This is a genomic window from Ruegeria sp. CDSA141, from assembly GCF_059612005.1.
The window spans coordinates 1-56881 of sequence record NZ_JBXWPT010000014.1; the positions used below are offsets into that span (position 1 = coordinate 1).

The 56881-nt window shown below is 56.6% G+C and carries 54 protein-coding genes and 1 riboswitch; of the genes, 24 read left to right on the top strand and 30 right to left on the bottom strand.

What is annotated here, in order from left to right:
- Positions 1 to 256 precede the first annotated feature (256 nt).
- Both AC2FLP_RS17045 and ychF read right to left on the bottom strand, forming a co-directional pair.
- Entirely contained in the window at positions 257 to 2161 is a 1905-nt protein-coding gene (locus AC2FLP_RS17045) for an autotransporter domain-containing protein (protein WP_496685175.1), read from the bottom strand.
- Between the two features lie 641 nt (positions 2162 to 2802).
- On the bottom strand, positions 2803 to 3900 hold the full coding sequence (gene ychF / locus AC2FLP_RS17050; protein WP_299898504.1) for a redox-regulated ATPase YchF: 1098 nt from the start codon (positions 3898 to 3900) through the stop codon (positions 2803 to 2805).
- A gap of 202 nt (positions 3901 to 4102) precedes the next feature.
- Between ychF and AC2FLP_RS17055 the strand changes: the two genes are divergently transcribed.
- The 7 genes from AC2FLP_RS17055 (at position 4103) to AC2FLP_RS17085 (ending at position 10130) form a co-directional block, all read left to right on the top strand.
- Positions 4103 to 4591, top strand: a complete 489-nt coding sequence (locus AC2FLP_RS17055) for an acyloxyacyl hydrolase (RefSeq protein ID WP_299898502.1) — start codon at positions 4103 to 4105, stop codon at positions 4589 to 4591.
- 78 nt (positions 4592 to 4669) lie between these two features.
- Entirely contained in the window at positions 4670 to 5461 is a 792-nt protein-coding gene (trpA, locus tag AC2FLP_RS17060) for a tryptophan synthase subunit alpha (protein ID WP_299898500.1), read from the top strand.
- A gap of 147 nt (positions 5462 to 5608) precedes the next feature.
- Complete coding sequence (locus tag AC2FLP_RS17065) at positions 5609 to 6775, top strand: alpha-hydroxy acid oxidase (protein ID WP_496685169.1); 1167 nt, start codon at positions 5609 to 5611, stop codon at positions 6773 to 6775.
- Positions 6776 to 7024: 249 nt separating this feature from the next.
- A complete protein-coding gene (locus AC2FLP_RS17070; RefSeq protein WP_117869775.1) occupies positions 7025 to 7678 on the top strand; it encodes a 50S ribosomal protein L25/general stress protein Ctc in 654 nt (217 codons plus the stop codon).
- A 140-nt stretch (positions 7679 to 7818) separates the two neighbouring features.
- Entirely contained in the window at positions 7819 to 8499 is a 681-nt protein-coding gene (pth, locus tag AC2FLP_RS17075) for an aminoacyl-tRNA hydrolase (protein WP_496685164.1), read from the top strand.
- An 83-nt stretch (positions 8500 to 8582) separates the two neighbouring features.
- Entirely contained in the window at positions 8583 to 9746 is a 1164-nt protein-coding gene (locus tag AC2FLP_RS17080) for a serine hydrolase domain-containing protein (protein WP_299898494.1), read from the top strand.
- 9 nt (positions 9747 to 9755) lie between these two features.
- Positions 9756 to 10130, top strand: coding sequence for a DUF2237 family protein (locus tag AC2FLP_RS17085; RefSeq protein WP_117869777.1), 375 nt, complete (start codon positions 9756 to 9758; stop codon positions 10128 to 10130).
- 52 nt (positions 10131 to 10182) lie between these two features.
- Here the strand turns inward: AC2FLP_RS17085 and AC2FLP_RS17090 are convergent, their stop codons facing one another.
- From AC2FLP_RS17090 to AC2FLP_RS17130, 9 genes are all read right to left on the bottom strand, one after another.
- Positions 10183 to 11778 (bottom strand): autotransporter domain-containing protein, encoded by a 1596-nt coding sequence (locus tag AC2FLP_RS17090; protein WP_496685161.1) that lies wholly within the window; start codon positions 11776 to 11778, stop codon positions 10183 to 10185.
- 734 nt (positions 11779 to 12512) lie between these two features.
- Positions 12513 to 13760, bottom strand: a complete 1248-nt coding sequence (gene trpB / locus AC2FLP_RS17095) for a tryptophan synthase subunit beta (protein WP_496685158.1) — start codon at positions 13758 to 13760, stop codon at positions 12513 to 12515.
- Between the two features lie 234 nt (positions 13761 to 13994).
- Positions 13995 to 14636 (bottom strand): phosphoribosylanthranilate isomerase, encoded by a 642-nt coding sequence (locus AC2FLP_RS17100; RefSeq protein ID WP_496685156.1) that lies wholly within the window; start codon positions 14634 to 14636, stop codon positions 13995 to 13997.
- A gap of 11 nt (positions 14637 to 14647) precedes the next feature.
- Positions 14648 to 14998: a lipopolysaccharide assembly protein LapA domain-containing protein gene (locus AC2FLP_RS17105; RefSeq protein ID WP_162896806.1), complete on the bottom strand. Its 351-nt coding sequence runs from the start codon at positions 14996 to 14998 to the stop codon at positions 14648 to 14650.
- Positions 14999 to 15005: 7 nt separating this feature from the next.
- Positions 15006 to 15290, bottom strand: coding sequence for an integration host factor subunit beta (ihfB, locus tag AC2FLP_RS17110; protein WP_496685153.1), 285 nt, complete (start codon positions 15288 to 15290; stop codon positions 15006 to 15008).
- Positions 15291 to 15560: 270 nt separating this feature from the next.
- Positions 15561 to 17237 (bottom strand): 30S ribosomal protein S1, encoded by a 1677-nt coding sequence (gene rpsA / locus AC2FLP_RS17115; protein ID WP_117869783.1) that lies wholly within the window; start codon positions 17235 to 17237, stop codon positions 15561 to 15563.
- A 248-nt stretch (positions 17238 to 17485) separates the two neighbouring features.
- A complete protein-coding gene (locus tag AC2FLP_RS17120) occupies positions 17486 to 17788 on the bottom strand; it encodes a DUF6525 family protein (protein WP_496710064.1) in 303 nt (100 codons plus the stop codon).
- A gap of 125 nt (positions 17789 to 17913) precedes the next feature.
- Positions 17914 to 19599, bottom strand: coding sequence for a tryptophan halogenase family protein (locus AC2FLP_RS17125; RefSeq protein ID WP_496685146.1), 1686 nt, complete (start codon positions 19597 to 19599; stop codon positions 17914 to 17916).
- A 209-nt stretch (positions 19600 to 19808) separates the two neighbouring features.
- Positions 19809 to 20345: a hypothetical protein gene (locus AC2FLP_RS17130; protein WP_117869787.1), complete on the bottom strand. Its 537-nt coding sequence runs from the start codon at positions 20343 to 20345 to the stop codon at positions 19809 to 19811.
- 217 nt (positions 20346 to 20562) lie between these two features.
- Here AC2FLP_RS17130 and AC2FLP_RS17135 point away from each other — a divergent pair, with 217 nt between their 5' ends.
- Positions 20563 to 21039, top strand: coding sequence for a YHS domain-containing (seleno)protein (locus tag AC2FLP_RS17135; protein WP_299898479.1), 477 nt, complete (start codon positions 20563 to 20565; stop codon positions 21037 to 21039).
- Positions 21040 to 21063: 24 nt separating this feature from the next.
- Here the strand turns inward: AC2FLP_RS17135 and cmk are convergent, their stop codons facing one another.
- The 10 genes from cmk to miaB form a co-directional block, all read right to left on the bottom strand.
- On the bottom strand, positions 21064 to 21681 hold the full coding sequence (gene cmk / locus AC2FLP_RS17140) for a (d)CMP kinase (RefSeq protein ID WP_117869789.1): 618 nt from the start codon (positions 21679 to 21681) through the stop codon (positions 21064 to 21066).
- Complete coding sequence (gene aroA / locus AC2FLP_RS17145; RefSeq protein WP_496685142.1) at positions 21678 to 23024, bottom strand: 3-phosphoshikimate 1-carboxyvinyltransferase; 1347 nt, start codon at positions 23022 to 23024, stop codon at positions 21678 to 21680. Before aroA ends, cmk begins: the two co-directional genes overlap by 4 nt.
- Positions 23025 to 23092: 68 nt before the next feature.
- Entirely contained in the window at positions 23093 to 23803 is a 711-nt protein-coding gene (gene trmB, locus AC2FLP_RS17150) for a tRNA (guanosine(46)-N7)-methyltransferase TrmB (protein WP_205511814.1), read from the bottom strand.
- Positions 23804 to 23899: 96 nt separating this feature from the next.
- Positions 23900 to 25081, bottom strand: coding sequence for a methionine adenosyltransferase (gene metK / locus AC2FLP_RS17155; RefSeq protein WP_117869792.1), 1182 nt, complete (start codon positions 25079 to 25081; stop codon positions 23900 to 23902).
- 5 nt (positions 25082 to 25086) lie between these two features.
- Positions 25087 to 25136: riboswitch (SAM-SAH riboswitch) on the bottom strand.
- 41 nt (positions 25137 to 25177) lie between these two features.
- Positions 25178 to 26683: an apolipoprotein N-acyltransferase gene (lnt, locus tag AC2FLP_RS17160; RefSeq protein ID WP_496685139.1), complete on the bottom strand. Its 1506-nt coding sequence runs from the start codon at positions 26681 to 26683 to the stop codon at positions 25178 to 25180.
- Positions 26680 to 27567: a hemolysin family protein gene (locus AC2FLP_RS17165; protein ID WP_496676688.1), complete on the bottom strand. Its 888-nt coding sequence runs from the start codon at positions 27565 to 27567 to the stop codon at positions 26680 to 26682. Before AC2FLP_RS17165 ends, lnt begins: the two co-directional genes overlap by 4 nt.
- 36 nt (positions 27568 to 27603) lie before the next feature.
- Positions 27604 to 28098 carry an rRNA maturation RNase YbeY gene (ybeY, locus tag AC2FLP_RS17170; protein WP_496685137.1) on the bottom strand — a complete coding sequence of 165 codons (495 nt, stop codon included), beginning with the start codon at positions 28096 to 28098 and terminating at the stop codon, positions 27604 to 27606.
- A 36-nt stretch (positions 28099 to 28134) separates the two neighbouring features.
- Entirely contained in the window at positions 28135 to 29157 is a 1023-nt protein-coding gene (locus AC2FLP_RS17175; RefSeq protein WP_299898466.1) for a PhoH family protein, read from the bottom strand.
- A 136-nt stretch (positions 29158 to 29293) separates the two neighbouring features.
- On the bottom strand, positions 29294 to 30058 hold the full coding sequence (locus AC2FLP_RS17180; protein WP_496685136.1) for an outer membrane protein: 765 nt from the start codon (positions 30056 to 30058) through the stop codon (positions 29294 to 29296).
- Between the two features lie 173 nt (positions 30059 to 30231).
- Positions 30232 to 31551, bottom strand: coding sequence for a tRNA (N6-isopentenyl adenosine(37)-C2)-methylthiotransferase MiaB (miaB, locus tag AC2FLP_RS17185; RefSeq protein ID WP_299898461.1), 1320 nt, complete (start codon positions 31549 to 31551; stop codon positions 30232 to 30234).
- A 123-nt stretch (positions 31552 to 31674) separates the two neighbouring features.
- Between miaB and AC2FLP_RS17190 the strand changes: the two genes are divergently transcribed.
- Positions 31675 to 32538: a hypothetical protein gene (locus AC2FLP_RS17190; RefSeq protein WP_496685134.1), complete on the top strand. Its 864-nt coding sequence runs from the start codon at positions 31675 to 31677 to the stop codon at positions 32536 to 32538.
- A gap of 6 nt (positions 32539 to 32544) precedes the next feature.
- Here the strand turns inward: AC2FLP_RS17190 and AC2FLP_RS17195 are convergent, their stop codons facing one another.
- Positions 32545 to 33342, bottom strand: a complete 798-nt coding sequence (locus AC2FLP_RS17195; protein ID WP_299898457.1) for a phytanoyl-CoA dioxygenase family protein — start codon at positions 33340 to 33342, stop codon at positions 32545 to 32547.
- Positions 33343 to 33425: 83 nt separating this feature from the next.
- Here AC2FLP_RS17195 and AC2FLP_RS17200 point away from each other — a divergent pair, with 83 nt between their 5' ends.
- Positions 33426 to 34322 carry a LysR family transcriptional regulator gene (locus AC2FLP_RS17200; RefSeq protein WP_299898455.1) on the top strand — a complete coding sequence of 299 codons (897 nt, stop codon included), beginning with the start codon at positions 33426 to 33428 and terminating at the stop codon, positions 34320 to 34322.
- 4 nt (positions 34323 to 34326) lie between these two features.
- Here AC2FLP_RS17200 and irrA read toward each other — a convergent pair whose 3' ends face one another.
- The gene (gene irrA, locus AC2FLP_RS17205) at positions 34327 to 34743 is read right to left on the bottom strand and encodes an iron response transcriptional regulator IrrA (RefSeq protein WP_117872833.1); all 417 of its coding nucleotides are present in this window, start codon (positions 34741 to 34743) and stop codon (positions 34327 to 34329) included.
- A gap of 186 nt (positions 34744 to 34929) precedes the next feature.
- On the opposite strand from irrA, the gene fabA reads away from it, so the two are divergent.
- From fabA to AC2FLP_RS17225, 4 genes are read left to right on the top strand one after another with little or no spacing between them, the layout of a single operon-like run.
- Positions 34930 to 35439: a bifunctional 3-hydroxydecanoyl-ACP dehydratase/trans-2-decenoyl-ACP isomerase gene (gene fabA, locus AC2FLP_RS17210; RefSeq protein ID WP_117869801.1), complete on the top strand. Its 510-nt coding sequence runs from the start codon at positions 34930 to 34932 to the stop codon at positions 35437 to 35439.
- Positions 35440 to 35470: 31 nt separating this feature from the next.
- Positions 35471 to 36700 carry a beta-ketoacyl-ACP synthase I gene (fabB, locus tag AC2FLP_RS17215; RefSeq protein ID WP_299898452.1) on the top strand — a complete coding sequence of 410 codons (1230 nt, stop codon included), beginning with the start codon at positions 35471 to 35473 and terminating at the stop codon, positions 36698 to 36700.
- Positions 36701 to 36705: 5 nt separating this feature from the next.
- Positions 36706 to 37497 (top strand): enoyl-ACP reductase FabI, encoded by a 792-nt coding sequence (locus AC2FLP_RS17220; protein ID WP_496685131.1) that lies wholly within the window; start codon positions 36706 to 36708, stop codon positions 37495 to 37497.
- A 58-nt stretch (positions 37498 to 37555) separates the two neighbouring features.
- Positions 37556 to 37735: a hypothetical protein gene (locus tag AC2FLP_RS17225; RefSeq protein WP_496685129.1), complete on the top strand. Its 180-nt coding sequence runs from the start codon at positions 37556 to 37558 to the stop codon at positions 37733 to 37735.
- 33 nt (positions 37736 to 37768) lie between these two features.
- Here the strand turns inward: AC2FLP_RS17225 and AC2FLP_RS17230 are convergent, their stop codons facing one another.
- Positions 37769 to 38197: an FKBP-type peptidyl-prolyl cis-trans isomerase gene (locus tag AC2FLP_RS17230; RefSeq protein ID WP_496685127.1), complete on the bottom strand. Its 429-nt coding sequence runs from the start codon at positions 38195 to 38197 to the stop codon at positions 37769 to 37771.
- 126 nt (positions 38198 to 38323) lie between these two features.
- On the opposite strand from AC2FLP_RS17230, the gene AC2FLP_RS17235 reads away from it, so the two are divergent.
- The 9 genes from AC2FLP_RS17235 to AC2FLP_RS17275 all read left to right on the top strand — a co-directional run bounded on the left by AC2FLP_RS17235 (position 38324) and on the right by AC2FLP_RS17275 (position 46514).
- Positions 38324 to 39010 carry a haloacid dehalogenase type II gene (locus AC2FLP_RS17235; RefSeq protein ID WP_496676711.1) on the top strand — a complete coding sequence of 229 codons (687 nt, stop codon included), beginning with the start codon at positions 38324 to 38326 and terminating at the stop codon, positions 39008 to 39010.
- Positions 39010 to 39840, top strand: coding sequence for an alpha/beta fold hydrolase (locus AC2FLP_RS17240; RefSeq protein ID WP_299898446.1), 831 nt, complete (start codon positions 39010 to 39012; stop codon positions 39838 to 39840). The genes AC2FLP_RS17235 and AC2FLP_RS17240 overlap by 1 nt, the downstream gene beginning before the upstream one ends.
- Positions 39837 to 40811, top strand: a complete 975-nt coding sequence (locus tag AC2FLP_RS17245; RefSeq protein ID WP_299898444.1) for a threonine ammonia-lyase — start codon at positions 39837 to 39839, stop codon at positions 40809 to 40811. Before AC2FLP_RS17240 ends, AC2FLP_RS17245 begins: the two co-directional genes overlap by 4 nt.
- A 60-nt stretch (positions 40812 to 40871) precedes the next feature.
- Positions 40872 to 41660 carry a 3-oxoadipate enol-lactonase gene (gene pcaD / locus AC2FLP_RS17250; protein ID WP_496685124.1) on the top strand — a complete coding sequence of 263 codons (789 nt, stop codon included), beginning with the start codon at positions 40872 to 40874 and terminating at the stop codon, positions 41658 to 41660.
- 11 nt (positions 41661 to 41671) lie between these two features.
- Positions 41672 to 42385 (top strand): alpha/beta fold hydrolase, encoded by a 714-nt coding sequence (locus AC2FLP_RS17255; protein ID WP_496685123.1) that lies wholly within the window; start codon positions 41672 to 41674, stop codon positions 42383 to 42385.
- Between the two features lie 100 nt (positions 42386 to 42485).
- Complete coding sequence (locus AC2FLP_RS17260; RefSeq protein ID WP_299898438.1) at positions 42486 to 43685, top strand: TCR/Tet family MFS transporter; 1200 nt, start codon at positions 42486 to 42488, stop codon at positions 43683 to 43685.
- A gap of 82 nt (positions 43686 to 43767) precedes the next feature.
- The gene (locus AC2FLP_RS17265; RefSeq protein WP_299898435.1) at positions 43768 to 44862 is read left to right on the top strand and encodes a Zn-dependent alcohol dehydrogenase; all 1095 of its coding nucleotides are present in this window, start codon (positions 43768 to 43770) and stop codon (positions 44860 to 44862) included.
- Between the two features lie 19 nt (positions 44863 to 44881).
- A complete protein-coding gene (locus AC2FLP_RS17270; RefSeq protein WP_496685121.1) occupies positions 44882 to 46114 on the top strand; it encodes a mandelate racemase/muconate lactonizing enzyme family protein in 1233 nt (410 codons plus the stop codon).
- 112 nt (positions 46115 to 46226) lie between these two features.
- Positions 46227 to 46514: an ArsR/SmtB family transcription factor gene (locus tag AC2FLP_RS17275; RefSeq protein WP_117869814.1), complete on the top strand. Its 288-nt coding sequence runs from the start codon at positions 46227 to 46229 to the stop codon at positions 46512 to 46514.
- A 3-nt stretch (positions 46515 to 46517) separates the two neighbouring features.
- On the opposite strand, the gene AC2FLP_RS17280 is transcribed toward AC2FLP_RS17275, so the two are convergent.
- Complete coding sequence (locus AC2FLP_RS17280) at positions 46518 to 49598, bottom strand: cyclic nucleotide-binding domain-containing protein (protein ID WP_496685120.1); 3081 nt, start codon at positions 49596 to 49598, stop codon at positions 46518 to 46520.
- Between the two features lie 160 nt (positions 49599 to 49758).
- Between AC2FLP_RS17280 and AC2FLP_RS17285 the strand changes: the two genes are divergently transcribed.
- Positions 49759 to 50121, top strand: a complete 363-nt coding sequence (locus AC2FLP_RS17285) for a DUF3307 domain-containing protein (RefSeq protein ID WP_117872835.1) — start codon at positions 49759 to 49761, stop codon at positions 50119 to 50121.
- 6 nt (positions 50122 to 50127) lie between these two features.
- Here AC2FLP_RS17285 and AC2FLP_RS17290 read toward each other — a convergent pair whose 3' ends face one another.
- The 5 genes from AC2FLP_RS17290 to AC2FLP_RS17310 are packed head-to-tail and all read right to left on the bottom strand — an operon-like array spanning position 50128 to position 56841.
- On the bottom strand, positions 50128 to 50859 hold the full coding sequence (locus AC2FLP_RS17290) for a hypothetical protein (protein ID WP_496685119.1): 732 nt from the start codon (positions 50857 to 50859) through the stop codon (positions 50128 to 50130).
- 56 nt (positions 50860 to 50915) lie between these two features.
- The gene (locus tag AC2FLP_RS17295) at positions 50916 to 52220 is read right to left on the bottom strand and encodes an NAD(P)/FAD-dependent oxidoreductase (protein ID WP_496685118.1); all 1305 of its coding nucleotides are present in this window, start codon (positions 52218 to 52220) and stop codon (positions 50916 to 50918) included.
- Positions 52217 to 52891 (bottom strand): TetR/AcrR family transcriptional regulator, encoded by a 675-nt coding sequence (locus AC2FLP_RS17300; protein WP_117869816.1) that lies wholly within the window; start codon positions 52889 to 52891, stop codon positions 52217 to 52219. Before AC2FLP_RS17300 ends, AC2FLP_RS17295 begins: the two co-directional genes overlap by 4 nt.
- Positions 52892 to 54436: a trimethylamine methyltransferase family protein gene (locus AC2FLP_RS17305; RefSeq protein ID WP_496685117.1), complete on the bottom strand. Its 1545-nt coding sequence runs from the start codon at positions 54434 to 54436 to the stop codon at positions 52892 to 52894.
- 2 nt (positions 54437 to 54438) lie between these two features.
- Positions 54439 to 56841, bottom strand: a complete 2403-nt coding sequence (locus AC2FLP_RS17310) for a GcvT family protein (RefSeq protein WP_496685116.1) — start codon at positions 56839 to 56841, stop codon at positions 54439 to 54441.
- Positions 56842 to 56881: the final 40 nt, after the last annotated feature.

The following is a 56881-nucleotide window of genomic DNA, read 5'->3' on the forward strand; positions in this document are numbered from 1 at the left end:
AAAAGTCTTCCTGTCGGCCATCGCTCTAGCAGCCACCGTGCTGTTCTGGCTGTAAATCAATGAGTCTAGAGCCTAACTGACACGTCGAAAAACAGCTGCAACCTCAGATACAGAATACCAATCCGGGCAGTTCCGGGACCATTCCGGTAGTTGGGTATGCGGGACAAAGCTGACGTCCACAGGGCTCATCGATGATTGCCCCAACAACTGTGGTCAACGTGCATGATGTCAAAAAAGAAACAACTGTGTCACGAAATCAGAATCGAACACTAAGATTTGCCCCCAAACCATGTTCTTGACCATTTGAACGCACCGAATAGCCGTATCCTGCTGTTAGTCTGGCTTGCTCAGATATTTGATACCCTAGCCCCAACCCGAGAACGAAGCCGTTGGCTCCTCGGTTTTGCCCGACCTGTGTAAATGTCCCAAATATCGGGCTTGTAACCGTGACTTCATGCTCACCATCCTTGTTGGCAAAAAAGTCGTACTCGTAGCGAGCAAAGGCAATTGGGGTTAGCACACCATTTTCACTCAAGAAGTCCCGTTGATAGTCGACGCCAATCGAAGCGACCAAAGACTCTGCATCCGCTTTTTCAATTGAATAGTTGAAATCGCCGCCTCCGGTTTCTGTTCCAGAGCCTTGTTGGATGCGCCCGTAATTTAGTCCGAAAACCGTGGAAACTCTTGCGCCACTGTCCAGATTAAACAGCTTCCGTGCCTGGATACCGGCGTGAATGCCTTCTTGGTCCAAATCCGACTTTGCCTCGCCTCCCGTAAACCCATCTACAGATGGGTTATTCCGCTTGGCGTCAGTTTCACCGAACATGTAACCGATCAGCCCGGAGAACTCCCATGTTCCGGTCGTAGTACGCCCGTAGACGCCAGCGTGATAGCTGTCGGTCGAAAAGTCCTGATCGACTTGATCGTGCTCATCCATGGAGGACGTCCCGAATCCTGCGTACACGCCTACGACCCCTCTTTCCGAACTGAAGACATCCGCACCGACCAAAATGGTGCCGAGCGAATAGCCGAATGTCCCCAGACCGTTACTTCCATCAACGTCCCCGCTCACATAGGCCGTGTCGATCCACCAGCGCCGATCAGAGCAGTCTATTGCGCCGCTGGGGCTCTGGGCCGAGCCGATTTCGCCTGCTGCAACGGGTTGATCCTCACTACTGAAGCCGACCGCTTGATACTTACGGCAGTCAGCGTGACTCAGCACTGTGTTGGTTATTAGATCCAGTTGCTCGAGCCCGACCGTCAGGTTTGAGGAATAGGGTTCCGCATGCACGCGGTTAAACCCAGCCAAACCTGAATTGGTAAGCGTGTTAACGGCATTGCCCAAGGTTGAGCCATTAGTCAGATTGGTTCCGGGTGCAGTGTTTGTGGTGTTGGCCACCGCACCAGCAAGGTTGCTTGCATTGGGTGATCCGACAACTGCTGGATTCTGCGGCAAACTCGAGACGGGAAGAGTCGCAAAGGCAATATCAATTCTACCGTCTGTGGTAGGGGTATTTGCAATACTCAAACTGGACAATGCCGGCAGGGTTCCCCCGGCAACTAATGTCGGTGAGTCTCCATCAAAACTTGAAGCTTGAAAAACCGTGTAATTGTTGCCAGCAGCATAGTCTTGCGCAGTCAGGCCGGGCCGAGCAGCTTCGACTTGTATGGTAGCTTTGTTGATACCAGTGACTGCGTCTGTTGACGAAACCAGATCCGCGTTTTGTGCCGCTGTGGGGTCGACTTCCGACAAAATCGTCGACCCTGCATCGAAGGAAATTGCACTATTAATATTCAACGTGCCAATCGAGGAGCCCGGTGAAAGAACAGCGCCATTTCTCACGTTGAAATTGAATGCGTTCACGGTGCCGTTGCCGGCCAGAGTACCAAAGTTATCAAAATCGACCGTGGTCAGACTGCTGGATGCATCGAGTCGTAGCGTTGTGCCGCCACCTATCACCATATCGCTAGTGGCCGACATCGAACTGTTGGTCAGAGTAAAATCAGACGCTTGAGCGACTCTTGTCTGAATATTGAGCACACCAAACGCGATTTCCGTTGCGTTTGTTACTGTCAACTTATCGTAAGTTAACGGCGTGTCTGATTGGAAATAAACCTCGGTTGGGTCAACATCACCCCCATTTGCGGGCGCAAATGTCATGGATCGTCCTGATCCAATCGAAGTCCCTACAATATTGACTCGTAGTCTGCCGTTGATTTGCGTCGTCAAGGCCTCCCGTGAAACAAAGTCGCCGCTCCCAGCCGCGACATCGACGTTCAACAAAGTCAGTACCGATGCTTTGTCTGGATTTTGACTCTGCCCCGGGACATAAAGCTCAATTTCCCCAGAAGGCGTTATGGAAGAATTACCAATCAGAAGCGCCGTGATAGGCCCGTTTGGAATTGGCAGGCAGGTTTTCACAGTAGAAGATATCGTCTGCCCGCTAAGAATAGTCTCTGTTCCAGCAGTGTATTCGTCACGGGGAGCGCCAACTTCAACGCAAGATTGCGAACTTTGGGCCCAGGCATCGCCGGGCAGTAGGAAATACGCCAAGGCTCCCAACGTGGAACTAGAGACAATTACACGCTGAGCGTATCTTATCGAATAATTCGGGTCCTTTGATTGCAATAGCTTTCTCCCTCAACTCCACAAGTGAGGCTACACCCGTTTTTTTTAAGGCAGAGTACTTTTTTGAGTATTTCGGAAAAGTCGAACGATTGACTGCCTTGGGCTCGCACCGGCCCTTAGCCTCACCAAAGCACTACCCGTAAGGTGCCCAGCCAAGCGGAAGCACTCTGCTGTTACGTATTGAACAAGAAGTGCATTACATCGCCATCCTTGACGATGTAGCTTTTTCCCTCGGCCCGCATTTTGCCCGCCTCTTTGGCCCCTTGCTCGCCGTTGCAGGCAATAAAGTCGTTATAGGCGATGGTCTCGGCGCGGATGAAACCCTTTTCGAAATCACCATGAATGACACCAGCCGCCTGCGGTGCAGCAGTGCCCGTAGGGATGGTCCAGGCGCGGGCTTCTTTCGGGCCGACTGTGAAATAGGTTTCCAGCTTGAGCAGGTCGTAACCGGCACGGATAAGACGGTCGAGGCCGGGCTCTTCCAGACCCATTTCCTCAAGGAACATCTGTGCCTCGTCCGCTTCAAGCAGGCTGATCTCTTCTTCGATCTTGGCGCTGATGATGACATGAGAATTGCCCTGGGCGGCAGCCATTTCGGCGACTTTCGCCGAGTATTCGTTGCCTTCAGCGGCTTCTTCCTCGGACACGTTACAGACATAAAGAACCGGCTTGGTGGTCAGCAGTTGCAACATCTTCCAGGCTTTGGCGTCTTCGTCCGAAACTTCGACCAGACGCGCAGGTTTGCCGTCCTCCAGCATCTCCTGCGCTTCGGCAAGCAGGCGTTCCTGCTGTTGTGCCTCTTTGTCGTTGCCTTTCAGTTTGCGCACCAGGTTGACGCGGCGCTTTTCGATGCTTTCCAGATCGGCCAGCATCAACTCGGTTTCAATGGTCTCGGCGTCGGCCACCGGATCGATGCGGCCTTCTACATGGGTCACGTCGCCATCTTCGAAACAGCGCAAGACATGAGCAATGGCATCGACCTCGCGTATATTTGCCAGAAACTGGTTGCCCAGCCCCTCGCCTTTCGAGGCCCCCTTCACCAGACCGGCGATATCCACGAATGTCATCCGCGTCGGGATGATCTGTTTTGACGTGGCGATTGCTGCCAATTTGTCCAGCCTGTCATCTGGCACGGCCACATCGCCGACGTTGGGCTCGATGGTGCAGAATGGGAAGTTCGCGGCTTGCGCGGCAGCGGTTTTGGTCAACGCATTGAACAGGGTCGACTTGCCCACGTTCGGCAGACCCACGATTCCCATTTTAAAGCCCATATCGGCCTCCTGCATAGAATACGAACGCAGCTTCTATGCAGGTCCGCATCAATGCGCAAGCAAATGCTGGAGGTGCATTTTGCTGAGTCCCTTTCGCAACATCACAAAAACGTTCCCAAAACGTGTTCTTGTGGGAACTGAAAAAAATGCCCTACGATAACCACTTAGCATTGCACGATCGAATTTTTACTGGCGGGAAACTATGAGAACGCTTTTTCTTACAGCTGTTTTGGCTTCTACAGCCTCCGTATCAGCCCATGCTCAAACTATTGTTTTTGGCGCGGGGTATGCTGATTTTTCCGAAGACGTGTCCGAAGATCAGGCACTGATCTCACTTGAATATCAACACAGGCCCTTTCACCAAGCCAAGCGGTTCAGCGCGGGCTGGGGGGCGGCTTTGTCCATAGATGAAGACGGCGATACCCACATCGGTGCAGGTTTGATCGGGCTGTATTCGTTTAGTAATCGATGGTTCGTCGAAGGCAGTGTCATGCCCGGATACTACAATGCTGGCAATGACCTGAATGACTTGGGTGGCGATTTTCAAATCCGTAGCCTTTTTGGTCTGGGATACAACCTGAACAATGGTAACAGCGTGTCCGTTGCTATCACACACAAGTCCAATGCCAGTACAAACCACGAAAACCCGGGCGTAAATGCATTTCTGGTGCGGTACCATCTGGGCTTCTGACCTGCTCGTGCATCGGTGGGATTGATTTTCCGCCAAAGTTTCTGCACACGGGTCCAAACCCGAGTGCAAGGACATCCGATGACCCGTATCGACGCTAAGTTTGCCGCCCTGAAAGCCGAAGGAAAGAAGGCTTTTGTTGCCTATGTCATGGCAGGGGACCCTGACTATGACACCTCGCTCGACGTGGTCAAAGGCTTGCCCGGCGCAGGCGTGGACGTCATCGAACTGGGTTTGCCCTTTACAGATCCGATGGCGGATGGCCCTACGATTCAGGCGGCGGGCCAACGCGCGCTGGATGGCGGGATGACGTTGCAACGTACATTGGATTTGGCGCGCGCCTTCAGGGAAACAAACGACACTACGCCAATTGTCCTGATGGGGTATTACAACCCGATTTACAGCCGGGGCGTTGACGTATTTCTGGCAGATGCAAAAGAAGCCGGCATTGACGGGCTGATCATCGTGGATCTGCCACCCGAGGAAGACGAAGAGCTTTGCCTGCCTGCTCAGGCAGCGGGTCTGAACTTCATTCGTCTTGCGACACCTACCACGGACGACCAGCGCCTGCCGCGGGTTCTGCAGAACACCTCGGGCTTCGTATATTACGTCTCGATCACTGGCATCACCGGCGCGGCCGAGGCGCAGGCAACGGATGTGGCGCCCGAGGTTGCCCGCATCAAGGCCGCGACCGAGCTGCCGGTGATTGTGGGCTTTGGCATCAACACGCCCGAGAAGTCCCGCAATATCGCGTCAGTGGCAGATGGTGCCGTAGTCGGATCAGCGATCGTCAGCCAGATCGGTGCAGGCAAGCCGGTCGACGAAGTGCTGGATTTTGTAAAGTCCCTGTCGGATGGCGCCCATAGCGCCTGATCCGGCGGATAAATCAATACGATAAAAAGCCTGCCGCAGAGTGCTCTGCGGCAGGCTTTTTTGACCGCCCGACACCAGGCCAGATCATTGCAGCCTTTGACTTGCATTGGTAAGGAAAACTAACCAGTAAGTTCGGAGGTCTGAGACATGCCTGTGATAACCAACATTGAAGACCTCAGGCGCATCTATGAGCGTCGCGTACCGCGGATGTTCTACGATTACGCTGAAAGCGGCAGCTGGACGGAACAGACATTCCGCGAAAACAGTTCCGACTTTGAAAAGATTCGCCTGCGCCAGCGCGTTGCCGTTGATATGTCCGGACGTTCAACTGCCTCAGAAATGATTGGACAGCAGGTCTCGATGCCGGTTGCGCTGGCTCCGGTTGGGTTAACGGGGATGCAGCATGCGGACGGAGAGATGAAAGCCGCAAAAGCTGCCGAAGATTTTAGAGTTCCCTTCACCCTTTCAACCATGTCGATCAACTCGATCGAAGACGTGGCCGAGCACACCGAAAAACCATTCTGGTTTCAGCTCTACACGATGAAGGACGCTGACTATGTCAGCCGTCTGATCCAGCGGGCCAAGGACGCCGGGTGTTCGGCGCTGGTGATCACGTTGGATCTGCAGATTCTGGGCCAACGGCACAAAGACCTGAAGAACGGTCTGTCCGCACCACCCAAGCTGACCGCAAAGACCATCGCAAACCTGATGACCAAATGGGCATGGGGCATTGAAATGCTGGGGGCCAAGCGGCGCGAGTTCGGTAATATTGTGGGACATGTGCAAGGCATCTCGGACGCGTCTTCACTGGGGGCCTGGACCGCTGAACAGTTCGACCCCACCCTCGACTGGGGCAAGGTCGAAAAGCTGATGGAACAGTGGGGCGGAAAAGTGATCCTGAAAGGTATCCTTGACGCGGAAGATGCCAAAATGGCGGCCAAGCTGGGGGCCGATGCCATTGTCGTGTCGAACCATGGCGGACGTCAGTTGGACGGCGCGCTCAGTTCGATCCGGGTATTGCCCGAGATCATGGACGCTGTTGGCAATGATATCGAAGTGCATCTGGACAGTGGTATCCGCTCAGGTCAGGACGTGCTCAAAGCGTTGGCGCTGGGGGCCAAGGGGACGTATATCGGCCGCGCATTTGTTTATGGCCTGGGTGCCATGGGCCAGAAAGGCGTTACCACCGCGCTGGAGGTGATCCAGAAGGAACTCGACACAACAATGGCGCTGTGCGGTGAAAAAACCGTCGACGCGCTGGGGTCGCATAACCTTCTGGTACCAGAGGGTTTTGGCGGTCGTTGGCAAGGCTGATTCCGCGTGAGTTTAGGGGCTCTGCCCCCGCCGCCCGTTCCGGGCGCCTCCCCCAGGATATTTGGAGCCAGATGAAGCAGCGGACCCATCACTGATCTTGCGAGAAGTACCCCGGAGCGCGAGGTTAAGCTCCGCAAAATGACAAGGTATGAATTACCCCTTTCCAAACGTGGTGAATCGAGATAAGGACGCGGCTTCACGCGGGTATACAGCCTTGGAGGATACCCGCCCTAACATTGGAGAATTATCATGGCTGGAGAGATTCCTGATCTCGTAGCTCTGGAACGGACGGGGACAGGCAAGGGCGCCGCTCGTAAAACACGCCGCGAAGGCATGGTTCCGGGTGTTGTATTTGGCGGCGACAAAGATCCGCTGGCAATTCAGATCCCGTTCAACGAACTGTTCAAGCGCCTGAAAGCCGGTCGCTTCAAATCGACCCTGTGGAACCTGAAGGTCGAAGGCCATGAAGACGTTCGTGTCATCTGCCGCGATGTTCAGCGTGATATCGTCAAAGACCTGCCGACCCACCTGGACCTGATGCGCCTGCGCCGGACCACAAAGATCGCGCTGTACATTCCAGTTGAATTCATCAACGAAGATGAAGCCCCCGGCATCAAGAAGGGCGGCGTTCTGACAGTTGTCCGTCCGGAAGTCGAGCTGTTGTGCACCGCGGGTGAGATTCCTGAGAAGATCACCGTTGATGTAGCCGGAATGAACATCAACGACGTCGTCACCATTTCATCGGTTGTCCTGCCCGAAGGCACCAAGCCGACCATCGACCGTGACTTCGTGATTGCAAACGTCTCGGCTCCGACAGGTCTGGCAACAAGCGACGACGACGAAGATGAAGAGGCTGAAGTTGCAGTCGATGAAGTCGAAGTCGTCGGCAAAGAAGAAGAATAAATCCGGATCAATCGTCTGGATTTTGAAACGGGGTTCTGACGAGCCCCGTTTTTTATGGTCAAGACGCTCGGCGCTGGCTGGATTTCCCTGGCAATTCCGGGCATCACATAGCCTCAAGGCTACAGAGGCGGAGTATGGTCATGAAACTCTTTGTCGGATTGGGAAACCCTGGGCAGAAATACGCCCGGAACCGGCACAACATCGGGTTTATGGCTGTGGACCGGATTGCAGAGGACCATGGGTTTGGCCCATGGAAATCCAAGTTTCAGGGTGAGATCTCGGAAGGTAGCGTGGGCTCTGAAAAAATCCTGTTGCTGAAACCGCAAACCTTCATGAACCGGTCCGGTCAATCCGTGGGTGAAGCGATGCGTTTCTACAAGCTCGACTCCACTGATGTTGTTGTGTTTCACGACGAGTTGGACCTCGCCCCGGGCAAAGTGCGCGTCAAGGCGGGCGGTGGACACGCGGGACACAATGGATTGCGCTCGATCCACGACCATATTGGCGCTGCCTATGATCGTGTACGACTTGGCATCGGACATCCGGGCCGCAAAGAAATGGTCTCGGCTTATGTCCTGAGCGACTTTGCGAAATCGGAGGCTGACTGGCTGGATGACGTCCTTCGGGGAGTTTCGGACGGAGCGTCCCATCTGGCGCGGGATGATGGTGGAAAATTCATGAACGCGGTTGCCCTGCGCACTGCGCCGCCTCGGTCGTCCAAGACGGCCGGGCCGAAAGCCGAAACCGCGCCTAATGCACCTCCTGATCCACCGGTCGACGAACGGTCCGCCATGCAAAAGCTATTGGACAAGTTCAAATAGCTCGGTGCCCTGTTTCCGTTACGTCGGCGTTGCGAAAACGGGACGCCCGCGTTCAAATACCTGTAAACAATGGAGGCTTTACGATGCGATCCATACTGAAATGGGTTCTGCGCATTGTGCTGGCGTTGGCTCTGGCCGCCGCTGCAATTGGGCTTTGGAAACGCGAAGAGTTACAGCGCCTGATGGCGGTGAATTCTCTGTTTTCCGAGGACAAGATCGTTCACAACTTTTCGCACATGGATGAAGCATTTCTGACCGTGGATCTGCCGCGTGGAAACGCCCCAACATGGGAGCTGCCCTACGGCGAAGGTTTCGATCTTCCTGAAGGCACTGACAATTGGATCAATGAACGCTCTGTTACTTCTTTGCTCATCATGCAGAACGGCAAGATCCGGTTCGAGGAATACTATCTGGGCACCGGTCCCGATGACCGCCGGATTTCCTGGTCAGTGGCAAAAAGCTATCTGTCGGCGCTTTTCGGCATTCTCCTGCAAGAGGGCGTAATCGATTCATTGGATGATCCCGTCGTCAATTACGCCCCCAAACTTGCAGACAGCGCATATAACACGGCGACAATACGGAACGTTCTGAATATGGCCAGCGGCGTCACGTTCGACGAGGATTATCTGGACCCGAAGTCTGACATCAACAGGATGGGCCGTGTGATTGCCCTAGGCGGTGAATTGGACGATTTCGCGGCCTCATTGCAGGACAGTTTCGCGCCCCCCGGTGAAACCTGGCAATACGTTTCCATAGACACCCATGTATTGGGCATGGTGATACGCGGGGCGACCGGTCGCAGTGTTGCGGATCTTTTGACAGAAAGAATTCTTCAGCCCCTGGGCCTTGAGCGCGACGGATACTATGTCACCGACGGCGCCGGGGTCGCTTTTGTTCTGGGTGGTTTAAACTTCACGACACGTGATTTTGCACGGTTCGGGCAAATGATCCTGCAAGATGGGGAATTGAACGGCCGGCAAGTGGTGCCCGCCGACTGGATATTCGAGGCAACTCAACCCAGCGCACCGACCGCTCGGGGGAAGATTGGGTATGGGTATCAGTGGTGGATCCCGCGCGGCGCGCATGAGGGAGAGTTTCTGGCCCGGGGCGTGTATGGGCAATACATCTATTTCAACCAACCTCGCGGCGTTCTGATTGTGTCTACTGGCGCTGATCGGCATTTCCGCGACACTGGCGTAAATGACCAGAATATTGAAATGTTCCGCAAGATCGCAGAAAGCCTGTAAGGTGCCTTCATGCAAAAGCAAGACAGTATCAATGTACTTGGCGGCGTTCTGACGCCCTGCTCACGCGATCCTCTGACCGGGTTCTTTCGGGATGGTGCGTGCAATACCTGCCCCGAGGATCAGGGCAGCCATACCGTTTGTGCGGTGATGACGGCCGAGTTTCTGGCATTCTCGAAATACGTCGGCAATGATCTGAGCACGGCTCGGCCCGAATTCGATTTCCCGGGCCTCAAGCCCGGTGACAGCTGGTGTCTGTGTGCCAGCCGGTTCCTACAGGCCCATGACGAAGGATGTGCCCCAAAGGTTCACCTGGAAGCAACACACCAACAAGCGCTTGAGATTGTGCCACTTGATATCTTGCTTCAGAACAAGGCGAATGCCTGACGGCCATTGCGCCCGGGCGAAACCTGATCCGCGATCCAGTCTCGCCCCCGGTTCAGAATGCCATTTGCCAGATCAGGCTGATGCTGTAGTTTTCAAAACCGCTTTCACCGATGCCATCATAGAACACGTTTGCTGCAAGCAAGCTGTTGTTTTCCAGCCGATAGTCCAGGCCCAGATCCGCGCGGGCACGGGCGGTGTCGCCAATCGGCGTCACGCCGGGAGCGGTGCCAGTTCCAGAAGTCGTGCTCCAAATCCCTGACAGTCCACCCGTCAGCATCATCTCTCCACGTGACACTTGCAGCGGGTGGCTGAAATCCATACCCAGCCGTGCCGTCGTCAAACTGAAATCCTGCTGTGGAATCAGATTGCCCAGACTATCGGTATAAGCTTTCTGATCGTCACTGGCATAGCTCACGTCCAGCAATGGCATCAATGTCAGGGCGCCACGCTTTATCTCACCGGTCACGCGCGACTGGACCAGCCAGCGATCACTGTCGAAACTGTCCTCGTAGGTCCCAAACGGAGAGATGTTGTTGTCGGCTTGTCCATAAAGAACACGCCCCTCGAAAAAAACCGCATGATTGGGCATTTTTGCCACCACATAGGGACCAACCAGCCAGCCCGTGCCATCCACGCTGGCCGGGCCGTTTTCCGTTTCGGCATAGTCGAACTGAAGCATAGCACCGATCAACAGGTTCGAACTGACCTGACGATGAGCCCCGACAACAACCAGTGCATAGGAGCTATCAAAATCATCCTGCGAGCTCCAGTTGCCGGTCAAACTGAACCAGACAGGACGCAACGGATCACTGGCGAAATTCAGATACCCTGAGCCCTGGGTTACAGAACTGTCCAGAACACCCGACCCGGAACGTTGCAAAAACTGGGTCAGTTTCGGCTGGTTCGTCACAAGGCTGTTGGCCCGGGCGTTCTGAAATGCCTGAATCTCACGTTGAGCATTTGTCACCGCTTGAAGTGTGCTGACCCTGTTTGATTCCAGGTTCAGATTACCGGCCGCATCCGAGAACACCCCTGCAGGAATGAAGAGTTCGATGGTTCCGTTGTTCTGAGGCGTCAAAGTGGCAACAAAGCTGGTGCCGGACCCAGTCATAGAAGCCGTTGCATTCGTGACCGACAGGTCGCCTACGGTGAAGTCGGTACTTGGCTCGCTCAGAGTAATGGTTGCTTGAAAAGTTCTGCTGCCGGTCGGTGTCAAAGCTCCGATCGTTGCGGTTGGCTGCGTGGTATCCACCAGAACACGGGTGTTGACGATTTGGGTATTCGCTACTCCGGACAATGCGATCTCGTAGCGGTAAAGCGGCCCGCCGACGGATTCACGCGCTGTAAACGTAATCCCCAGATATCCATCTGCCGCATAGGTAGAATTCGCGCCATCCTGACTGAGAATGGTCGCACCGATATAGCCCAGGGAAGCCAGGCCGGCAGGCGTGATCGCAGTCTGGTTCAGAATGCCGTTGTTAAAGTAGAAACTGCCGCCAGGAACCTGCCCCGAGCCCCCCAGGGATACAAAGGCAGTGCCTGAAGGCGGGATATTGTTAAAAAAGATGCTTCCCCCGTTCGGTGTCGGAATCGAGGTTATGATGAAGCTGCCCCCAAGGGCCGCGCCCTCTTTCGCGCTTCCGATCATGAGTGCTGAGATCAGAAAACAGAGACACAAGAGCCTCGAAATAGCGAACCTAACCATTTTACCTCCTACAGCGCCGCGAGGGTGCTAAACACCAGGGTGCCCGGGGCAAAGATACTATGTCCCGAACAGCGTCATCAATTGTCCCATCTACTGCAGAGACTCCCCTGAACCGGCCGCAACACCGCCAGTTACCAAATAGTTAAATCAATTCTGAGACGCTGTATAGAATTGGAAACGATTCAACTTTGGCGTGCGGGTCACATGGACGTGCACAAACCTTAAAGCACAGGCGGAACAAGTCAGAAAGCATCCTGAAATCCTGTGTTTTCAAGGCGTCTTCTCAGAGAAACCTTTCAACGAGCCAGGACTGTACAAAACAAAAGCTAAAGGTGCGCAGGGTACTAATTCTCGGCAAAACCGCAACAATCGCAACAATCGCAACAATCGAAGATAACGATCGCGACTGGTATTTTTTGAGAAACAAATTCATGCAAGTCGATCCCAATTTCACGGCAGCTGGCGAATCTTCAGGCTTCTGTATCGTTCTTCAATGCGCCTTGGTGACAATCTTTTTTAGGTTATTCCGCTGTCGAAGGACTTGTCACAGCTCTGGCCATTCTGCACGACCCACATTCGGAGCACGGGACCCGTCGCCCAGGAATAGTTTCTTTCATGTTCTCTCCAGCTACAGAGCCCGAGAACGAACAACCGGGGCTCATGGCCCCGGTTCCCAATCAATCTGCCGAACGGCCTTCGGTATCGGACATGTCGAAGTTCAGATATTTGGCCACGGTCTGAACGTCCTTGTCTCCGCGACCACACATGTTCATGCAGATCAGATGATCTTTGGGCAATTTCGGTGCGATCTTCATCACATGTGCCAATGCGTGACTTGGCTCCAGCGCCGGGATGATCCCCTCGGTGGCGCAGCAAAGCTGGAACGCCTCGAGCGCTTCCTTGTCTGTGATCGAGACGTAATTCGCGCGGCCTATCTCGTGCAGCCAGGAATGCTCAGGCCCAATGCCCGGATAGTCCAGCCCGGCTGAAATCGAATAACCTTCGAGAATCTGGCCATCGTCATCCTGCAGCAGATAGGTCCGGTTGCCGTGCAGCACGCCCGGCCGACCGCCTGTCAGGGAAGCGCAATGTTCCATTTTCTCGTTCACACCTTTTCCACCCGCTTCGACGCCTATGATGTTGACGTCCTTGTCGTCGAGGAACGGGTAGAACAAACCCATGGCGTTCGAACCGCCGCCGATGGCCGCAATGATCGTGTCGGGCAACCGGCCTTCGGCGTTCATCATCTGCTCTTTCGCTTCCTTGCCTATGATTGACTGGAAATCGCGGACCATTGCCGGATAGGGGTGCGGACCAGCCACAGTGCCGATACAGTAGAACGTGTCACGCACATTGGTCACCCAATCGCGCAATGCGTCGTTCATAGCGTCTTTAAGTGTCCCACGACCCGAGGTCACAGGGATCACCTCGGCCCCCAGAAGACGCATACGGAATACGTTCGGGGCCTGACGCTGTACGTCATGTGCGCCCATGTAGACGATGCATTTCAAGCCAAACTTGGCACACACGGTAGCAGTCGCCACGCCGTGTTGCCCTGCCCCGGTTTCAGCAATGATCCGCGTCTTGCCCATGCGCCGCGCCAGAATGATCTGGCCCAGCACGTTGTTGATCTTGTGTGCCCCGGTGTGGTTCAGCTCGTCACGTTTCAGATAGATCTTCGCCCCACCCAGATGTTCGGTCAGGCGCTCCGCGAAATACAGCGGCGAAGGACGACCCACATAGTTTGCCCACAGGTCATCCATTTCGGCCCAGAAGGTCGGATCATCCTTGGCCTTGTTGTATTCCTCTTCCAGCGACAGGATCAGCGGCATCAGTGTTTCACTGACAAAACGCCCGCCGAAGATGCCGAAACGTCCCTGTTCGTCAGGGCCGGACATGAAGGAATTGAAAAGATCGTTGGCCATGGGTGTCTCCCTCGTCGTATTCGATGTTCATAGGTGGTGGCGAAGGGATTTGCCATGCCAAAACGCATCATTCTGCCGCCTGCGTGCTTTGACGCCAAACCTGGATCGCCTGCTCAGAGCTGGCGATGCCGATGCATGGAAATTGGTGAAAACTGTTCACATCGGCCAAGCGGTCCGCTGCCAGCATACTCCATCCCTCCATTTCGAGAGATACGCAGCAAGTTGTGTATCAGATCACCCGAGAGCGGTTGCAAAGTCGCGGATCAAGTCCGCATCTTTTACACCCGGCGCGCTTTCAACACCGGACGAGACATCCACCTGACGGGCACCCGTCATCCGGACAGCTTCGGCAACATTCTGGGGTGTCAGGCCACCGGCCAGCATCCAAGGGCGCCGCCAGTACTTCCGCCCGGCCAGCAGCCGCCAGTCAAAAGCCAACCCGTTACCGCCCGGCAATTCCGATTCTCTGGGCGGTTTCGCATCGATCAGCAGTTGATCAGCCACTTCTGAGTAAAGATCGATGGCCGCCAGATCCTCGGCTTCGGCCACACCGATGGCCTTCATTACCGGCAAACCAAACCGCTCGCGCAGTTCGGTCACCCGTTCGGGCGATTCCTTGCCGTGCAATTGAAGCATATCTAGCGGCACAGTCGAAACGATCTCGTCCAGCTCTTCGTCAGTGGCATTCACGACCAGAGCCACTTTAGCAACACCAACAGGGACGAGATGCGCCAGTTCTGCTGCCTGCGAAACGTCCAGATTGCGTGGCGATTTCGGGAAGAAAACAAATCCAACATAACCCGCCCCGGCTTCGGCCGCAGCACGCACATGCTCTGGCGCGGTCAGACCGCAGATTTTGAACCGAACGTCAGGCATTGCGTTTAGGCTCAGCTTGCCTCATCCAGAAGGGCAAGAACGTCGTCCTTGCCTTCGTTTTGCTTTTTCTTAAGCTTCTTGACTTCTCGCTCAAGCTTGCGCACTTCGGTTTTCTTCACGGTCGCGTCGCGGCGGTGCTTGTGTTCTCGCAGCCATTCCCACAGGAAGCCTATAACCAATCCTGCTGCCACACCGCCCAAAACCACCAGAAACAGCGGCAGTGACGCACTGAGGTTAAAGCCCAGAAGCTCGGCCAGAGCATCGGGCATCAGTTTCAGCTTAACGGGTTGAACATTGGCAAGAGACACTGAGATCAGGACGATCCCGAGGGCTGCCAAAAAAGCATATCGAAGATAACTCATCATAGTGTCAGGCTTTACCGTTCAATCGATCCCTGAGCAACTTGCCAGTTTTGAAAAACGGCACACATTTTTCTTCGACCTGCACCGTTTCACCCGTGCGTGGGTTGCGTCCAATTCGCGCGTCGCGTTTTTTTACGGAAAACGCGCCGAATCCCCGCAACTCGACACGGTCACCGCGCGCCATGGCGTCTGTGACTTCCTCGAATACAGTGTTCACGATCCGCTCGACATCACGCTGATAGAGATGTGGGTTTTCGTCAGCGATTTTCTGAATCAATTCTGAACGGATCATGCGTGATACCCTCCCAGGCAGCCGGTGTGACAGGTCTACTGTTTTGACAGTATAGGAAAAAACCCGGAAAGGGGGAACGGATACTCTGCGTGTTGAGGCTTTATTTTGCCATATTCTCACGCGAAATTTTGCTTGTCAGGCCAATTTCCACACTTATTGCGCGAACAATCCCCTCATTAACCCCGCGGTTCGGAACACATTGATTCGCAACAAAAACGGCCCCGCACTGTCATGCGAGGCCGAAAACCTTACTCGGGATGCGGCCTTGGCTTAGTCGCCAGACTTCAGCGCTGCACCCAGGATATCACCCAGAGATGCACCCGAGTCGGAGGAACCATACTGTTGCACGGCCTCTTTCTCTTCGGCGATCTCGCGTGCCTTGATCGACAGGCCCAGACGGCGGGTCTTGCTGTCGACATTTGTGACGCGAACGTCGACCTTGTCACCGACCGAGAAACGCTCGGGGCGTTGTTCGGCACGGTCACGCGACAGGTCCGAACGGCGGATGAAGGATTTCATGCCTTCGTATTCCACCTCGATGCCGCCGTCCTCGATTGCGGTCACTTCGACTGTCACGATCGAACCACGCTTCACGCCGCCCACGGCTTCGGCGAACTTGTCACCGCCCAAGGCTTTGATCGAAAGCGAGATACGCTCTTTTTCAACGTCAACTTCCGAGACAACCGCCTGAACGACGTCGCCTTTACGGTAGTTTTGGATGGCATCCTCGCCGCGCTCGTCCCAGGACAGGTCCGACAGGTGAACCATGCCGTCGATGTCGCCTTCGAGGCCAATGAACAGACCGAATTCGGTGATGTTCTTGACTTCGCCTTCGACCTCGGTGCCCTCGGGGTGTGTTTCTGCAAACACTTCCCATGGGTTGCGCTGAGTCTGCTTCAGGCCCAGAGACACGCGACGCTTGGCGCCGTCGATTTCCAGAACCATGACGTCGACTTCCTGGCTGGTCGAAACGATCTTGCCGGGGTGGACGTTTTTCTTGGTCCAGGACATCTCGGATACGTGCACCAGACCTTCGACACCGGCTTCCAACTCGACGAACGCGCCGTAGTCGGTGATGTTGGTGACGCGACCCTGGTGGACCGAGCCCAGCGGGTACTTGGCAGCAACCAGATCCCATGGATCTTCCTGCAACTGCTTCATGCCCAGGCTGATGCGATGGGTCTCTTTGTTAATCTTGATGACCTGAACCTTGATGGTTTCGCCGATCGTCAGGATCTCGGATGGGTGGTTCACACGGCGCCATGCCATGTCGGTGACGTGCAGCAGTCCGTCAACGCCGCCCAGGTCAACGAATGCACCGTATTCGGTGATGTTCTTGACGACACCCTCGACGGTCTGACCTTCGGTCAGGTTGCCAATGACTTCGGCACGCTGTTCAGCACGCGATTCTTCCAGGATAGCACGACGCGAAACAACGATGTTGCCACGGCGGCGGTCCATTTTCAGGATCTGGAACGGCTGCTTCAGACCCATCAGCGGGCCAGCGTCGCGCACGGGGCGAACATCAACCTGCGAACCGGGCAGGAACGCAACTGCGCCACCCAGATCGACGGTGAAGCCACCTTTGACACGACCAAAGATTGCACCTTCGACGCGCTGGTCGTCGGCATATGCTTTTTCCAGACGGTCCCATGCCTCTTCACGGCGGGCCATCTCGCGTGAGATGACGGCTTCGCCACGGGCGTTTTCTGCGGCGCGCAGGTAGACTTCTACCTCATCGCCAACAGCGATTTCAGGGGCTTCGCCAGGATTTGCGAATTCTTTCAGATCAACGCGGCCTTCCATTTTGTAGCCAACGTCGATGATGGCCTGGCCGGCTTCGATCGCCAGTACCTTGCCTTTGACAACAGAACCCTCTTCGGGCGTGTCCATTTCGAAGCTTTCGTTCAGGAGGGCTTCGAATTCCTCCATGGTTGTATCAGCCATCTGGCAGTGTTTTCCTTTACATACGTTTTTACTGGCCGAGCGGTTGTCTCCGCCGGTCTTGATTCATGATGTCTTCGGACGTGACCCGGTACGCCCCTGAGCAAACAAACACAAAGGGCCGAGGTAACCCGGCCCTGCTCAGAAACGTCTTCCGGACGTTGACCGCCCTTGTATAGACAGCGCGCGTATAAGCGGATTCCCCGGTATGTGCAAGGGCAAAGCCCATGTTTTCAAGGTTTGGAAGGTCTTTACCTGGGCTCGTTGCAGGTTTTGAAAGTCCAAACCCCGGCATCGCGCCGCAGCATGGCCTGTTCGATTGCGTCCAGTCTCATCAGCGCTGCGGAAGGGTTGTGCGCACCTCCAGCCCGGTTCCAGATCTTCTGCGCCGAAACGGGACTCCACGGCAAGCTTGCCGTAGCCAACCACTGCCGTAAACCTGACGGCAAAGAATCGTAAACCTGCATTGGTGCCGCCTGTCGTCTCCGGCGTTTGAGGTTGCTCTGCAAGTTCCGACCCCTTGTTTGCCCTTGTTTCTTCTGTTGTCGCACCACATTCGCCCTTCGTAAGATATATGTGATTACATTACACTACGATGAGCGGGTCGGAAGCAGAAAAGACGGGACCTTTGCGCCCCGCCTTTCCTAATAATACCCCCTGCGCGACGGGAAGAGAGCCTTCAGAACAGTTGCAGATCCTTCTTACCGCTTTGGATTTCAGCAAAGTTCGGCATGTTTTCGACAACAACCGGAGCAGGTGCCGCGCCCGGCATCGCCACTGTCGGTTTCATTGCCGCCGCCATTCCAAAGGCAGGTTGCTCAAGTTCCCCCCGGATATCGCGTAACAGTGTTTTGTGATCCGGCATCGACTTGATGATCTTCGCCAGATCCACTTTCGCGTTCTTCATACCCTGGAACCAAAGAGGTTTCTTCAATGGCCGAAGACGGTCGCGGATGCCTGAACCATAGCCTGTATCATAAACCTGTTTGCCCAATAGAACGGTTTGATAAACGCGGCTGTCAAACAGTGTGGCGAACTCGATATCGTGATCCATCGGCAGGCGATACTGCCACAACTCAAGATTTTCAGCCAACCGATCCGGTACCTTCATCTCGGTGCGCGCGTCGATCCAGTATTGGTCATCGGTACGGTTGCCCAATCGATAGTGCAAACAGATGAACTCCAGAACCTCGTTATACAGCTTGTCCATCTGCCGATTGTATCTGTCCCTCAGCGAAGGCTCGATGTCTCGGGTAGGCAAATGCTCGGCGAACCAGCGTATCGCATGGTCAATCATATGGATTGCGGTGCTTTCCAGCGGCTCAATAAACCCGCCGGACAGACCTATCGCCACGCAATTCTTGACCCAGGCGTTGCGCACGCGACCAACGCGCATCGGGATTACCCGCGGTGTCAGTCCTTTGCCACTGTCACCCAGCCATTCAAGGTATTCGTCCGCCGCCTGGTCATCCGTACGATGCGCAGACGAATACACATAACCTGTGCCCACACGGTTATAGAGCGGCACCCGCCATGTCCAACCTGCGCCCAAAGCGGTGGATCTTGTGGCGCTTTCGATCTTGTCGGGATCCGGATGCTCGATCTGCAACGCCATGGCTCGATCATTGGGCAGATAGTCGGAGTAGTCCAAAAATGGCTCACCGAGAGCCTTGTTGATGATCAGCCCCCGAAACCCGGTGCAATCCACGACCATCTCAACGTCATGGCGGCCTTTTGCCTCCAGCGTGAGATGACTGACATTGCCCTGTTCATCCAGTTCAACCGTTTGCACCTCATCCTGGATATGCTCCACTCCGCGCTTCGTGCAGACCCTGGTCAGCATGCCGGCAAACTTTACGGCATCCAGGTGATAGGCATACCCAAACCGTTGCTCGAATTCCGGCTGACCCAACTGACGCGCACCTTTGCACAGGCGGGCCAGATCATCATGCGGCGAGATGGACTGTGTAAAATCCCGGTCTCCGTTGCCGAAGCGCAGGAAAAATTCGGCGGCCTCCAGCCCCTCCAGCATCTGGCCGTGGGCAAAGGGGTTCATGTAATCGATGCGATTGCCCTTGGCGTCGTTGTTCCAATTGCAGAATTTCACACCCAGCTTGAAGGATGCGTTGGTCTCGCGAAAGAAACTCCGTTCCGAAATGCCCGCCTGGCGTAGCGTGACAGGCATGCGTGGAACAGTAGCCTCACCCACCCCTACGGTGGAGATATTCGGGCTTTCGATCAGGCAGATTTTCGGTCGATCCTTGGGCCCTGACGTACGTGAAAGCACCATGTCCAGGATCAGTGCGGTCATCCATCCAGCCGTACCGCCACCCACGATGGTGATTTTGTTCAAACGATTGCTCATGTAGTTTTGTCCCTGTTGGCTTGGGAAATTTTTTAGCTGCGTCCCTGTTTTTTACCGGGTTGTATCGCAGCTTTCCCTTTTCGCTGGGGAGAAACTATAGCAGCTTTCCTGCATCCATCTAGGGTCTATGACGAACCGGCATGAACGCGTGGTCTTGCAACGCCTGCCAATCGGTTGGTGTCACGCCAAACACGTATTCACGGTGCAGGTCAGATTTCCTCGCCTTTCTTCAGCAGTTCTTCAATCAGAGCGCGTTGCAGATCAGTGCTGTCGCCGCCGCCGAACTCTGCTGCACCACCGGAATACAGGGTGCCATACGTCTTGGCGATGTTCACAGTCTGGGCCAGTCCCGAGATGAATTGGTCTTTTTCCAGCAAGGACAACGGGTGGATAAATGCAGCCCACAAGGTGCCATTGGCGATTGCGTAACGGGCATCCAGCGTGCTGTCGAAATTGGCCTGCATCATTCGGATCAAATCTTCCTCCGACAGGGCCTCGGCGCTGCGGATCGGGACCATGGCCCGCATCCGATCCGCATTGACGTCGGTGATGACCAAAACCTGTACGCCTGCGACCGCCAATTGGAACCCGGGACCACTCGGCTCAGCTTCAGGGTCAAGCGCAAAAAGAATGTTGCCCAGGCGTTCGTAGGTCATCGGCGGTTCGGCCACGGGTGGGCTTTGCACTGTCTCTTGCGCGGCAAGGCTTCCGGCAGTGAAGACAAGAATGAGGGCTAATCGGATCATGATGACACTCCTGCGGGCATTCTTTCAGCATATGTTCAAAAACCCGTACTGACCAAACAAAGCTTAGTGAACGCAGCCTCCTATCATTCAGATACTTGTACGATCTGCAACATCTGATGGCTTATCTGCGATTATACGTCCAACTTTCATCCCCTATCTATGTTTTGTCGGTCGACGATCCAGTCGACCCGAACCCAGAACCGAAAGGAAACGTGTAATGAAAACTATCGTCTTCACCGCCCTGGCAGCCGCCATCGCCCTGTCCACCCCGGCCTTTGCCGCTGACGAAATCAACGTGTCAAACGGCATCTCGGCCGCAGGTGCCCCGCTTGCCGCACATGGGGTCGATCTGGTTGCATTGGTCAATGATGGCAATCCGGTCGAAGGCTTCGCCACCCACTCGGCGACCTATGAAGGTGCATCCTATTACTTCACCACCGCCGTCAACCTCGAGGCGTTCGAGGCGAACCCGGCGGCCTACCTGCCGCAGCATGGCGGGTTCTGCTCGTTCGGCGTATCGGTCAGCAAGAAGTTCGACGGAGACCCGGATCAGTACCTGGTAGCAGATGGAAAACTGTACTTGTTCCTGAACGCCGAAACCCGCGCGGCCTTCCTGAAGGACGTTCCCGCCACCGCAAAAACGGCGGACGAACAGTGGGCAAATATCAAGAGCATCGCCGTAGGCGAGCTGTAAGTTCTGCCCCCTCTGCCTGCGACGTCAGCGCGTCGCGGGCAGTTTTGCGCTGATGATTTCAAGCGCTTTGGCCAATGCAGCCTCGATGCTGAGATCTGTTGTATCCAGTTGCACCGCATCCTCAGCTGGCTTCATCGGCGCAGCGCTGCGCTCTGCGTCCCGCGCATCCCGCTCTTTGACATCCGCCAGAACCCGCTCGCGCGTCACGTCAGCACCTTTTGCACTAAGCTCCAAAAACCGGCGTTCGGCTCGCACTTCTGGGCTGGCCGTTACAAACAGCTTCACCTCGGCATTGGGACAAATCACCGTCCCGATGTCGCGCCCATCCAAGACGGCCCCACCTGACCTTCGGGCAAAGGCGCGCTGAAAATCCACCAAGGCGGCGCGAACCTCGGGAATCACCGCCACTTTGGATGCGGCCTGCGCGATTTCAGCCGTGCGCAAATCACCCTGCTCAAGCTCTTCAGCCGTCAGGGACTGCACGGCTTCAAGCGCGCCAACCCCTTCGAGGGTACGCCGTCCGACGGCCCGATACAGCAAGCCAGTGTCCAGATGGGAAAACCCGAAATGCGCCGCCACGGCCTTGGAGATCGTGCCCTTGCCCGCAGCCGCAGGTCCGTCAATGGCGACAGTGAAGCTCAACTGCGCTCTACCTTTGCCCCAAGCGACGCCATCAACGGCTCAAAAATCGGGAAGGATGTCGCGATCGGGCCACCATCATCCACGCTTACCGGGTTCTGCGCGCCCATGCCCATCACCATGAACGACATGGCAATGCGGTGATCCAGGAAGCTTTCGCACGTTCCGCCGCCCGGAACCTTGCCGATACCCAACCCTTCGACCGACCACCAGTCGTCACCCTCGTTGACCGTGACGCCGTTGGCTCGCAGACCGCGCGCCATGGCATCGATGCGGTCGCTTTCTTTCACCCGGAGTTCCTTCACTCCGCCCATCATCGTCGTACCCGTGGCGTTTGCGGCAACCACGGACAAAACCGGATATTCGTCGATCATCGAGGCCGCGCGTTCTGGCGGTACATCAATGCCCTTCATGTTTGGCGAGTATTTCGCGCGCAGATCGGCAACCGGCTCGCCGCCCTCTTCGCGCTCGTTTTCATAGGTCAGATCCGCGCCCATCTCGCGCAGCGTGGTGAATAGGCCTGCCCGTGTGGGGTTCAGGCCGATGCCGGGCACCAGCACATCGGAGCCAGGCGTAATCAGCGCCGCACAAACCGGGAAGGCCGCGCTGGACGGGTCACGGGGAACGGCGATGACTTGCGGCTTCAATTCGGGGCGCCCAGTCAAAGTGATGACCCGGCCTTCATCAGTGTCTTCCACCGTAACTTCGGCACCGAACCCGGACAACATCCGCTCGGAATGATCGCGGGTCGCCTCTTTCTCGATAACCACGGTTTTACCGGGGGCATTCAGCCCCGCCAGCAGGACGGCGGATTTCACCTGAGCTGAGGGTACCGGAACTTCGTACCGAACCGGAGTCGGGTCCGCCGCACCGACGATCGTCATGGGCAAACGCCCACCCGAGCGGCCCACGGCCTGCGCACTAAACAACTCAAGCGGATCTGTCACCCGCGCCATGGGACGCTTGTTCAGGCTAGCATCCCCGGTAAACGTCGCCGCAATCGGCGAGGTCGCCATGGCACCCATGATCAGCCGCACCCCGGTGCCGGAATTGCCGCAGTCAATCACCTGATTCGGTTCGGCAAACCCGCCGACACCCACGCCGTGCACGGTCCATTCGCCGCCACCATGATCTGTGACTTCAGCCCCGAAGGCCCGCATTGCCTTTGCGGTGTCCAACACGTCCTCACCTTCGAGCAAACCCGAGATCCTGGTCTCGCCCACCGCCATCGCGCCGAGGATCAGCGACCGGTGCGAAATCGACTTGTCCCCGGGCACCTCTGCCGTGCCGGTCAGCGGGCCGCAGGGATGCGAGGTCATCGGGATGGGCGTTCCGTGTCCGGACATGGGGGCTCCTTTTGCGCTATCAGTGCTCAAGCCGATTAGCGAATTGGCACCGGTTGGTCCAGCGGCAATCAGTCTTTGCGGCGGAAGGTCAGGTAATGGGGCGTGCGACCTTCGCGCAAGGCCTTCTGCTCGTAGCGCGTGGAAATCCAGTCCTCCCACGGCTCGCGCCAATCTGCGGGGCGTTCGGCCAACCACTCGAACCCGGCGCGGGGGACTTCCTCCAGTGTCTGCCGCACATAGTCGGGGATGTCCGTAGCGACCCGGAAGATCGATCCGGGTTTCAATACCTTCGCCAACGGCTCAAGATGTTCCGGTGTCACGAAACGGCGACGATGATGCCGGGTTTTGGGCCACGGATCGGGATACAGAAGAAAGGCGCGCGATATACTGGCCTCTGGCAGCACGTCGAATAGGTCGCGGGCATCGCCGGGATGCACGGCAAGGTTCTCAACCCCGGCCTGTCGGATTTTGCCCAGCAGCATGGCAACGCCGTTGATATAGGGCTCCGCCCCGATGATGCCGATGTCGGGGTTGCTTTGCGCCTGATGAATCAGATGCTCGCCGCCGCCAAAGCCGATTTCCAGCCACACCGGCTTACCGCCGAACAACTTGTTCAAGTCCAGCGGCCTGCGCTCAGGGTTGGTGTCCCAGTCCACCGCGCCGGGCGACAAAGCAGCCAGATCTTCGTTCAGATAGGTCTTTTGGCTGGGCTTCAGGGTCTTGCCCTTGAAGCGGCCATAGAAATTTCTGCGCGGGCGTTGTGGAGTCTCGGTGCTCATGGCCGTCGCCATACTGCGCGCCAGAGAACGTTGCAAGGGGCGCGGTACGCACAAGGTAAAAGCGCGCCCTGAAAGGCGCGCTTTGTGTTGTTCAGATCAGACCGCGGACTTCAACGCATCGACCAGATCGGTGCGCTCCCAGCTGAAACCACCGTCTTCACTCGGCTGGCGACCAAAGTGGCCATAAGCCGCTGTACGTTGGTAGATCGGCTTATTCAGCTGAAGATGCTGGCGAATGCCTCGCGGCGTCAGATCCATGACCTCACCCACGGCTTTCTCGATTGCCGCATCCGCCAATTGGCCGGTACCATGCGTGTCGGCATAGATCGACAGCGGCTTGGACACGCCAATCGCATAGCTCAGCTGAATCGTGCAGCGTTCGGCCATGCCAGCCGCCACGACGTTTTTGGCCAGATAGCGTGCTGCGTATGCTGCCGAACGGTCAACCTTGGTCGGGTCTTTGCCCGAGAACGCGCCGCCGCCATGCGGGGCCGCGCCGCCATAGGTGTCCACGATGATCTTGCGCCCGGTCAGGCCCGCGTCACCATCCGGTCCGCCGATAACGAATTTGCCGGTCGGGTTGACGTGCCATTCGGTTTCAGCCGACAGCCAGCCGTCAGGCAGGGTTTCACGGATATAAGGCTCGACGATGGCGCGGATATCATCCGAAGACAACGCTTCATCCAAGTGCTGCGTAGACAGAACGATCGAGCTAACGCCGACCGGCTTGCCGTCGCGATAAACGACTGACAGCTGCGACTTTGCATCGGGGCCCAAAGCGGGTTCGGTGCCGTTCTTGCGTACTTCCGCGAGACGCCGCAGGATAGCGTGCGAATACTGGATCGGTGCAGGCATCAGCTCCGGAGTTTCAGTCGTGGCATAACCAAACATGATGCCCTGGTCGCCGGCACCCTCGTCCTTGTTGTCCGCAGCATCAACGCCCTGAGCGATATGGGCGGATTGTTCATGCAGCAGGTTGGTTACCTCGACAGTTTCGTGGTGAAACTTGTCCTGCTCGTAACCGATGTCTTTCACACAATCACGAGCGATCTGTTCGATGCGCCCCATGTAATCGTGCAGCTTGTCTTGATCAGTCAGGCCTACTTCACCGCCAATCACAACCCGGTTGGTTGTTGCAAAGGTTTCGCAGGCCACACGGGCTTCTGGTTCTTCGTTTAGAAATGCATCAAGGACAGCATCCGAGATACGGTCGCAGACCTTGTCAGGATGCCCTTCGGAAACGGATTCCGAAGTAAATGTATAGTTCTGTCGGGACATAAATGCGCTCCATTAGGGGTTTCTCCGTCACGCCAGGAAGCCGTTGTGACAGGTCACAGACGCATACGCGCGCTTCAAGATGGGGTCAATCTCTAATTATTTGCTCAGGCGACGGATGCTGAACCACACCAGCGCAGCAAGAAACAATAGCGCCGCAAGAACAGGGCTGTCCCCGATGCGGGAATAAACTGTTGGCTGTTGTGGCTGCGGCAGGATCGCATCCACGTATCCCGCCTTGCCTAAAGCCAATGAGGCCGTGACCTGACCCAGCGGGTCAATCATCGCCGATATTCCGGTATTGGCCGAGCGGATCATTGGCAGACCCTGCTCAATCGCCCTCATCCGGGCTTGTGCCAAGTGTTGAAACGGTCCCGAACGAGTTCCGAACCATGCGTCGTTGGTGATCTGCAACAGAAAGTCTGCCCGACCCGGCGCCCCGTTTACACCCTGCGGGAACACGGCTTCGTAACAGATCAGAGGCAACGCCTTTCCCATTTTGCCAAAATCTAAGAGATCGGGCCCTGGCCCCGCGCTGAATCCATGCCCCGCTGTGGCCGCCAGCCCATAAATCCCAAAACGGCCCATCAAATCGCCAAGAGGTACATATTCTCCAAACGGGGCCAAATGGTGTTTGTCATATAGACCGCTCTGCCGCCCGGCTTCATCCAGATAGACCATCGAGTTAAAGATCCTCGGACCGTTTCCGCGCTGGATCCCCAAAACCACAGCCGTCCCCTGAGCTGCATCCGTGATGGAGGCCAAATACGGTTGTGCGCTGCCCAGCCAGGCCGGAACTGCGGTCTCGGGCCAGACGATCAGGTCCGGTCTGGGCAAAGCGGCGGAATACTCAATCTGACGGGCGAAGAACAAAGGCGCATACGCCGGGTCCCACTTTTGGTGCTGCGGCGCGTTGGGCTGAACAATACGAACTGTGTGCGGGCCGTCCTGAACCCTTGGCCGTATCGACGCATAGCCCATCGTCAGGACTACCATCACAGCTGCAAAACTCAGTGGCCGGGCCAGCGCCTGCAAGCGTCTTTCTTGAACCAATGCTGCCCCTATTGGAAACGCCACGGCATATGTCAGCGCATTTAGGCCATACGGCCCCACCAGAGACAGCAACTGCGCCATAGGTGTATCCACCCAGATTTGCGCCACACCGGCCCATGGAAACCCGGTCAGTACGTAACCCCGAGCCAGTTCGGCCAGAGACAGCGTCACAACCAGAAAAATGCTTTGTCGCATGGCCGTTGCGCCGAAATGTCGTGATAGTCGAAACGCGACAGCCCAGAACAAGGCAAGCCCGCCGGCCATGAACACCAGCGCAAACGGTGCCATCCAGGCATGGCGCTCTGCGTCCACCTGAAAAGGCTCGATGATCCAGCTGAGTGCATGCGCAAAATAGCCGGTAGCGAAAAACCAGCCGACCCAGCCCGCGCGAGCGCGGGTTTCACTGGCAAGGAAAACCGGAACGATCAAAATCAGCGCAAGAACCGCAGCGCCCCAATGCCCATGCGGTGCTTGACCAAAAGCACCGATCGCGCCCAGAGCGGCGGAGGCGAACAATCTAAACGATAACGGCCAGCCCCGGACAGGCGTCATGCAGCAACGTCCGGTAGCATGACGCGCAACCGTTTGATGCGCCGCGGGTCGGCGTCAACCACTTCGAATTCCGGGCCTTCAGGATGGATCACGACCTCGCCGCGCGCCGGAACACGCCCGGACAGCATGAAAACAAGCCCGCCCAGCGTATCGATGTCTTCTTCATCCACGTCCTCATGGCTGGTCAAGGACCGGCCGATCTCAGCCTCGAAGTCCTCAAGCGGCACACGAGCCTGCACCAGGTAGCAGCCCGGCTTTTCCTGCACCCAGAGCTGATCTTCGGCTGCATCATGTTCGTCCGCGATCTCACCTACGACCTGTTCTATCAGGTCTTCGATTGTCAGCAGCCCATCCACGCCGCCATACTCATCAATCACCAACGCCATATGGCGACGTTCGGTCTGCATCTTGGTCAGCAGGACACCAATTGGCATCGAAGGCGGCACGAACAGAAGCGTGCGCAACATAGATTTCAGGTCAAACTTGTCCGCACCGCCATTGAAACCATGGGTCAGTGCGAAATCCTTGAGGTGAACAAAGCCCAGCGGCGTATCCAGTGTTCCTTCATAGACCGGGATTCTGGACAATCCACTGTCCCGGAACACATCGGCCAGTTCATCCTTGGTGATGGTAGAAGGGACCGCGATGATCTCAGCCGTGGGAATGGCCACGTCTTCGACGCGCATCCGGCGCAGGTTCATCATCCCGCGGGGCTGAGCCACCGCTGCACTCTGCCCGTTTACCACCGGGTTTTGTTGACTCTCTTGACCCGAGAACGCATCGAAAATTCGGGAAATAAACCCGCTTTTCTCTTGAGTATTATTGCTGCTGTCCTGAGATTGCGCGCTTTGCGCCGCCCTAGAACTGCCGTCTGTTTCGCCCATTACCTTGTTCCAACTAATCGGGTCACCTGACCCACTTCATACCTTATATGGGTCATCTATACCTAACTTGCCAAGTATCTCGACCTCAATCCCTTCCATCAGAGCGGCATCGGGGTCACGAATGTGATCATATCCCAGCAAATGCAACGTTCCGTGGACAAGCAGATGAACGACGTGATCGTCAAAGTCCTTGCCTGCCTCATCGGCCTCTCGTGCACATGTGTCGAAGGAAATTGCAATATCACCCAGAGGGATTTCACCGGTGAAATCCGGCTCGGGCGGTTGGGGCACTTGTCCGGCTTGGTCCGGGGACAAATCTTCAGCCGGCCAGCTCAGAACGTTGGTTTCGGTTGGTTTGCCGCGAAACTCGGCATTCAGTTCCGTAATGCGCGCGTCATCGCAACCCAGAACGCTGACCTCGCAACACCCCGGGTCCAGTTCCGCATAGGACAGAACCGCAGAGATCGCCTGCCGCGACAAAGACTCAAGCCCTTGCCACCGGTCGTCTTCGACAGTGAGTTCCAAATTCATCTTATCGTAAAACAGCCCTGTGAATGAGCCTTGCACTCAACTGGTTTCGCGGCCCGCATCAGCCTCATACGCCTCGATGATCGCGGCCACAAGCGGGTGACGCACCACATCCTTCGACGTGAAATAGTTGAAACTGATATTGGGAATCGTTTTCAACAGTCTTTCCGCATCCTGGAGCCCAGACTGAACGCCGCGTGGCAAATCCACCTGAGACCTGTCGCCGGTGATTACCATGCGGCTGCCCTCGCCCAGACGAGTCAGGAACATCTTCATCTGCATGGTCGTGGCGTTCTGTGCTTCGTCCAACACCACAAAGGCATTGGCCAACGTGCGTCCACGCATGAACGCCAGCGGTGCTATTTCGATTCGTTTTTCCTCGATCAGCTTGGCCAGCTGCTTGCCGGGCAGGAAATCATTCAGCGCATCGTAAAGCGGCTGCATGTAGGGATCGACCTTGTCCTTCATGTCACCCGGTAGATAGCCCAGTTTCTCACCCGCCTCGACGGCGGGACGGCTCAGGATGATTCGATCCACATGTCCGCCAATAAACATCGACACACCAACAGCGACGGCAAGATAGGTTTTACCCGTGCCAGCTGGCCCGATGCCGAAGGCAAGCTCGTTTTGAAACAGTGACTGCACATAAGCCTTCTGGGCGTCCGTACGCGGTTCGACCAGTTTCTTGCGGGTTTTGATCTCGACTGAACCGCCCTTGAACATTTCAAGCTGGTCGCCGTCGCGGCTGCCGGTCCCCTGTTCCGAAACACCCATCCGCAGTTCCCGGTCCACGTCTGCGGCCTCAACCTCGCGCCCGCCTTCCAACCGCGTGTAAAGGGATTGCAGCACCTCAATAGCCTGCTTCTGAGCGTCTTCGTCGCCCATCACGACAAGCTGATTGCCGCGGCGTACGATCTGGACGGAAAGCTTGCTTTCGATGTCGGTCAGATTGCGGTCGTATTCGCCACACAGGTCAATCAACAATCGGTTGTCGGGAAACTCTACAAACGCCTCGCGTTGGGGCATTTCATCTTGCGGTGGGGTCAGGGCACCGATGGCCAATCCGTTCTCCTGTCTTGGCAGTTCACCCCGAGCGTAGACAACAAATCTCGGTGGGCGCAAGCCACAGTTTCAAAAATAAACCCACAGATGACAAAAGCGCCGATCACATAAAAGGAAAATGCCAGTCAGACGCGCATCAGAAAGTATAGTTCAACCCGAATCTCAAACCGCCGTATTTCGGTGTCGACTTCGTGGAAAAGCCGGAACCGAATTGAATGTCTTCGGATTTGAACTGGACGTATTCGTATTCGCCGGTGACTGACCAATTGTCGGTCAGCTTGTGTTCGGCACCGATGCTTGCGGTGTATCCGCCCCGCCTGTCCGACGCGGAAAAGCTTTGTACCGAAGTTCCCGATGTGATGCTGTTGGTCGTTTCAACATCGCCCCACAGATAACCGACACTGAAAAAGTAGAGAACCCGACCGTTTCGGCTTGTCAGGCCGCTTCGATATCTGAGGGACAAAACGTCAGATATCTCTGCCTCACCCTGAACGTTCGAACTGCCGATCTGGGCCCTGACACTATCGTCCAAGGATCCGAAATCATATCCGACTTCAAAACCGTAGACAAAATCACGGCCACCCCTGGAGGGCAAAACACCGCGCCAACCACCGCGAAAGCCACCATAGGCTCCGGATACGTTCAGGTCGCCAATATCAAACAGCCCGGCGGGTGTTCTCAGTCCAAATCGATCATCCCCGCCCGAGCCGTAGCCGCCGGAAACCCCCAGGTAAAATGCACTGACGTCACTGCTGAATTTCTTGGGGCTAATTACAACTGGATCGGCTGTTTTGCCCTTCAAATCCCCGGCGATCGTCGCGCTGGCAAGTAGAGTGACCGCGGAAGCCACGGGCAAGGTTTTCACCAGGCTCAAGGCCCTGAAGCTCTTCAAGATTGACACTCGTACCTCCATCACTCCGATCTCCGGATCGGTGCATAATCGTTTTTTAGACGCAAAAACTGGCGCCCGAAAAAACATGGCTCCTCTCCGAGCATAGTTCCAAGCAATAAATCAAGGGTAAATTTTGGAAACAAACACCAACTATGGTGCCTGAACGGCGGAATCTCACTGACTCAGAGCAATTCACCGGCCAAAGAGTTGGCGCCCGACTCGGTGATCCGGACCTCTTTCAGATCACCAACGGCAATCTCGGGGCCTTTTACGTGAACCGAATGAAGATACTCGGATTTTCCGACCATTTGACCAGGCAGGCGGCCCGGTTTTTCAAACAAGACGCGGACTGTACGGCCAACCATACCGTCCTGAATTTCCCTTTGGTGTCGCGTGATAACGGCCTGAAGGCGCTGTAACCGTTCATCCGCCGCAGCCGGATCAACCTGAGCCCGCTCGGCCGCAGGTGTTCCCGGGCGTGTGGAGTATTTGAATGAATAGGCGTAGCCGTATTCGACCTCTTCAACCAAATCCATCGTTGCCTGAAAATCCTCTTCGGCTTCCTCGGGGAAGCCGACGATGAAATCCCCTGACATCACGATATCCGGGCGCGCTGCACGAATGCGCTCGATCAGGCGCAGATAGCTCTCTGCCGTGTGACTGCGATTCATCCGCTTGAGAATACGGTCCGAGCCCGACTGAACCGGCAGGTGCAGATACGGCATCAGCTTGTCACAGGTGCCATGCGCCTCGATCAAGTCATCCGCCATGTCATTTGGGTGCGACGTGGTAAAACGGATTCGCTCCAGTCCGTCGACCTTGTTCAGTTCCCAGATCAAACCCGCCAGGGTCATGTCACCATTCACCCCGGCCCCATGATAGGCGTTGACGTTCTGCCCCAATAAGGTGATCTCGCGCACACCGCGTTCGACCAAATCGTGGGCTTCACGGATGATGCGATCCGCCGGACGGCTGACTTCAGCACCACGGGTATAAGGCACGACGCAGAAGGCGCAGAACTTGTCGCAGCCTTCCTGAACCGTCAGAAACGCCGTCGGGCCGCGTTTGGCCTTGGGACGGTTTTTCAGCTTTTCGAACTTGTCTTCCTCGGGGAAGTCAGTGTCCAGCGCCTTTTCGCCCGCTCGGGTCTTGGCCTCCATCTCGGGCAGACGATGATAGCTTTGCGGACCAACGACCAGATCAACCAGCGGCTGGCGGCGCATGATCTCTTCACCTTCGGCCTGCGCAACACATCCCGCCACACCGATCTTCAGGTCAGGCTTTTCGACCTTCAGCCCCTTGAAGCGACCGAGTTCCGAATACACTTTCTCAGCCGCTTTTTCGCGGATGTGACAGGTGTTCAGCAGGATCATATCGGCATCATCAGGCGTCTTGGTTTCGACATAGCCCTGCCCGCCCAGCGCCTCGGACATGCGTTCGCTGTCATAGACATTCATCTGACAGCCATAAGTCTTGATAAACAGCTTCTTCGGTTCGGACATGGGACGGGCCTTTGCATTCGCTGGATCGGCGTCGTCTATACGCTTAGAACGCCGCTTGCAATGCGGGCGCAATTACCCGAATTTGGCAGGACTTTCCAGTGAAGCCGGACCCAAAAGCACCCGATGACATACGATTCCCTCGACCATTTCCTTAAATCGGGCCAAGCCGCATTGGCCAAGGGCCCGGTTGCATTGATTTTTGCCGAGGACGAGGTGGAATTGGCCAGCACGCTGCATCATCATCTGACGCTGGGCTTCAAATCAGTCATCGTATTTGCGCCGGACGAGTTTCATCTGACTGATGACCTGTCCGCCAAGGTCCATCGGGTCTGTTTGAAATGTGTTCCGCGGTTGGTTGTGTTTGAAACAATAAACAGGATCATTCAGGCCGCACCCGGTATCTGGATGTATTATTGCTACAACGCCGAATACCTGTTTTTTCCATATTGCGAAACGCGCAGCGTGGGCGAGATGCTGGTCTTTCACAGTGAAGAGCGTCGCAATGCGATGCTCAGCTATGTCCTCGACCTTTACGCAGAGGATCTGACCGCACATCCCAACGGCGTGGCCCCAGATCAGGCCATGTTCGACAGCGCAGGGTATTACGCCCATACCCGCCACGACCCAAGCGGTCAACCGCTGGACCGTCAGGTGGATCTTTCCGGTGGGTTGCGGTGGCGATTCGAGGACCACATTCCTTACGAACGTCGCAGGATCGACCGCATCGCTTTGTTCAAGGCTCAAAAAAACTTGGTGCTGAGACCCGATCACACCTCTAACGAGCCGGAATACAACACCTATTCCTGTCCCTGGCATCACAACTTAACGGCCGCTATCTGTTCCTTCCGGGCCGCGAAAGCTCTGAAATCCAATGCTGGGTCAACATTTGACATCCGCAGCTTTCGCTGGCGCAATTCGGTGCCGTTTGAATGGCGGTCACGCCAGTTGCTGGATCTCGGGCTGATCGAATCAGGTCAGTGGTTCTGAGCCGGCTTAGCGCTGCAACAATATCGGAAACCAATCCTCGCGCAGGCGCTGTCCCGGCGTCATGTCATGACCGGGAAACGGGGGCGAGGTTCGGCCGGGGCGCTCTACATACCGGGCATCGTCGCCTACCAGCCGCAGTGAAAAGGCGCGGCGACGGCTGTCTGACTGGTTTCCGCGCGCGCCGTGCAGCGTGCGATAGTTGAATGCAACGGCATCGCCGGGCTCCATCTCGAATTCGACAACCCTCATACCCTCGGCATCCGGGTCCGGCACTGGGATGTACTGACCTTCATCCGCGAAAAAGCCTTCTTCGGAAACCCATCGGGTCGGCAGAACCTCCTTCTCCCAACGGTGTGACCCGGCGACGCAACGCAGGGTCGCCTGCCTGACCGGATCAAGCGGAGACCAGAAGCTGATCGTCTGCTGACCCTCGACGAAATAATAGGGACCATCCTGATGCCACGGTGTCGCCATCGACGTTCCGGGTTCTTTGACCAACACGTGATCATGAAACATCTGAACGCTTTTCGATTGCATCAGATCAGCTGCAACCTCGGCCGCGGGAGAGGTCTCGATCACCTCGCGGAACTGTGGAATCCGGGTCCAGTTGCAATAATCATCAAAGAAACGACCTGTTTCACCGGCCTTCTTGTTTTCGGACGCGTACGGGCCGGGATCGGTCATATTCGCAGCCACCCCGTCCCGCAGCTGATCCACGTGGTTCGCGAACAATCCTTTGATCAGCACGACGCCATCCGCCTGATAAGTATCGATCATCTGCTGAGAAACGAGAGAGTGTGGCATCAGAAGCTCCTATGGATTTTCTGTTTTTGCTCTGAAAAATGTATTCTGTTCAAATCATATCTTTAGAAGCTATTATTAACCTCATGTTATATATTTCGCTGCGCCAATATGAATATGTCTGTGCAGTCGGGCGCCACGGCAGTTTGTCGGCGGCAGCCCAACATCTCAATGTTTCACAACCAGCCTTGTCTACTGCTCTGACGCGCGTTGAAGCCCATTTGGGGTATCCGTTATTCGTCCGCCGGCGCGGGGCGGCCATGGCGCTGACACCTCAGGGGCGTAGTTTCATAGACCGGGCTGAGGTCCTGCTGAAAAATGCTGCCCGAATCGAGGCGTCCGATACCTCCGTACCGGAAACAACCAAACTGAGATTAGGCTGCTTTACGGATCTGGCCCCCTTCCTGTTGGCTCCGGCCCTGCAACATCTTCGCGCCACCTTCGCCGATATCAACCTTACATACGTGGCGGAGTCTTTCGAAGGACTGCTGAATGGATTGATGGAGGGTCAGATTGACATCGCGATTACCTACGACCTGACCATGGACGCTGGGTTCGCTCGTACAAAACTGTTCGACAGCAGGCCGAAGGCCCTGATGCCCCCGGATCACCCACTGGCGACAACCACCGAAGTCACTCTTGCTGCGCTGGAAAGCTACCCGCTGATTTTGTCTGCGGAAGGCTTGTCGGCGCAACATATTCTTGGCCTGTTTCGGCAAAACGGTCTACGCCCGTCCGTCGCACACCGGGCGGCTTCACTAGAGATTCAACGCAGCCTTGCGGCTCATGGTGAGGGAATCGGGATCAGCTATGCCAGCCCACCCAGCACCTTCAGCTATGACACCAAGCGTCTGGTCAGCGTGCCTATCACCGATCGGGACGCAGCAGAATCCGTTGTTCTGGCACGCCACGGAACGGGTCCAGCTGACCCGGTCATAGGAAAGGCGGAACACGTTTTGCTGGCCGGACTGACGAGCGTTTAAGATCTTATTTCCTGCGCAAGCGGATGACGACATCGACAGACGCGATTTCGACACCTTCCGGCGCCTCGGGAAGACGCTGAATGACAAGCTGATCCGACGGCGCATCACTTAGCCGCGCGTCGTCTTCCCAATAGAAATGTGGATGATCATGCGTGTTCGTGTCGAAGTAGCTCTTGGATCCGTCCACCGTAATTTCCTGCAGCACACCTGCATCGCAAAACGCACGCAGAGTGTTGTAGACCGTTGCCAGAGACACGGCATCCCCGTTCGCCTTCGCCGATTCAAAAAGGCTTTCAGCAGTGACATGGCGATGTCGGCCGTCGCCCACCAGAAGCTCGGCCAGCGCCACGCGCTGACGCGTCGGTCGCAAGCCGGCATTCACCAGCCAACCCGTTGCGATTTCGCGGCTCTGAGGTGTCATCGATCCGATACCCATTATTGCTGCCTTTATATATAGGGGCGCATCACCGGCAATTTCAAATGAAATTCATTCGCAAGATAAGTGTCAACACAACATGATGTGGCGAGCTGCTCTTGCAGGACCTTGCAAACGGGTGCTAGACGAGGCCAGATGTAAAGACAGACCCCCGGCAGGAAAGGCGGCAGAATGGCCCAGTTCCCAAGCAGTTTTGACAAAGATGATCTGCTGAAATGCGCTCGTGGCGAGTTATTTGGCCCCGGCAATGCACAATTGCCCGCCCCACCGATGTTGATGATGGACCGGATCACCGACATCTCGGCTGATGGTGGTCTGCACGGCAAAGGCCATGTGCTGGCCGAATTTGATATCACACCTGACCTTTGGTTCTTTGACTGCCACTTCCCCGGCAACCCGATCATGCCTGGTTGTCTGGGCCTTGACGGGCTGTGGCAACTGACCGGATTCAACCTTGGCTGGCGTGGTTGGCAGGGGCGCGGCATGGCTGTCGGCGTAGGTGAAGTAAAGCTGACCGGCATGGTCCGCCCGGACCGTAAGATGCTGACGTATAAAATCGAATTCAAAAAAGCGATTCAAACACGCCGCCTGACAATGGGTGTGGCAGATGGCATCGTCGAAGCCGATGGCGAGATGATTTATGATGTCAAAGACATGAAGGTCGTTCTATCCGAGGCTTGAACCTGAACGGTCTGAAATAAGGAGTGCGCACATGCGTCGAGTAGTCGTCACCGGTCTGGGGGTCGTGTCCTCGATCGGGAACAATGCTGAAGAGGTTCTGGCCTCGCTCAAAGCAGGCAAATCCGGGATCGTGGCCAGCGAGCAGATGGCCGAACATGGTTTTCGCAGCCAGATCGCAGGTACGCTCAAGATCGACGTGGCCCAGCATGTGGACAAGCGTACATTGCGCTTCATGGGTCCCGGGGCCGCCTATGCACATATCGCCATGAGCCAGGCGATTGCCGATTCAGGGCTGACAGAAGACCAGATCGTCAACCCCCGCACCGGGCTGGTTGCAGGTTCTGGCGGACCATCGACCAGCGCCATGCTGACGGCGCATCAGACCGTTCTGAAGACAGGCGCGACCAAGCGGATCGGGCCATTTGCCGTGCCGAAATGCATGTGCTCGACGATTTCGGCAAATCTGGCGACGGCATTCAAGATCAAGGGCATAAATTATTCGATCACGTCCGCTTGCTCGACTTCGCTGCATTGCATTGGCAACGCGGCCGAACAGATCATGCTGGGCAAGCAGGATGTGATGTTCGCCGGCGGCGGAGAGGAACTTGACTGGACCCTGTCCTGCCTGTTCGACGCAATGGGCGCGATGTCGTCGAAATATAATGACACACCCGACAGAGCCTCGCGCGCGTTCGACGAAAACCGCGATGGTTTCGTGATCTCGGGCGGTGGTGGAATCGTTGTTTTGGAAGAGCTGGGCCACGCTTTGGCGCGCGGCGCCAAAATTTATGCTGAAGTTACAGGTTATGCCGCAACTTCAGACGGCCACGACATGGTTGCCCCTTCAGGTGAGGGCGGCGAGCGCGCGATGCGTCTAGCTCTGGATACCGTGCCCGAGGGGCGCAAGGTTGGCTATATCAATGCCCATGGCACCTCGACCCCCGTCGGCGACGTGGGTGAGGTCGAGGCCGTGCGTCGCATCTTTGGCGAAGGCAATGTGCCACCCATCTCGTCGACCAAGTCGATGACAGGCCACGCTCAGGGCGCGGCGGGCGCGCTTGAGACGATTTTCTGCCTGCTGATGCTGGAAAACGATTTCATTACACCATCGATCAATGTCGATACGCTTGCCGAAGGCATTCAGCCCGGTGAAATTGCAACTCAAGTGGTTGAAAACGCAGGACTGGACAGTGTCATGACCAACAGCTTCGGCTTTGGCGGCACAAACGGGTCCATGGTTTTGTCAAAGTATAACGGGTGAAAGTAATGTCGGATCTTCTCAAAGGTAAACGCGGCCTGATCATGGGCGTGGCCAATGACCGCTCGATTGCGTGGGGCATTGCCAAGGCCATGCACGAGGCTGGTGCCGAACTGGCTTTCACCTATCAGGGCGAGGCATTTGGCAAACGGTTGGAGCCGCTGGCTCAGAGCCTAGGCAGCGATTTCATGGTCGATGCGGATGTTACCGACGACGAGTCGCTGGATCGCGCTTTTGGCGAACTGGCCGAACGTTGGCCCACCATCGATTTTTTGGTCCATGCTATCGCATATTCGGATAAGTCCGAGCTGACAGGTCGTTTCCTGAATACCACACGCGCGAATTTCAAGCATTCGATGGATGTCTCGGCCTATTCCTTCATAGAGGTCGCGCGCCGCGCCTATCCTTTGATGAAAGACAATGGCGGTTCCCTGCTGACCCTGACTTATCAGGGATCCAACCGGGTTGTACCGAACTACAACGTGATGGGTGTCGCAAAGGCTGCGCTGGAATCGGCAACCCGGTATCTGGCCAACGATCTGGGGCCCGATGGCATCCGCGTAAACGCAATTTCCCCGGGACCGATGAAGACTCTCGCCGGGGCAGCCATTGGCGGCGCGCGCAAGACCTACAAGTTCTGCGATCAGAATGCGCCGTTGCGTTCTAACGCAACACTTGAAGCGGTCGGCGGTACCGCAGTGTATCTAACCTCGGATGCAGGTGTCTGCACATCAGGTGAGATCATCCGCGTTGATGGTGGTTTCCACGTACTGGGCATGCCTCAGCCCGAAGCCATGTGACTATTTCTTTCCCTGCCGCTGCCCAGATTTCACCATCATTTCGCGGCAGGAAAACAATATGAGCAAGCTAGACCAAATCATTGCAAACAATGCACGCGCAACGCAAAACCGGCGTAAGCCCAGTTTTCTCAGCCAACGGGCCAGAGTGCTTTTGCTAACATTGACTTCAATGTTGCTGGTGTTTGTCTTCTTTACTCAGCCACAGATGCGTGCCGCGATTCACTCTCTGATGGGCTGAGATACGGGCCGGACATCCAGCCCGAACCTCGTGTTAGTTGACTGAAACGACTTCGATCTCGAAAACCAGATCCTGCCCGGCCAGCGGGTGATTTGCATCCAGCGTAACAGTGGCTTCGTTCGAATCCACGACCGTTACCGGCACGGCCTGACCCTCTGGTGTTTGCATCTGCAACTGTGTCCCGGGATCCAGAGGAATGTCATCCGGAATACCTTCGCGGGGAATTTCCTGACGCATTGCAGGGTTGATCGGGCCGTAGGCGTCCGTGCAGGCAATCTCGACCCGCGTCTTGTCCCCGGTGGACAGACCCGCCATGGCACTGTCCAAACCCGGGATGATCTGGCCCGACCCAACCACGAATTCCAGCGGGTCACGCCCGTCCGAGCTGTCAAAGACTTTTCCGTCCAGCAACGTCCCGGTGTAGTGAATGCGAACCGTGTCGCCCTGTTTTATTTCAGTCATCGTGGCCTCCGGCCGTTCTAAAGGGTTAAGCGGCCAACCCTAGAGGTTGACACAATGTTGTAAAGCCTCGGCCCTTTCACCCCATTCCCCGATGTGCCAACCTGCGCGCAATCAGAGGAGGATCATATGGCGATCACGACCTGTGTGTTCGACGCCTACGGAACATTATTCGATGTTGCTGCGGCTGCCCGACAGGCGGCAGACGAGCCGGGCTTTGAAGCGCTGAAAGACAAGTGGCCCACAGTCGCGGGACATTGGCGCCTGAAGCAACTGCAGTACACATGGCTACGCGCCGTAGCGGATGCGCATGCGGACTTCTGGGATGTCACCCAGGACGGGCTGGATTGGGCCTTGGAAGCCGCGGGCTTGCAAGGCGACCCGGAACTGCGCCAGCGTCTGCTTGATCTCTATTGGGAGTTGCAGGCTTACCCCGAGGTTCCTGCCATGTTGAAGACCCTCAAGGATGGTGGGCTGCGGACAGCCATCCTGTCCAACGGTTCGCCCCCCATGCTGGAAGGCGCAGTGCAATCTGCCGGGATTGGCGATGTGCTGGATGATATTCTGTCGGTCGAAAGTGTCGGCGTCTTCAAACCCCATGCCCGCGTCTATGATCTGGTGCAAGAAAGGTTTGGCTGTGCCCGCGATGAGGTTTTGTTCGTCAGCTCAAACGGTTGGGATGCTGCCGGGGCCAGCGGGTACGGTTTTGTAACCGCATGGGTCAATCGGATTTCTGAACCTATGGACCGCCTTCCGTGGACACCTGCACATGTGTTGTCCGATTTGACCTCGGTTCCCAAGTTGGCCGGTCTCTGATGCCAGAATTCATGACAACGGACGGCAGGCGCATCTACTATGAGGAAACCGGGACCGGCACACCGCTTTTGTGTCTGGCCGGCCTGACCCGAAACAGCCGCGATTTTTCATTCTTTGCGCCATATGCCTCTGACCTGCGCATGATCACTATGGATTACAGGGGGCGCGGCCGTTCGGAATATGATCCCGATTACATGAACTACAACATCTTTCGCGAATCCCATGACGCGATTGAGCTGCTGGACGTTCTGGGGATCCAGAGAGCCGCCATTCTGGGCACATCGCGCGGCGGACTGATCGCCATGACGCTGGCCGCAAGCCATCCTGAACGTCTTGCCGCCGTTATTCTGAATGACGTGGGACCAGTTATCGAGCCGACGGGTATTGCTAAAATCATGGCCTACGTGGGCACACAACCCGCTGCCAAAACCCATGATGAAGCTGCCGCTGCATTGAAACACGTCATGGAAGCGCAATTTCCCGGAGTTCCGTTGGAAACCTGGCGCAAACAGGCTGAAATTCAGTATGAAATGCGGGACGATGGGCTGAAACTTCGATATGATCCAGCCTTGCGCAAAGCGCTTCTTGAGCAAGCTGCAAGCGGGACAGCACCTGATCTATGGATACTCTTTGAAGCCTTGCGCGACATTCCCACCGGTGTGATCCGGGGCGCGAATTCCGATATTCTGGGCTCGAACACGCTGACGGAGATGCACAGCCGCCTTCCCGGCCTGATTTCGGTCGAAGTGCCCGATCGTGGGCATGTTCCGTTCCTGAACGAACCCCAATCACTGGACCTGATACAGAAGGTATTGAAGAACGCCGCATGAGCACACTTGAGATGATCGAAGCCGCCGCAGATCGGCTAAAAGGACACGTCCGCGAAACACCGATCCTGTCGTCGCCCTTTCTCGACACCCTCGCAAGCCGCCGAATCTGGGTCAAACCGGAATGCCTGCAACATACCGGCAGTTTCAAGTTTCGCGGCGCGTGGTCGGCCATTTCTGCGCTGGATGAGGGCGTACGCAAGCGCGGCGTGATCGCATATTCATCGGGCAACCACGCGCAGGGCGTTGCGATGGCTGCTTCGAAACATCGTATTGCCTCGGTCATCGTCATGCCGTCAGACGCGCCGCAACTCAAGATCGACAATACCCGCGCGCTGGGCGGAGAAGTCGTTTTGTACGATCGCGCGAATGAAAGCCGGGAGGAGATTGGCGAAGCCATCGCGGCAGAGCGTGGTCTGACCCTGATCCGCCCCTATGACGAACCGCAGGTCATCGCGGGGCAAGGCACAACTGGGCTTGAAATCGCGAAGCAGGCTGCGGAACTTGGGGTTTCGCATGCGGATGTTCTGATCTGTTGCGGCGGAGGGGGTTTGACCTCTGGCATTGCGCTGGCATTGGAAAAACACGCGCCGAACTTGCGGGCGCGGCCCTGTGAGCCGGAAGGGTTCGACGACGTCAAACGATCATTGGCGTTAGGTCAAATTCAAAACAACACTGCGGCCTCAGGAAACATATGCGATGCCATCCTGACACCACAGCCTGGCGACATCACCTTTCCGATTCTTCATCGTCTTTGTGGGCCCGGAATGTCTGTCACCGAAGAAGAGGCGTTGCAGGCCATGGCACATGCATTTCTGCGCCTCAAAATCGTATTGGAGCCCGGTGGTGCCGTAGCGCTGGCCTCGGCCCTTTTCCGGGGCAACGAGATCGAGGGTGACGATGTGATCGTCGTCACCTCGGGCGGTAATGTCGATCCGGAAATATTCGCTAAGGCGTTGGAATTCCTGACCTGACAAGTGTACCAAAGCCGTGCAAATTGCACCAGGAACGCCGTGACGACAAGGACCTTTGTCATGATGACCGCTGATCTGGGCGACGTGAAGCTGAACTATCGCATCGACGGCCCCACGGACGGTGCACCCATTGTGTTTGCCAATTCCCTGGGAACCGACCTGCATCTATGGGATGCGGTGCTGCCATACATGCCCGACGGGCTGCGCATCATCCGATATGACAAGCGTGGGCACGGGCAATCCTCGGTGCCGCCTGCACCCTACTCAATGGGCGCTTTGGTGCGGGATGCAGAGGCGCTGCTGGATCACCTTCAGGTTCGCGATTGCGTCTTTGTCGGCCTCTCGATTGGCGGGATGATCGCGCAAGGGCTGGCGGTCAAACGCATGGACCAGATTCGTGCGCTGGTGCTGTCGAACACCGCTGCCAAGATCGCCACGCCTTCGGTCTGGCAAGAGCGCATTCAGGCGGCGCGAAAGGGCGGGATCGAGGCTCTGGCCGATGCCACGATGGAGCGCTGGTTCTCTCGCGAATACCGCCGCGCGCAAAACTACCTGCCCTGGCGCGATATGATGGTCAGCCAACCAGTCGAAGGGTATCTGGGCTGCTGTGCCGCCATTGCCGGTACCGACTTTTATACCCCCACAAGCGGCCTGCGCCTGCCCACGCTTGGGATTGCGGGCAGCGAAGACGGATCTACCCCGCCCGATCTGGTGCGGGAAACGATTGATCTTGTTCCCGGATCCCGATTTCGGCTGATCCGCCGCGCAGGACATTTGCCTTGCGTTGAGAAACCCGCGGAATACGCAGAAATCCTGACCGGATTTCTGACCGAAATCGGACATGTCTGAAGGAGAATGACATGGCGTCCTTCCTGTTGGTCCATGGCTCGTGTCACGGCGCCTGGTGCTGGCGCGACCTGATCCCCGCTTTGGAAACCCTGGGCCATTGCGCCCGCGCCATCGACATGCCCAGCCATGGTGCAGACCCCACGCCGGTGGCCGACGTCACGCTGGACAGTTGCCGCGATGCCATTTTGAACGCCTGTACACCCGATACGATCGTCGTCGGCCATTCCTGGGCCGGCTTTCCGATCAGCGCAGCAGCCGAGGCGCGTCCAAATGCGATGCGCGCCTTGATTTACCTGTGCGCCTATGTCCCTCGGGATGGTCTTTCGATGGCAGAAATGCGCAGACGCGGGCCGCGGCAAACCATAGTTCACGCGGTAGAAAAATCTGCAGACGGGCTTTCCTACACCGTGTCCGTAGATGCCATCCCAAAGCTGTTTTATCACGACTGCCCGGACGACATCCTGCCTTACGCGTACGCGCGCCTGTGTCCGCAAGCCATCCATCCACAAGAAACACCGCTGCCAGTCGGTCCGCGCTTTGCCAAAGTCCCCAAGGCCTATATCCGAACAACCGATGACCACACGATTCCAACCGAGTACCAGGCAGACATGAGTGCCTGCGTTCCCGAAGATCTTCGGCGCACAATCGACAGCTCACATTCACCGTTTTTTTCACATCCGCAGGAATTGGCTGAGCTTTTGTCCGAACTGGCAGGCAAACTCTAGTAACCAGTCTTAACGACATGGGTTGTGAGGGCGAACTCTCTCTTCCCTCATTCGTCGAGCATGAATAGGGTGCCGCACACAACTCATTTGTTCTGGTCCCATGCGTCTGCCGTTTTTCTTCATCCTCAGCATCGTCATGATCGATGCCATGGGCATTGGTCTTGTGATGCCGATCATGCCGCAACTGATTGTCGAGGTTCAGGGCGGCACCCTGGCCAATGCCGCAATCTGGGGCGGTGTGCTGAGTACAGCGTTTGCGGCAATGCAATTCATCTTTGGGCCCATTCTGGGAAACCTGTCCGATGCTTATGGGCGCAGAACCGTATTGCTGGTGTCTTTGTTCGTTATGGCCTTGGACTACATCGTCATGGCCGTGGCGGGCAGCATCTGGCTTTTGCTGGCCGGTCGTATCATCGGAGGCATTACGGCGGCCACCCATTCGACAGCCGCGGCTTTCATGGCGGATGTGTCCGACCCAAAAGACAAGGCCGCAAATTTCGGCCTTCTGGGCGCGGCTTTTGGCGTAGGTTTCGTCCTGGGTCCGGTGATTGGCGGATTGCTTGGCGAATTCGGAACCCGGGCGCCATTCTGGGCTGCGGCAGGGTTGGCGGCGCTGACCTTTTGCATCGGATACTTCGTGATGCCTGAAACGGTAACCGCCGAGAACCGGCGTGATTTCAACCTGCGGCGCGCAAATCCGGTGAATTCGCTTCGCGCCATTGCAGCATTGCCGGGCATCCGGCCGATGCTGTGGGTCTATTTCCTGTATTCGGTTTCAATCTACGTCTATCCCGCCATCTGGTCTTACTTCACAACCGAGCGGTTCGGTTGGTCACCGCAAATGATCGGCCTATCTCTTGGTGTCTATGGTATCGGAATGGCCGTCGTGCAAGGCGGCCTGATCCGCCCGGCCATCCGGCTTTTGGGCGAGCGGGGTACAATCATCTATGGCATGGTTTTTGAGATCATAAGCTTTGCCATTCTGGCCTTTCTGACCAACGGCCTGATCGCACTGCTTCTCATCCCAATTACCGCCATTGGGGCGGTCATCACGCCCGCCCTTCAGGCAATGATGTCAAGGGCCACACCAGATTCGCAGCAAGGCGAATTGCAAGGTGTCCTGACTGCGTTGCATGCGCTTTCCATGGTGATCTCACCGTTGGTGATGACCAGCGTATTCGCGCAGTTCATTCGACCCGACACCCCGCTCTACCTGCCCGGCGCCCCTTTTCTGTTGGCACTTTTGTTGATGCTGGCAGGATTTCTTCTGTTTAGGCGATCCCGGCCTGCCGTAGCGTAACAACGACACGCAAATGGCGGTTTCTGCCTTGCGAGCCGCCTTTTCCCACGCCACCGTGAATCCAACCGGAGTGAGGGAAAACATGCAAAAAATCAAAGCAGCAGTCTGCCGGGCATTTGGCGAGCCATTGGTGATCGAAGAAGTCTATCTGGCGCCCCCCGGCACGGGCGAGCTCGAGGTGACACTGGAGGCTGTAGCCATCTGTCATTCGGACATTTCATATGCTGACGGAGCATGGGGAGGGTTCCTGCCAGCCGTTTACGGGCACGAAGCCGCAGGCGTGATCAGCGCGGTCGGAGAGGCGGCAGGAGATTTCAAAGTCGGCGACCCTGTGGTGGTGACTCTGATCCGCGCCTGCGGGTCTTGCCCTGCCTGTGCAGGCGGGCAACCGACAATTTGCGAAACACCGTACGATACTGTCAAAGGACCATTGAAAACGAGCGACGGCGGCCCACTCGAACAGGCGATGGCATGCGGGGCCTTTGCCGAAAAGGTTGTGGTGAGCCACCGCCAGATTGTCAAAATCCCCGAAAACCTGCCTAAGGAACTGGCCAGCCTGCTGTCCTGCGGCGTGATTACCGGGGTCGGCGCTGCGGTGAATGCGGCAGGCGTGCGCCCCGGTCAGGACGTTGTGGTCATTGGGGCGGGCGGGGTTGGCCTGAACGCAATTCAAGGCGCGCGGATTGCAGGCGCGCGGCGGATCGTGGCCGTGGACATGACTGAAGAAAAGCTTGAGATCGCCAAAGAGTTCGGCGCGACCCACGGCGTCCTGGCCAGCTTGGATCAACCATGGAAAGCCGCATACAGGGCGCTGGGTGGACGCGGTGCCGATGCCGTTCTGATCACCGTCGGCGCGATTCCCGCTTATGATCAGGCCCCGCGCTATCTTGGGCGCGGCGGTAAGGCAATCATGATCGGGATGCCACATTCCGGTGACATGGCCAGCTATGAACCCGTTGTATTGGCAGCCCTGGGTCAGGGCGTCGTCGGGTCGAAAATGGGCGACGTTGTCATTCAGCGTGACATACCTTGGATGGTGGACCTGTACGCACAGGGACGGCTGAAACTGGATGAGCTGATCTCGGGCCGCTGGTCACTGGATCAGATCAACGAGGCCATCGCCGACACCAAAACCGGATCGGCCAAGCGAAACGTGATCCTGTTCGACAGGACTTGACCCACCGAAAGGATTTGGGATGAAACTGCAGGATCTCGACATCATCGTCACCGCCCCGCCCGCTCCGGGCTGGGGAGGGCGCTACTGGATACTTGTCAAAGTGACGACTGATACCGGCATCACCGGCTGGGGTGAATGCTATGCCTCGTCCGTGGGGCCCGAGGCGATGCGTCATGTCATTCAGGACGTGTTCGAACGACATATGCTGGGCGAGAACCCCGAGAACATCGAGCTCATGTTTCGTCGCACCTACTCCAGCGGCTTTACGCAGCGCCCGGACCTGACGGTGATGGGTGCGTTCTCGGGGTTGGAAATTGCCTGCTGGGATATTCTGGGCAAAGACCGGGACAGGCCGGTCCATGCGCTTCTGGGTGGCAGGATGAATGACCGGATTCGGGCCTATACTTACCTGTATCCCCTGCCTCAGCACAACCTGAACGATTTCTGGACCTCTCCCGAACAGGCGGGCGAAACGGCCGCGGAAATGGTGCGCCGCGGCTACACCGCCGTAAAATTCGACCCGGCCGGTCCCTATACGATCCGCGGCGGCCATATGCCCGCGATGAGTGACATTTCCATGTCTGTCGCCTTCTGCAAAGCGATCCGCGCGGCCGTGGGGGACAGGGCGGATCTTCTGTTCGGCACACATGGCCAGTTCAACACGGCCGGGGCTATTCGGCTGGGACAGGCGTTGGAACCATATCAGCCCCTTTGGTTCGAGGAACCTACACCGCCTGACAATATCGAAGATATGGCCCGCGTCGCCCGCAACGTACGCATACCGATTGCTACCGGAGAGCGGATGACCACGAAGGCAGAATTCGGAGCAGTCCTGCGTGCCGGAGCAGCCGAGATTCTGCAACCGGCGCTGGGACGTGCAGGCGGAATCTGGGAGATGAAGAAAGTCGCAGCCATGGCCGAGGTCTTCAACGCTCAGATGGCACCGCATCTGTATGCCGGTCCGGTCGAATGGGCCGCCAACATCCATCTGGCCGCTTCCATTCCCAATCTGCTGCTTTTAGAAACCATCGAAACACCGTTCCACGATCAACTCATCAAGGGCTCGATCCGGATCGAGAATGGGTTCGTCGCCGCCCCGACAGCTCCGGGCCTTGGGATCGATGTCGACGAAGACCTGGCCCGCGCACACGCATATGACGGAGAAGGGTTGCATCTGCAAATGCAGGAGGACCCATGCGATTACGTTGACGGCAACGCTTTTCAGGGGGGTGCTCCGGCAACCGAGGGGTGACAATACCAGTGGCCTTGATGCATATTGCCATCACAAATCATGATACAACGGTCAGAAAGTGGCACTAAACGAAACCGGACCTCAGGCACACCTAACAGACGCTCCGTCGGACATGAAAGATAGTGCAGCACGCGCGGCTGCTTTTCTTAAAACACTGGCGCATGAGGGGCGCCTGATGATCTTGTGCCATCTTGGTAGTGGTGAAAAATCCGTCGGCCAGCTTGAAGATTTACTTCAGTTGCGGCAGGCCGCAGTCAGCCAGATGCTGGCCCGCCTGCGCGAGGAAGAGTTGGTCTCGACGCGTCGGGAAGGCAAAACGATCTACTATTCATTGCGCGACGGAAACACTGAAAAAGTGATCCGTCTGCTTTACGATCTGTTCTGCGACACGGACTGCTGATCGCTAATTGGACACATATCCGGCAATAACCTGCAACAGCTTGAACGCGGTTGCTGCATCGTTTTCCACAACGGCAAGGAATTCTTCTTCACCGATCCGCAAACAGGAAAGCGGGGTTTCTGCCACCATGCTTAGCGCACGTGGTTCTTTTCTGATCAGGCCCAACTCTCCGACCAAAGCGCCGGGCCCGACTTTGGTGATCAATTGGTCAGACCCCTGTTCTTGTGGCAGGTAAAGACCTGCTTCGCCCTCCAAAACCACATAGGCGCCGTCGGTGGGTTGGTCATCTTTCAAGAATACCACTTGCCCTGGCTCGGCATCAAACCAGCGCGCACCAAAGGCCAGCAGACGCAGCTGCCGCCGATCCAGACCCGAAAACAAGGGGGTTTGTTCCAAGGCGCGTAGTTTCCGCGTCAAATCTGTCGATGCTGCACTGTCTTCCTCCACTTCCACGGGTCCTCCGTCCGAGACCACACGACCTTGCATGATCTCCACGTACATGTCGAATGCACCAGGGTTTTCGAACCGATCATTCAAATAGATAACGGTGGTTTCCGGTAGCAGTTCACGGAGCCGTTTAAAGACGGCCACCTGCGTATTCATGTCATAGCTGGCCAGCGCGTTTTCCAGAATCAGAATGTCAGGTTTCTTGATCGCCGCACGTGTAAAGGCCAAGGGTTCGGCAAACACCGCCGGAAGATTCTGACCGCCCAGAGCAACCTGAACATCATAAATCAACTCAGTAACCAATGGCCGCGCGCCATTTTCCGCCAACACATCGACAATCAGCTTGCGGGCTTCATCCGAACGGGCCCCGCCAATTTGGCTGACTTTCCCGAACAGCGCATTTTCCATGACCGTCAATCCAGGCGCAAAGACGTCCGGATCCAGTGGAACGAAGACGTCCTTCAAACGCTCCATCAGTTTCTCGGAATGGCTGTGCCGCAGTTCGAGGATGCGATCCTTCAGTTCATCCGTGAACGCAGGCCCGATCTGTTCGGCAGAGATCACAAAAGGGACGGCCAGCATATTGGCCAACTGTTCGTCATCCAGCCCGTCCGAACCTTCTTTGCGGGTCTGGTCCACCAGATCCACCGCGACTTCATAGGTCTTTGCGTCAAGACCGAGCTTTTGGAACAACGGGTGGTCCGTTCCATCGATCCCGAAGATCTGGCGCAGCATTTCGATCACATCGCGGGTCAACGCGATCAATGTCTCGTCCAGCCCCAATTCGCGTAACTGTCCTAGAAAAACCTTCTGTTGCGCAAGCAAAGCTTGTGTCACAGGAACACGTGGCGTTGCGAAAAGCAGATTTTCAGCCACAGGCAGGGCCGCGTTATACGCGTTCCGGTCAAAGACAAGTGCCTGTTGTTCCAGTCCCGCTTCACGAACGGCTTGCTGCACAAGTGGGCGCAACTCGATCAGTTTCTTTGCCAGTTCACAATGCTCGGCCGCATCAAAACATTGTTCCGCGCCCCGTTGGAACAGCGCTGCGCCAAACCCCATTCCATCAATCAACTGCAACCACCAGGCACGCAAATCTGCGGCGTCCTGAAAGCCGGCCAGAGATGGATCAAGCCATTCCGCCCTGAACGGGTCGGCACTGTTCCCCGCCCTCAGGGATTCGAGAAAATCCGGATCTTCCGTGGAGTCAGTCAGCGGTTTGAACCGCATCGGCATCATCACGTTGTCGCCCAACGTACCCTGAAACATGACTGGGCGCGATGTGACATACCCGATACGTACGGCGACAACTGCCTGATGCAACTCAGCCAGTTTCAGATCCCCTATCCGCACCTGACCAGCACTGGGCCGTATTTCCCGTGTCAGCAATTCGCCAATGGCGCGTCGATCTTCTTCACTGGGTGCGGCGATACCAATTGTATTCCCGGCAGGAAAGCTGAGGTCCAAATCATCAAGCAACTGATTGCCATCCATGTCCCGCACCGAAACATGATCCAGAACAATTTTGCCGTTCAGGTGTGGCCACTCGGCAGGTTCACCTTCAAACAAGGTTTCATCGAGCATTCCGGCCGGAGCAAACCGGTCAATGACCACGTCCCAGCGCAGCGACATGTCCTGGGTCTGGTTGTAGTAGGTCAGCAGCTCTTTCCATGGTGAGCTGAGATCCTTGTACGCAGCCAATGCGGCAACCAGCGCCCCCAGCGAAACCGAACCCTGAAGCACCAACAGACCGCCAATCAGGTAGAACATGAATGGTGTAAGCTGCGAGATGAAGTTATTCAGGAACTTCATGAAGAACTTCTTTTGATAGATCTGGAAACGGATGCCGAACAGGCGACCCAATTGCTCAGAGATCATCGACCGCCGATAACGCCAACCGCCATTGGTCCGCAGGGTGGACGCGCCCACCGCGTTCTCGCCGATCTGCGCGGCGAGAACGCGAACCTCCTGAATGCGTTTTTTGTTCAGCAGGTTGATCTGGCGCTGTAGTTTGGGGATCAACCAGGCCTGCAACGGAATGAGGGCCACAGCGGCAAGCCCAAACCAGACGCTTTGCAGGAACAGGAAGGAAAGTATGGTGATCATTTGCCCGGCCTGCAGAACAGGTTGACTGATCGCATCGCCCATCAAGCCGCCCATCGGCTCGCTTTCGGCGGTGATCATTGACACCATCTCGCCCTGGCTGACTCGCTCGAAATAGGGTTGAGGAAAGCGCAGCGCCCGATTGATCAACTGATAGCGAAAGCGCCGCAGCATCCGTTCACTCAGCACACCTTTCATGGTGTTGATGCGCATTTTCATCAGGCCATGGCACAGCACTGCCGCCAGAAAGGCAAAGCACAGAATAATCAGAAAATTGGTCTGCGACATAGAATAGCCCCAGACTGTCACCTCGGAGGTGGACGACCCGATCGCGTCATTGATTATTCGTTTTGGCAACTCAAGAGTGAGGTACAGCAACGGAAACAACGTCGCCGTCACGGCCAGCAGGATCAGCTGTTCGCGCTTGGAGTATTTCCAGATAAAGCGGAATATTGTGCGTTCTATGGAACCTGCCCCTGCTGCTGACCGACGACGCGGATTGAACGTAATGCATGCAATTTCAACAGCATGAATCAAATGTCATCCAGATAGGATAAGCAAATTTTTTCCTTTTGGAAAATTTCTTGATGTAATGTGAACTAGTTCATTTACGCGAGCCCGTTTTATTGCCTAATGTTGGCCTGAGAACGATATCGGGAGGGTTCTTTTGGCAGCCAGTTTTGGCGCAGTGTTTCTTATGCTTTGTCTTTTGCTGATCAAGCATATGTTCGCTGACTACTACCTCCAGACACCGAAGATGCTCTCCGGCCGGGGTGAGTATTTTCACTTGGGACGCGCGCAACATGCCGCTGTGCATGTTGTGGGTTCTGTCGTCGTTTTTTTGGTATTCGGCGCACCGCTGCTTTTCATTCTGATCATCGCGGCGCTGGAGTGGTTTATCCATTTCAATATCGATTACATCAAAGCCAGCTATTCAGACAAAAAGCGGCTTGAGCCAACGCAAGCCGCTTTTTGGCGCGCGGCAGGTTTAGATCAGTTGATGCACAACCTGACTTATTTGGCGATGGTTTGGGCGTGGGTCACCTTCGCCGCCGCCTGATCCGTGCTAGGCTGCATGGTCCAATACACCAAGCCGATAGGCCGACAGCCACATCCGATCCAGCACATCAATCTCATCAGGGTCGAACCGGTGCTCAACTTCCCAATACCGACCCGAGGCAACATAGTATCCAAGGTCGTTTTCAAAACGCCTTGCTTTTTGCATGGCACTAACAGCGGGAAGCGGTGCTGCAGTCAGGTCGGATATCCTGGCTGACGGGAAAACCAGCCGACTCGGCCCATTGGACAACCGCACGGATCTGCACCCCTGAGCGCCCGCGAAAAGCCCCAGCCGTGCGGATTTCGCTTCAAGCGAGCGCAGTGTCACATCCTTTCGCAACGGGTCTGCAGTGCCGTTTCCATAAAAATGCGTTCGCCCCGAACCTGAATACATCATGTCGCAGCCAAAAAACGCCAGTACATCCGGTTCCAGAGCTGACAAAGCCCAATATCCAGCCGTGAAAGCCATCGTTCCGCCAGCGTAGACGAACCCACCATAGTGATTCTGTCTGGGGACATATTCGTCGGCAGTGACTATGTGTTGAGTACCGAGGACGACCGCAGGGCGGCGCTCTGCCGGGAAATCTTCAGGATGGATCAGGTAATCCCAGTCGTCTCGGATGCGCCACGCGTTGTTGATGGCAACGACATATGTGAATGGCACGCGCGACCATGTCCGCGCCGCCAGCGCCGAAGGGGCACTACCAAGGATCAATACGGTTGTCTTTGGGTCGGTCATAGTGGGGCCACGCTTGTTGACAGCCCTACACGACATAGACCTTTTGCGTAACGCGGCTAGCCCAGAACCGAGAAACTGCTTTCTTCATTGATCGGGCGTTTGCGTGAGTAGAAACCCACGTCGATTGTCCGCCTGATGTATGGCAATTCGAACTGCAACGGGTTCGCGTCGTGATCCGCGCCACTTTCGCAGTAGTCGATCAGCGCTGCCATCATCTTGCCCGCAATCGGCGCGTTCTTGTACTGGTTTCCGCTGGAACCACAAGCCATGTAAAACCCCGGCAGGTTGGATTTGTCATAGATCGGAATCCAGTCGGTCGAAGCATCATATAGGTCAACCACACCGCGCGTCTTTGAAGGAATGCCAAGGCTGGGCACACGCTGCGCGTACCGCATCGCCTGTGTGGTCCATTGGTCGGTGAATTCCCGATTGTAGTTCACATCGTCCTCGCACCACTGATGCGGATCACACTCCGGGTCTTCCGATCCAACAAGGATGTGATTGCCGTGTTCCGGGCGGCAATAACAGGCAATGTCGCTGTCCGAGACGATGGTTCCGTCATTTTCAAAGTCGAACCCTTCCGGGGCGGGAACATGCACGACTTCCTGCCGCAAGGGCCGGGTTTTGATGGTCATATCGTCCAGAACACCGGCCATCCCGTTGATGAAGGCCGAACCCGGTCCCGCAACGTTGACAACGACTTTGGCGTGGATTTCCTCGCCCGAAGCCAGCTTGACACCGGAAACACGCCCGTCCTCGGTCAGGATTTCCGTGACTTCAGCGCCGGTACGCAGCTCGGCCCCGTGCTGTTTCGCAGCATCCATCAGGTTCTGCGCCGACAAGGCAGGGTCTGTGACATATCCCGCCTGAGGCCAGTACACACCGCCCGACATCTTGCGCCCGTTGGGCTGGCCGAATTCCGGATCATCCATGCGCCGCGCCGGGGCAAAGCTGTCCAGCGAATAAACCGGCAAGCGTTCAACCACTTTTTCACCTAACCATTCCTCAAACGGGCAATCCAAATCGGACGAATTGCGCATGTGCTTTTCCAGCATCCCGTTCGCTTCGGTCTTCATGACCAGGCAACCAGTTTCGCGGAACTGCGCAAGGTTCGCGTCCTCCGGCAAGCCAAGATACTCAGCCCAGTCGCGCCAGTAGTGGTATCCTTCCCAGGCAAACGCGGTTCCATCGAAAGTGGAATAATGCATCCGGACAATCGCACAGGACCCGGCCGTAGAACCGTGCCCGACCTGAGAATTCCGATCCAATGACAGGGTTTTCCATCCCGCTTTGGACATCTCGAACGCAATGGCCGCGCCGATCACGCCAGTACCGATGATGATTGCGTCTGGTTGGCTCATGTCTGGTTTCCTTTCCAAAAGCGCAGGGAGTATGCGCTGAATTCTTCAACTTCTTCAGGCTTCGGCTCGACACCGGTAAAGGCGTAGAGGTAATGTGGCACCATCGAAAGCCGCATCTCAATGGGTTCGTTCAATTGCGCCAGATCATAACCAATCTGCATGTAATACAGCACGCGTGCCCGGGTTTCGGCTTCGATCTCGGAATATCCGTAGCGGGCGAACATGGCGTGCAGCGCTTCCAGCCTGCGGGCGTCCGACTGGTCCAGCGTACGTCGCACCTTGCCCGACTTGCGCGCCCAATCACGTACGGCAAAATCCAGCGCGGTGTCGAACAACTGGGTATTCACCACGCAACGATGCACGTTGCAGACGGCCGCCGTGATCGTCTTGGCCGGGGCTTCGGCCTGCGCGATCAAAGCGGCCGTGTTGGTCGCCTGCCAGCGGGCCAGCAATGCATCCAGCAACTCTTGTCGGGATTTGAAGTACCAATAGAAAGACGATCGGGATACCGCCATCCGTTCGGCCAGGTTCAGAACCTTGATCTGGTCCACCCCGTCCGAAACCAGCACATCCATCGCCACGTTCAGCCAGTCGTCACGCGTGACCTTGATGTTGCCGACCAAGGGTTCGGCCTCAGGGTCATCACGATGAAGGATCGGTTTCGTATTCATTCAACTCTCCGGAGGTGCACCGCCCTCGGCGGTACGACGGGCAATGAAGTCATGTAAATCACCTATCCGATCATTGTCGACAGCGGGCGCCTGGAAGTCACTCAGAATGCCCTTCCAAACGTCCGTCGCCCGATGACTTGCGTCCACCGAACCACGCTCGGCCCAAGTGCCGAAATTGGCGTAGTCATGGACATGCGGTTGATAAAATTCAGTGTTGTAGCGCTCCATCGTCTGGCTTGATGCAAAGAAGTGACCACTGGGTTCAACCTCACTCAATGCAGTTTCAAACCCAATCTCGGACGGCCCCGCCTGCGCACCCGCACAGAGTTCGGCGACCATGTTCAGAACTTCCGCATCGCAGACCAGCTTTTCGAAGGAAACCGTCAACCCGCCTTCCAACCAGCCTGCGGAGTGGATGATCACCGTTGCGCCGGCCATAAGGCATCCCCAAAGCCCAAACTGGTTCTCGTTTGCGGCCTGTACATCGTTGATGTTTGACGCCGATCCGGCAGCCGACCGCCAGGGCAATCCAAGATGCCGCGCCAGTTGGCCCGCGGCCAGCGATGCCTGAAAGTGCGACGGCGTCCCAAAGGCGGGCGCACCGGACTTCATGTCAACATTACTGGTGAACGTGCCATAACAGACCGGAGCACCAGGATTGGCAAGTTGGGTCAAAGTCAGCGCGGCAAGGGCCTCGGCATGAGACAAGGTGATCGCCCCGGCCACGGTGATCGGTGCCATCGCGCCCATCAGGGTAAAGGGTGTGATGATCGACATCTGACCGTGGCGGGCGAAGTCGATCAGACCTTGCGCCATGGGGATATCCAACGTGCGCGGGCTGTTGGTGTTAATGATCGTGTAGCAATGCGCATGGCCCCGGAACGCATCATCCGAAAGACCGCGGGCTGTGGTCAGCATCTCAAAGCAGTCCATCACCTGCGGGGTTCCACGCGAAAAGAAGAACGGAAACTTGTCCGTCAGTTCCATCTGCGCCCGGGTCGTGAAGTAGTGACGCAGATGGGTCGGCACATCCTGAGGCTCAACCTGAGGCGAGATCATCTGAAACACGTCGAAATGATGCGTGAGCTTCAGAAATTCCAGATAATCCTGACCCGTCGCAGGGCGCCGACCGCGTTCAAGATCGGTGGCATTCGGGGCACCGGCTCCGGGCTGGAATACCAACGAGCCCAATTCCAGATTGAAATCGCGACGCCGGGCACCGGCGCGACAGGCAATGGATTTGGGCGCTGAGGCGACAGCGGTCTCGACGATCTCGCGTCCGATAAAAACCATCTCACTGTCTTCATCCACCCGCGCGCCGCCCTGTTTGAACAGTTTCCGCGCCTCGGGAAGCAGGGTCTTTACCCCCAACTCCTCCAGTGTCCGCAACGCGGTGTCATGCATGTCTGCGATTTGGTCGACAGGGAACACTTCCATCAATGGAAAAGGATTCCTGAGGTGGCGATAGTTCACATCGCGGCTGGGCTGCGGGGCGGCTTCAGCCCCCCGCCCCCGCCGTCGGCGTCCTCGCTCCGGAGCAGTCATGATCAGCCTCGCATCGCTTTGCCCTGAGGATCATAAGGCGACGGCGCAATCACGCGCGCCGGACGTTCAACCCCCACCACGTGGACGGACAGTTCCGTGCCCGGTTCGGCTTTGTCCCGATCGATCAGCGCCATCGCCAAGGACTTGCCAACATAATGCCCGTAACCGCCCGAGGTTACGAAACCAACGCGCTCTCCATTAGCCCAGACCGGTTCGTATCCACTGGCATCTGCGTCCAGAGCATCAATTTCCAGTGTCGCTTGAACTTGCGCGGGGCCGTTGCCGTCGCGTTCGGCAAGCGCGCCCACCTTTCCAACAAAGTCTTTGTCCCAGTCGATCCAGCGATCCATTCCGGTCATACCCGGTGTATAGGCTTGCGTGAATTCCGCCGACCAGATGCCAAAGCTCTTCTCAAGCCGTGTTGACAACATCGCGTTGAAGCCGCATTCGCGGATACCTTCCTCGGCCCCCGCTTCCAGCAAGATGCGGCGCAGCTTGATGTGGTCGCCATAGCGACAGTTGATCTCGTACCCTTTTTCTCCGGTCACCGACATGCGGGCCACCCGGGCGCGCACGAGGCCGATATCGAAATCGCCGCAGCCCATGAATTTCAAGCCCGAGATATCCTGTTCCGCCAGTTTTTCGACAACCGTCTGTGACTTCGGCCCGACCACGGCAAAGCCACAGTATTCCTCGCCCAAATCACGGATATTGACCCCATCCGTCACGTGATCGTCGAACCAGCGCATATGCCAAGCCCGCAGATAGTAGCTGCCCATGATCCACCAGGTCCCGTCGCCCCAGTTGAGCACGGTCAGATCGCCCTTCAGGCGTCCGTCTTCACCCAGCATCGGGGCAAGCTTGGCGCGGCCCGGGCCGGGCAGTTTCGACGCCATGACATTGTCGAGCCAGTCTTCCGCGTTCGGACCGGAAACCTCGAATCGCGAAAAGCCCGAAATATCCAGCAAGCCCGCACCTTCGCGGATCACTTTGCATTCCTCGGCCACAATGTCATGCGCGTTCGAACGCTTGAGAGTAGGCGTTTCCTCGAACCCTTTCGGCGCGAAATAAAGCGGCACTTCAAGATCCCAGCTCACGCCCCATTTGCACCCTGCCTCGGTCATCGCGTCATGCGCCGGTGCCATTTTCAGCGGCCGCCCGGCGGGCAGTTGCTCGTTCGGATAGGTCATCACGAAGCGGCGGGAATAGAACTGGCCGGTAGTTTCGCGGATATAGCGCTTGTTCTGTGCAAAATCACCGTACCGTGCCACATCCATTGGCCAGGCATCTGCCTCAGGCTCGCCATGGATCATCCATTCGGCCAGCGTCTTACCGACACCGCCGCCTTGCAGGAACCCGGCCATCACCGCACAGGCGGTCCAATAGCCGCGCTTGCCCGGCACCGGGCCGACCAGCGGGTTTCCGTCTGGCGAGAAGGTAAACGCGCCGTTCACCCATGTCTTGATACCGACGTTCTGGATCGCCGGATAGCGTTCGAACCCCAGCATCAGCTCGTTTTCGATACGGTCCAGCTGCTCCTGAAACAGTTCTTCGCCATAATTCCAGGGTGCGCCGTCCATGGCCCAGTGCTCGTGATCGACCTCGTATATGCCGACCAGAACACCCTTTTGATCCTGCCGCATGTAGGTGAAGCCCTCCAGATCCACGGTCATCGGCATCTCGAAATCGGCCGCCGCGACCTCGGGCACCGTGTCGGTGATCAGATAGTGGTGTTTCAGCGGAGAAACCGGCAGCTCGACCCCCGCCATGCGTCCCACCTGTTTGGCCCACAGACCGGCGGCGTTGACCACATGTTCGCAGGTGATCGTGCCCCTGTCGGTCACCACCTGCCAGCCATCCGCCGTCTGGATCAGTTCCTCAACCTTGGTTTCCTCGTAGTATTCCGCACCTCTTTTTCTGGCCGCGGTCGCGTAAGCCTGAACGGTGCCGGTTGTATCGATATAGCCCTCACGATCTGCCCACATCGCACCCAGAACACCATCCGTGGACATGATCGGGCAACGCTTCTGCGCCTCTTCCGGGCTCAACAATTCGCAATCGTCGATGCCGATGGACTGGAAGATGCGGTAGTTGGCCTGTAACCACTCCCACCGTTCGGGGGTTCCGGCGAGCGTGAGACCACCGGTCATGTGCAGGCCGATATTCTGGCCCGATTCCTTTTCGATCTCGCTGAGCAGATCAATGGTATAGGCCTGCAAAGACGCCATGTTCGGATCAGCGTTCAAAGCATGGATGCCACCCGCCGCGTGCCACGACGAACCAGACGCCAACCGCCGCCGCTCCAGCATGACGACATCCGACCAGCCGAACTTGGCCAGATGATACAGAACCGACGCCCCTACAACGCCTCCTCCGATGACCACTACGCGATATTGGGACTTCATCCCGACCTCCCTGAACAAAATCTAAGGAGACGCTAGTGGC

Coding starts and splice junctions, on each gene's coding strand:
- AC2FLP_RS17220 (WP_496685131.1), top strand. CDS start 36,706: ATGTCGGATCTTCTCAAAGGTAAACGCGGCCTGATCATGGGCGTGGCC.
- ybeY (WP_496685137.1), bottom strand. CDS start 28,098: ATGAATTTGGAACTCACTGTCGAAGACGACCGGTGGCAAGGGCTTGAG.
- AC2FLP_RS17090 (WP_496685161.1), bottom strand. CDS start 11,778: ATGATCGGAAGCGCGAAAGAGGGCGCGGCCCTTGGGGGCAGCTTCATC.
- rpsA (WP_117869783.1), bottom strand. CDS start 17,237: ATGGCTGATACAACCATGGAGGAATTCGAAGCCCTCCTGAACGAAAGC.
- AC2FLP_RS17055 (WP_299898502.1), top strand. CDS start 4,103: ATGAGAACGCTTTTTCTTACAGCTGTTTTGGCTTCTACAGCCTCCGTA.
- AC2FLP_RS17045 (WP_496685175.1), bottom strand. CDS start 2,161: ATGACATTTGCGCCCGCAAATGGGGGTGATGTTGACCCAACCGAGGTT.
- trpB (WP_496685158.1), bottom strand. CDS start 13,760: ATGGCCAACGATCTTTTCAATTCCTTCATGTCCGGCCCTGACGAACAG.
- AC2FLP_RS17130 (WP_117869787.1), bottom strand. CDS start 20,345: ATGATCCGATTAGCCCTCATTCTTGTCTTCACTGCCGGAAGCCTTGCC.
- AC2FLP_RS17235 (WP_496676711.1), top strand. CDS start 38,324: ATGGCGATCACGACCTGTGTGTTCGACGCCTACGGAACATTATTCGAT.
- aroA (WP_496685142.1), bottom strand. CDS start 23,024: ATGTCCGGACACGGAACGCCCATCCCGATGACCTCGCATCCCTGCGGC.
- AC2FLP_RS17085 (WP_117869777.1), top strand. CDS start 9,756: ATGCAAAAGCAAGACAGTATCAATGTACTTGGCGGCGTTCTGACGCCC.
- fabA (WP_117869801.1), top strand. CDS start 34,930: ATGGCCCAGTTCCCAAGCAGTTTTGACAAAGATGATCTGCTGAAATGC.
- AC2FLP_RS17265 (WP_299898435.1), top strand. CDS start 43,768: ATGCAAAAAATCAAAGCAGCAGTCTGCCGGGCATTTGGCGAGCCATTG.
- AC2FLP_RS17100 (WP_496685156.1), bottom strand. CDS start 14,636: ATGCCTGACGTTCGGTTCAAAATCTGCGGTCTGACCGCGCCAGAGCAT.
- AC2FLP_RS17225 (WP_496685129.1), top strand. CDS start 37,556: ATGAGCAAGCTAGACCAAATCATTGCAAACAATGCACGCGCAACGCAA.
- AC2FLP_RS17275 (WP_117869814.1), top strand. CDS start 46,227: ATGAAAGATAGTGCAGCACGCGCGGCTGCTTTTCTTAAAACACTGGCG.
- AC2FLP_RS17165 (WP_496676688.1), bottom strand. CDS start 27,567: ATGGGCGAAACAGACGGCAGTTCTAGGGCGGCGCAAAGCGCGCAATCT.
- fabB (WP_299898452.1), top strand. CDS start 35,471: ATGCGTCGAGTAGTCGTCACCGGTCTGGGGGTCGTGTCCTCGATCGGG.
- AC2FLP_RS17065 (WP_496685169.1), top strand. CDS start 5,609: ATGCCTGTGATAACCAACATTGAAGACCTCAGGCGCATCTATGAGCGT.
- irrA (WP_117872833.1), bottom strand. CDS start 34,743: ATGACACCTCAGAGCCGCGAAATCGCAACGGGTTGGCTGGTGAATGCC.
- AC2FLP_RS17295 (WP_496685118.1), bottom strand. CDS start 52,220: ATGAGCCAACCAGACGCAATCATCATCGGTACTGGCGTGATCGGCGCG.
- AC2FLP_RS17195 (WP_299898457.1), bottom strand. CDS start 33,342: ATGCCACACTCTCTCGTTTCTCAGCAGATGATCGATACTTATCAGGCG.
- pcaD (WP_496685124.1), top strand. CDS start 40,872: ATGATGACCGCTGATCTGGGCGACGTGAAGCTGAACTATCGCATCGAC.
- AC2FLP_RS17125 (WP_496685146.1), bottom strand. CDS start 19,599: ATGAGCAATCGTTTGAACAAAATCACCATCGTGGGTGGCGGTACGGCT.
- AC2FLP_RS17245 (WP_299898444.1), top strand. CDS start 39,837: ATGAGCACACTTGAGATGATCGAAGCCGCCGCAGATCGGCTAAAAGGA.
- AC2FLP_RS17270 (WP_496685121.1), top strand. CDS start 44,882: ATGAAACTGCAGGATCTCGACATCATCGTCACCGCCCCGCCCGCTCCG.
- AC2FLP_RS17240 (WP_299898446.1), top strand. CDS start 39,010: ATGCCAGAATTCATGACAACGGACGGCAGGCGCATCTACTATGAGGAA.
- metK (WP_117869792.1), bottom strand. CDS start 25,081: ATGTCCCGACAGAACTATACATTTACTTCGGAATCCGTTTCCGAAGGG.
- miaB (WP_299898461.1), bottom strand. CDS start 31,551: ATGTCCGAACCGAAGAAGCTGTTTATCAAGACTTATGGCTGTCAGATG.
- AC2FLP_RS17300 (WP_117869816.1), bottom strand. CDS start 52,891: ATGAATACGAAACCGATCCTTCATCGTGATGACCCTGAGGCCGAACCC.
- AC2FLP_RS17260 (WP_299898438.1), top strand. CDS start 42,486: ATGCGTCTGCCGTTTTTCTTCATCCTCAGCATCGTCATGATCGATGCC.
- AC2FLP_RS17070 (WP_117869775.1), top strand. CDS start 7,025: ATGGCTGGAGAGATTCCTGATCTCGTAGCTCTGGAACGGACGGGGACA.
- AC2FLP_RS17080 (WP_299898494.1), top strand. CDS start 8,583: ATGCGATCCATACTGAAATGGGTTCTGCGCATTGTGCTGGCGTTGGCT.
- AC2FLP_RS17255 (WP_496685123.1), top strand. CDS start 41,672: ATGGCGTCCTTCCTGTTGGTCCATGGCTCGTGTCACGGCGCCTGGTGC.
- AC2FLP_RS17135 (WP_299898479.1), top strand. CDS start 20,563: ATGAAAACTATCGTCTTCACCGCCCTGGCAGCCGCCATCGCCCTGTCC.
- AC2FLP_RS17105 (WP_162896806.1), bottom strand. CDS start 14,998: ATGAGTTATCTTCGATATGCTTTTTTGGCAGCCCTCGGGATCGTCCTG.
- AC2FLP_RS17285 (WP_117872835.1), top strand. CDS start 49,759: ATGCTTTGTCTTTTGCTGATCAAGCATATGTTCGCTGACTACTACCTC.
- AC2FLP_RS17230 (WP_496685127.1), bottom strand. CDS start 38,197: ATGACTGAAATAAAACAGGGCGACACGGTTCGCATTCACTACACCGGG.
- AC2FLP_RS17290 (WP_496685119.1), bottom strand. CDS start 50,859: ATGACCGACCCAAAGACAACCGTATTGATCCTTGGTAGTGCCCCTTCG.
- trpA (WP_299898500.1), top strand. CDS start 4,670: ATGACCCGTATCGACGCTAAGTTTGCCGCCCTGAAAGCCGAAGGAAAG.
- ihfB (WP_496685153.1), bottom strand. CDS start 15,290: ATGATCCGTTCAGAATTGATTCAGAAAATCGCTGACGAAAACCCACAT.
- pth (WP_496685164.1), top strand. CDS start 7,819: ATGAAACTCTTTGTCGGATTGGGAAACCCTGGGCAGAAATACGCCCGG.
- AC2FLP_RS17190 (WP_496685134.1), top strand. CDS start 31,675: ATGACATACGATTCCCTCGACCATTTCCTTAAATCGGGCCAAGCCGCA.
- trmB (WP_205511814.1), bottom strand. CDS start 23,803: ATGAGCACCGAGACTCCACAACGCCCGCGCAGAAATTTCTATGGCCGC.
- ychF (WP_299898504.1), bottom strand. CDS start 3,900: ATGGGCTTTAAAATGGGAATCGTGGGTCTGCCGAACGTGGGCAAGTCG.
- lnt (WP_496685139.1), bottom strand. CDS start 26,683: ATGACGCCTGTCCGGGGCTGGCCGTTATCGTTTAGATTGTTCGCCTCC.
- AC2FLP_RS17305 (WP_496685117.1), bottom strand. CDS start 54,436: ATGACTGCTCCGGAGCGAGGACGCCGACGGCGGGGGCGGGGGGCTGAA.
- AC2FLP_RS17310 (WP_496685116.1), bottom strand. CDS start 56,841: ATGAAGTCCCAATATCGCGTAGTGGTCATCGGAGGAGGCGTTGTAGGG.
- AC2FLP_RS17200 (WP_299898455.1), top strand. CDS start 33,426: ATGTTATATATTTCGCTGCGCCAATATGAATATGTCTGTGCAGTCGGG.